This is a genomic window from Aeromicrobium sp. EU05-FHT14F07 (assembly GCF_058790455.1).
Map to the genome: position 1 here is coordinate 55,240 of NZ_JBYTCR010000005.1, position 56,662 is coordinate 111,901.

Genomic DNA, 56,662 nt, shown 5'->3' on the forward strand with positions numbered 1-56,662 from the left:
CCGGCCACGACGGACATGAGCACGGTCCAGCCGAGTGCGACCGGCCAGGACGGGCTCGTGGCCGCTGCAGCGCCGGCCAGCGCGGCGAGGCCCAGCAGGGGCAGGGTGATGGTGAGTCGACGGTGGGTGGTGAGCGCCGGTGAGACAGGTGTCCACGGTTCGTCGGCCGGCCGGAAGAGTGATGCGTCCACGCCGGTCACTGTAGGACGGGCTGCCGGTAACCTGTTTGACCGGCCGCGGTCGACGGTGGGACACTGTGAGACGCAGCCGCCCGCTGCACCACCCGTCCCGCCGCCCGGCACCTGCGCCGGAGCCGCGATCTCCTGCGGAGGAACATCCATGGCCAAGGCCCTCGTCGGATTCGTCGGTGGACCCACCGTCGACCAGCTGCACGAGACCGCCCGACTCCGACGTCGGGTCGCGGACCTCGAGGCCGAGGTGCTGCGCCTCAACGTCGAGAACGACGGCCTGCTGCGCACCCTCGCCGAGCGTGTCGACCAGGTCACCGCCGGCGACCTGCTCGAGCCGCTCTCGCACTGAGTCCCCGCGCGGGGACACCGCCGCGCGTCGGCGGGCCTGCCGCGCCGACGCACTAGGGTGAGCGCGTGTACCTGAAGAGCCTCACGCTGCGCGGCTTCAAGTCGTTCGCGTCCAGCACCACGCTCGAGCTGGAGCCCGGCATCACCTGCGTCGTGGGGCCGAACGGCTCCGGCAAGTCCAACGTCGTCGACGCCCTCGCCTGGGTCATGGGCGAGCAGGGCGCGAAGTCGCTGCGCGGCGGCAAGATGGAGGACGTCATCTTCGCGGGCACGTCGGGGCGCCCGCCGCTGGGTCGGGCCGAGGTGGTCCTCACCATCGACAACACCGACGGCGCCCTGCCCATCGAGTACAGCGAGGTCACGATCTCGCGCACGATGTTCCGCAACGGCGGCTCCGAGTACGCCATCAACGGCACCAGCTGCCGTCTGCTCGACGTGCAGGAGCTGCTGAGCGACTCGGGCATCGGTCGCGAGATGCACGTCATCGTCGGCCAGGGCCAGCTCGACTCCGTGCTGCGCGCGACGCCGGAGGACCGGCGCGGCTTCGTCGAGGAGGCGGCCGGGGTCCTCAAGCACCGCAAGCGCAAGGAGAAGGCGCTGCGCAAGCTCGACGCGACGCAGGGCAACCTCACGCGGCTGCAGGACGTGCTGACCGAGCTGCGCCGCCAGCTGAAGCCGCTCGGCCGCCAGGCCGAGGTGGCCCGCCGGGCGGTCACCATCCAGGCCGACGTCCGCGACGCCCGCGCCCGGCTGCTGGCCGACGACATCGTCACGGCCCGCACGACGATCGCGGAGGAGATGGCCGACGAGGCGGCGCTCAAGGAGCGTCGGGCCGCCGTCGAGCACGCCGTGGCCGCCGCACGCCAGCAGGAGACCGAGCTCGAGGACCGCCTGCGCGAGGACTCGCCCGCGCTGTCGGCCGCCCAGGAGACCTGGTACGCCCTGTCGGGCCTGCGGGAGCGGCTGCGCGGCACGTCCGGCCTCGCCACCGAGCGGGTGCGCCTGGCCGCGGTGGAGTCCGACGACCGGCCGACCGGCCGCGACCCGGAGGAGCTGGAGGCCGAGGCGCGTCGCGTCGAGGAGCAGCACCGTGCCATGACGACCTCGGTGGAGGAGGCGCGCGCCGCCCTGGAGGCCGTCGTGGCCGAGCGCACCGAGGCCGAGGCCACGTACGGCGAGGAGGAGCGGCGCGTCGCCGGTCTCCTGCGGGCGGCGGCCGACCGTCGCGAGGGCCTCGCCCGGCTGCGCGGCCAGGTCAACGCGCTCAAGAGCCGTGCTGAGGCCGCCGACGCCGAGGTCGAGCGGCTCGGTGCCGCCCGCGACGAGGCGCTGCGCCGCGCCGAGGAGGCGCAGAAGGCGTTCGCGGCCCGCGAGGGCGAGATCGCCGGCCTGAGCCAGGGCGAGTCGGGGCTCGACGAGGAGCTGGAGGCCGCCGAGGCGGTGCTGGCCGACGTCGAGGGCCGCGCCCGGGAGCTGCAGGTGGCGGAGCAGGACGCGTCACGCCGCCAGGCGGCGCTCGCCGCGCGCGTCGAGGCGCTCGAGACCGGCCTGGCCCGCAAGGACGGCGCCGGCGCACTGCTGGCCGCCTCGGACGAGATCAGCGGCCTGCTGGGGTCGGTGGCGGCGCTGCTCACCGTGCGGCCCGGGTTCGAGGCCGCCATCGCCTCGGCCCTCGGATCCGCCGCGGACGCGGTCGCGGTCGACCACGTCGACACCGCCGTCACCGCCATGGAGCTGCTCAAGTCCGAGGACCTCGGCCGCGCCGGTCTTCTGCTCGGTGGCGAGGCCGACGTCGACGACCGCGACTGGCCGGGTCTGCCCGAGGGCGCGACCTACGCGGTCGACGTCGTCGAGCCGCCTGCCACGCTCGTCGCCGCGCTGCGGCGGCTGCTCTTCAAGGTGGCCGTGGTCGACGACCTCGCAGCGGCACGTGCCCTGGTGGCCCAGGCCTCCGACGTGACCGCGGTGACCCGTGACGGCGACGTGCTGGGGGCGCACTTCGCCTCCGGCGGGTCGACGTCGCAGCAGAGCCTGCTCGAGGTGCAGGCGGCGATCGACCAGGCGCGTGAGGAGCTCGAGACGGCCGAGCGCACGCTGGAGACGCTGCGCTTCGACGGCCAGCGCGTGGCGCAGGAGCGGACCGCCGCCAAGGCGAGGGTCGACGCCGCGCTGGAACGCCTGCACGAGTCGGACGCGGAGATGTCGGCGGTCGCGGAGTCCCTCGGCCAGCTGGGGTCCACGGCGCGTGCCGCGAAGGGCGAGGCCGAGCGCCTGACGGCCGCGATCGCCGCGGCGCAGGAGGCCCACGAGCGCGACCTGGGCGGCCTGGCCGACCTGGAGGTGCGCCTGGCGCAGGCGGAGGAGGCTCCGGACGAGGAGCCCGACACGTCGGCGCTCGAGGAGCTGGCCGACCGTGCGTCCACGGCGCGTCGGGCCGAGACCGACGCCCGGCTCGTCCTGCGGACCAACGAGGAGCGTGCTCGTGCGCTCGAGGGCCAGGCGACGGCGCTGGTGGCGTCGGCCGCCGCGGAGCGCGAGGCCCGGATCCAGGCCCGGCTGCGGCGTGAGCAGCAGCTGCGCGAGGCCGAGACGGCGCGTGCGGTGCTCGCGGTCGGCGACGTCGCGCTCGCCCGCCTCGAGACGACGCTCGCCGAGGCGGCGGCGCTGCGCTCGAGCATCGAGCAGTCGCGCACCGGTCGCGAGAGCGAGCTGCGCGAGGTGCGGGCCCGGCTGCGCAGCCTGTCCGAGGAGCTGCAGGGACTCACCACGTCGGTGCACCGTGACGAGATGGCGCGGGCCGAGCAGCGGCTGCGGCTCGAGGCGCTCGAGGCGCGTGCGCTGGAGGAGCTCGGCATCGAGGTCGAGGCGCTGGTCGCGGAGTACGGTCCCGACCAGCTCGTGCCGCCGCCCGCCCCCGACGTGCAGCAGAGCGCCGAGGAGGGCAGCCCCGCCCACGAGAGCCCCGAGGAGGACGCCGAGGAGGAGTCCGCCGGTCGCCCCTTCGACCGGGCCGAGCAGACGAGACGACTGCGTGCGGCCGAGCGGGCCATGGCCATGCTCGGCAAGGTCAACCCGCTCGCGCTGGAGGAGTTCTCGGCGCTCGAGGAGCGCCACCAGTTCCTGTCCGAGCAGCTCGACGACCTCAAGCGCACCCGACAGGACCTGCTCGACATCGTCGCCGACGTCGACGAGCGGGTGCAGCAGGTGTTCAGCGAGGCGTGGGTCGACGTGTCCGCGGCGTTCGAGGACGTGTTCTCGCGCCTGTTCCCGGGCGGCGAGGGGCGTCTCCTGCTCACCGACCCCGACGACATGCTGACGACCGGCATCGACGTCGAGGCGCGTCCGCCGGGCAAGAAGGTGAAGCGGCTGTCGCTGCTGTCCGGTGGTGAGCGCTCGCTCGTCGCCGTCGCGTTCCTGGTGGCCCTGTTCAAGGCCCGGCCGAGCCCGTTCTACATCCTCGACGAGGTCGAGGCCGCGCTCGACGACACGAACCTGGGTCGCCTGCTGGAGATCTACGAGGAGCTGCGCGCGAACTCCCAGCTCATCGTCATCACCCACCAGAAGCGGACGATGGAGGTCGGCGACGCGCTCTACGGCGTCTCGATGCGCGGCGACGGCGTCACGACCGTCATCAGCCAGCGGCTGCGCGAGGACGAGACCGCGTGACCGTGCAGGAGCACGCCGAGCCCCGCCGCGGCGACTTCCCGGTGCTGCGCCGCATCACGACGCGGTGGGCGGACGAGGACGTGTACGGGCACGTCAACAACGTCGTGTACTACTCCTACTTCGACACCGCGGTGAACGGCTACCTCATCGAGCGGGCCCAGGAGCTGGGCGGCGCCGACCCGCGCACGCTCGACGCCTACGGCGTGGTGGCCGAGACGGGGTGCCGCTTCCTGCGCGAGCTGCGCTTCCCGGCCGACGTGGAGGCGGGGCTGCGGGTGACGCGGCTCGGCACGTCCAGCGTCGTCTACGAGATCGGCCTGTTCCAGGGCGAGTCCGACGCGCCGGCCGCGGTCGGGCGGTTCGTCCACGTGTACGTCGCGGGCGCCGACCGGACGGTCACCCCCGTGCCCGACCTCGTGCGGGCCGCCCTCGCCCCGCTCACCTGACCCTGGCGCGACGCCGGCTGCTCCTGGCAGGCTGGACGCCATGGACCTCCAGCACTTCCACGCCCTGCGCACCGGTGTCGTCGAGACCGACGAGGGCCCGCGGACCCTGGACGTGCAGCGACTCGGAGTGCTGCGGCTGCCGAGCGGGCGGCTCGAGGTGAGCGACTCCCTGGTGAACCTGGGGGAGGGCGTGCTGGTCGACGTGCCCGCGGGCGACCACCCGGTGGCGATGACCCTGGCCGACGTCTCCGACGCGCAGGACGGCTCGCACGTGCGTGTGGCCTACCTGTCGCTCGTGCTGGCGGAGGGCGAGCCCGCGGTCGTGGAGCGAGCGGCCGCGCGGGACGTCCCCGTCGACGCGGGCGTGGTCGGGTTTGCCGACGCCGCGAGCGTCGAGCGGGGCATGCCCGAGGACCGCTCGACCTGGTACGACGAGGTCTTCGAGGGCTGGATCGACCTGCTGCACTACCCGGACGACGGCGTCCACCGCCACGGCATCGACGTCGTGCTGCCCCGCGCGACCGCGGGCGAGAACGTCGTGCTGTCGAGCTCGGGGTGGGGCGACGGCGTCTACCGTGTCTGGCGGACGCTGGCCGCCGACGGCTCGCTGCTGGGTGTGCACGTCGACCTCGACGTGGTCGACGTGCAGGACGACGAGCCGGTGCCGGCGGCGACGCCCGAGGCGTCGGAGCGGCGCACGGGCGGCTTGTTGCGCCGGCTGTTCCGCCGCTGAGCGCACCTCAGCGGGTGAGCAGCACCTCGACGGCGTGGTAGAGCCACGGCACCGCCACGAAGACCGTCGGCACGACGAGGACGACGGCCGAGACGACGCCGGACGCGACGGCCGAGGCGCGACGCGCGCGAGGTGAGGCGGGGTCGCGCAGCCGTTCGAGGCGCACGAGCGCGTCGCTGCCGGCCCCCAGGGCACCGGCCGGCGTGGAGCCGCCCGCGAGCGCGACGATCGCGCGGGCGAGAGGACGGTCGCCCGTGATCCGACGGGCGGCGTCGTCGGCCATGAGCTCGACCATGACCTGGCTCTGACGCAGCGGCGCGTCGGTGCGCAGGACGCGGGGGAACGCCCGATGCAGGACGCCGAACGCCTCGAGCACGAGGTCGTGCCGCGTGCGCACGTGCGAGCGCTCGTGCTCGAGCACCGCCTGCAGCGCCTCGTCGTCGAGCGAGGCCACCGCACCGCTGGAGATGACGACGCGGGGGTCGCGCAGCCGGGGGATGCAGTAGGCCACCGGCGTCTGCTCGGCCAGCACGCGCACGGCGGGCAGGGCACCGTGCGGCTCGCCCAGCAGGTCGACGAGCTCGCGGTGCCGGGCGCGGCGCTGCGACGTCTCGCTCCACACGTGCCAGGCGGCCCACCAGAAGCGTGCCCAGACCAGGACGCCGATGCCCATGATCAGCACGTGCAGCACCACGCGCCACGGGGCGGGGTCCGGGTCGGTCACGAGCCAGAGCGCGGTGGAGAGCGCCGCCCCGGAGATGGCGAGGACCGCCGCGAGGGCGAGCGATTGCCACAGCACGATGCCGGCAGCGGGCGCGAGCCGGGGCCACGCCGCGTGCGAGAGCAGCGCGGGGACCGGAAGGGCCAGCGCGAGGCCGATCGCGCCGAGCAGCAGGGGCGTCATGGCGTGCCCGGCGCCTCGATCTCCTCCAGCGCCGCGCGCAGCGCCGCGGCCTCGGCCGGGTCGACCGTGCGCGCGAAGTGCACGAGGGCGGCGGTGCGGTCGCCCGAGCTGTCGAGCGTGGCGTTCAGGAGCTCGGCCGTGGCGGCCTCGCGCGAGAGCGCCGCCGTGTACCGGAACGCGCGACCGTCGCGCTCCCGGCTCACCATCTCCTTGGCGCCCAGCCGGTCGAGCACCGTCATGACGGTCGTGTAGGCGAGGTCGGCGGAACCGCCCGCCTCGAGCTGCTCCTGCACCTCGCGGACGGTCAGGGCGCTGGAGGCGCGCCAGAGGACGTCCATGACGGAGCGCTCGAGGGAGCCGAGGGAGCGGGAGGACGGGGCCATGTGACCTAATCTACTACGCCATGTAGGAGTTCGGCTTGCCGGGACGACACGACAAGTCCTACGCTCGGTAGTAGTTACTACGGCACGTAGTAGTTCACGCAGCGGAGGCGTCGCATGGAAGCGCTCGACATCGCCCGGTGGCAGTTCGGCATCACGACCGTCTACCACTTCTTCTTCGTCCCGGTCACGATCGGGCTGGTCTTCCTCGTCGCCATGCTGCAGACCGCGTGGCACCGCACGGGGAACGAGAAGTACCTCCGGCTCACGCGCTTCTACGGCAAGCTCTTCCTCATCAACTTCGCGCTCGGCATCGCGACGGGCATCGTCCAGGAGTTCCAGTTCGGCATGAACTGGAGCGACTACTCACGGTTCGTCGGCGACGTCTTCGGGGCGCCGCTGGCCATCGAGGGCCTTCTGGCGTTCTTCCTCGAGTCGACCTTCCTCGGCCTCTGGATCTTCGGCTGGGACCGGCTCAGGCCGGCGGTGCACCTGGCCTGCATCTGGCTCGCGGCGATCGGCACCGTGCTGTCGGCCTACTTCATCCTGGCCGCCAACTCGTTCATGCAGAACCCGGTCGGCTACCGCATGAACGAGGAGTCCGGCCGGGCCGAGCTCACGGACTTCTGGGCGGTGATGACCAACAAGGTCGTGCTCGTGACCTTCCCGCACACGATCTTCGCGTGCTTCATGGTCGGCGGTGCCGTGGTCGCCGGCGTCGGGCTCTGGCAGATGCTCCGGGGCGCGCGCCGCGACGACGAGGAGGAGCGCGAGGCGTTCCGCACCGCCGTGCGCCTGGGTGCCGTCGTGCTGCTCGTCGCCGGCGCCGGGACGATGGTCTCCGGCGACTTCCAGGGCAAGGTCATGACCGAGGTCCAGCCGATGAAGATGGCGGCCGCGGAGGGACTCTACGAGGACGAGGCGCCCGCGTCGTTCTCGCTGCTGACCGTCGGCACCCTGGACGGCAGCGAGCCGCTGTTCGAGGTCAAGATCCCGCGGCTGCTCTCGTTCCTGGGCACCGGCACCTGGGACGGCGAGGTCCGCGGGATCGACTCCCTCCAGGCGGAGTACGAGCAGCGGTTCGGACCCGGCGACTACGCCCCGAACATCCCGGTCACCTACTGGACGTTTCGCGCGATGATCACCGCGGGCGGGCTCGCGATGGTCGGTGGCGCCTGGATGCTCTGGGCCACCCGACGACGGCGCCTGCCGTCGCTCGCCACGTGGGAGGGTCGCTGGCTGCTCCGCACCGCCGTCGTCCTGCCGTTCCTGCCGCTCGCGGCGAGCTCGTTCGGGTGGATCTTCACCGAGATGGGTCGCCAGCCCTGGGTCGTGTTCGGGCTCATGGAGACGTCCGCCGGCGTGTCGCCGGGCGTCAGCGCGGGTGAGGCGCTCACGACGCTCGTGGGCTTCGCCGCGCTCTACGCGGCGCTCGCCGTCGTGGAGTTCCGCCTCCTGCTCACCTACATCCGCAAGGGTCTGCCGGACGCCGACCCGCCCGAGCTCGTCGACGACCCGGACGCCCCGCTCGCGTTCGCCTACTGACCCGCCCCACCACCTGCACCAGGAGACCGTCATGGAGCTCACCACCGTCTGGTTCGTGCTCATCGCCGTGCTGTGGATCGGCTACCTCGTGCTCGAGGGCTTCGACTTCGGCGTCGGCATGCTCACCGCTGTGCTGGCGCGCGACGAGAAGGAGCGGCGCGTGCTGCTCAACACCATCGGCCCGGTGTGGGACGGCAACGAGGTGTGGCTCATCGTCGCCGGCGGCGCCACGTTCGCGGCGTTCCCGGAGTGGTACGCCACGCTGTTCAGCGGCTTCTACCTGCCCCTCTTCGTCATCCTCGTCGCGCTCATCCTGCGCATCGTCGCGCTGGAGTACCGGAGCAAGCGCCCCGCGATGGTCTGGAAGCGTCGCTGCGACGTCGGCATCCTCATCGGATCGGTGGTGCCCGCGGTGCTGTGGGGCGTCGCGCTGGCCAACCTGGTCCGCGGCGTGCCGATCGACGCCGACAAGGAGTTCGTCGGCTCTGTCGTGGACCTGCTGAATCCCTACGCGCTGCTCGGTGGCCTCGTCACGCTCAGCGTGTTCCTCGTGCACGGTGCCGTCTTCGTCGGGCTGAAGACGGTCGGCGACATCCGGGAGCGGGCGCGCGTCCTGGCCCTGCGGGTCGGGGTCGTCGCGGCGGTGCTGGCCACGGTGTTCGTCGTCTGGACGGCAGGTCGTGACGGGGACGCCGTCGTCTGGGCGGCCGGCGCCGTGGCCGTCGCGTGCTTCGCCGTCGGTCTCGCGGCCGCCTCGGCCCGCCGCGAGGGCTGGGCCTTCGTCGGCACCGCCCTGTCCATCGCCGCCGTGGTCGTCATGCTCTTCACGGCACTGTTCCCCGACGTCATGGTCTCCTCGCTCGACCCGGCCTGGAGCCTGACGACGACGAACGCGGCGTCGACGCCGTACACGCTGACCATCATGACGTGGGTCGCGGCGGCCTTCACGCCCCTGGTCGTCGGCTACCAGGCGTGGTCCTACTGGGTGTTCCGGCGGCGGATCGGGACGCACCACATCCCCGACGACGTCCTCGCCCCCACCTCCTGAGCGCGCTCGAGAACGGGACGCTGCGGACATGAGACCCCTGGACCCCCGGCTGCTGCGCCGGTCCCGACCCGTGCGGCGCTTCCTCGTCGCCACCGTGCTGCTCGGTCTGGCGGCCGCGGTCGCCGTCGTCGGGCAGGCCTGGCTCCTCTCGGCCACGGTCGTCGCCCTCGTCGACGGCGTCACGCCGACCTCCCTCGCCGCGACCGCCGTGGCGCTCGCGGGGGTCGTGGCCGCGCGCGGCGTGCTCGCGTGGGCCCAGGCGACCACGGGCACCCGCGCCGCGGCGGCGGTCAAGGCCGGGCTGCGCCACGACCTCGTCGACGCGGTGCTCGACCAGCGGCGCACCGGCCCCGCGCCGTCGAGCGCACGCGTCGCCACGCTGCTCGACACCGGCCTGGACGCCCTCGACGGCTACGTGGCCCGGTTCCTGCCGCAGGTGGTGCTCACCGCGCTCGTCCCCGGGGCCGTGGTGCTCACGCTGCTGGCCGTCGACCCGCTCTCGGCTCTCATCGTGGTGCTGACGCTGCCGCTCGTCGTGACCTTCCTGGTGCTCGTCGGCATGGTCACGCGAGACCGGCTCGACGGTCGCTGGGCCGAGCTGCAGCGGCTCGGTCGACACTTCTCGGACGTGCTCGCCGGTCTGACCGTGCTGACCGGCTTCGGCCGCGACTCGGGGCGCGGGCTCCGTGAGGTGGGGGAGCGGCACCGTCGCGCGACCATGACCTCGCTGCGCACCGCGTTCCTGTCGTCGTTCGTGCTCGAGCTCTTCTCGACGCTGTCCGTCGCGCTCGTGGCGGTCGCCGCCGGGCTGCGGCTCGTGACCGGCGACCTCGACCTCGCGACCGGGCTGCTCGTCATCGTGCTCGCCCCGGAGGCGTACCTGCCGCTGCGTCGGCTCGGCACGCTCTTCCACGACAGCACCCAGGGCCTGGCGGCGGCCGACGAGGCGCTCACGCTCCTCGACGGAGAGCGACGGACGGGCCACCTGCTGGTGCACGGTCCGGCGCCGGTCGAGGTGCGCGACCTGGTCGTCGTCCACCCCGGGCGTGAGCAGCCCGCCCTGACGCTGCCCGGACTCACGCTGGAGCCCGGCGAGTTCCTCGCCGTGACGGGGCCGTCCGGTGCCGGCAAGTCGACGCTGCTCGCCGTGCTGCTCGGCTTCGCGCTGCCGACGAGCGGCTCGGTCCGCGTCGGCGGCATGCCCGTCGCCGAGCTCGACCCGGATGAGTGGCGGCGGCAGGTGGCCTGGGTCCCGCAGGACCCCCACCTGCTCGCCGGGACCGTCGCGGACAACGTCCGGCTCGGCCACCCGGCCGCCTCGGACGAGGCGGTGCGCTCGGCGCTCGTCGACGCCGGCGCGGCCGACCTCGCGCCCGGGCGCGAGGTCGGTGAGCAGGGGCAGGCGCTGTCGGCGGGGGAGCGGCGCCGCGTCGCGGTCGCGCGGGCCCTGCTGAGGGTGCGCGACGGCGGAGCGTGGCTCGTGCTGATGGACGAGCCGACCGCCGGTCTCGACGCGGAGCGCGAGAGCACGGTGCTGGGCACGCTCTGCCGCCTGCAGGAGTCGGGCGACGTGACGGTGCTCGTCGTGGCCCACCGTGCGGAGACGGTGGCGGCCGCGTCGCGGGAGCTCCGCGTCGCCCGTCCGGTCGGCGCCACGGTGGGCGAGGTGGCACCGTGAGCCGCCGGTCGCGGGTGCTGGCGTCGTCGCGCACGCGGCTGGCCGCCGGCGGCGCGCTCGGCGTGCTCGCGCAGCTGAGCTCGCTCGGCCTGCTGCTCACGTCGGGGTGGCTCGTCGTCCGAGCGGCGGAGCAGCCGCCGGTGCTCTACCTCATCGTCGCCGTCACGTCGGTGCGGATGTTCGGGGTCGCCCGCGCCGCGCTGCGCTACGCCGAGCGGCTGCTGACCCACGACGCCGCCCTCGCCCGGGGCATCGACCACCGGGTGCGGTCCTACGAGGGGCTCGCCCGGGTGATGCCGACGGCCGGTGCCACGCGTCGCGGCGAGGTCGTCCGCACGGTCGTCGCCGACGTGGAGGCGCTGCAGGACGGTCTGCTCCGCCTGCGGCTGCCGTGGGTGTCGGCGCTCGTCACGTGCGCGGTCACGGTCGCCGTCGTCGCGCTGGTGCTGCCCGCGGCGGGCGTGGCGCTCGCCGGGTACGCCGCGGTCGCGCTGCTGGCGGCACGTCTCCTCGTCCCGCGCCTGGCCGGCGCCGAGGACCGCGCACCGACGGAGCTCTCGCCCGACGTGACCGAGCTCGTGCTGGCCGCGCCCGACCTGGTCGCGTACGGGTCGGCCCGCGGCCGTGACGTCCGCGCGCACGCTGCCGTCGACGCGCTCGCCCGCCAGGACCGGCGACGCGCCTGGGCAGGGGGTCTCGGGTCGCTCGTGGTGCTCGTCTCCTGCGCCGGCTGCGTCCTCGCGACCGCCCTGCTCACGGCCGACGCGGGCCTCACCGGTCCGCTCGTCGGCGTGCTGCTCCTCGCGCCGGTGGGGCTGGTCGACGTGCTCGACGCCGTGGCGGAGGCCGAGCGGCTGCGACCACGGGTGCGGGCCGCGCGCGACCGGCTCGCCGCGCTGGAGGACGGTGCCGACCCGATGCCGGCACCGGTCGACGGTGCCTCCCTGCCCGACGGCTTCGCCCTGGAGCTCGACGACGTCGCGCTGGGCTGGGACACCGACCTCGTGGAGCACCTCACCGTGCACGTGCCCGAGGGGGCCCGGGTGGTCGTCACCGGTCCCAGCGGGTCGGGCAAGAGCACGCTCGCGGCCACGCTGTCACGGCTCGTCGCCGCCAGGAGCGGCACGGTGCGCCTGGGCGGCGTCGACCTGCTCGACCTCGACCGCGAGCGGGTGCGCGCCGTGGTCGGCTGGATGCAGCAGGACACCGTGCTGTTCGACACCACGGTGCGCGAGAACCTGCGCGTCGCCGATCCCCGCGCCGACGACGCCACGCTCTGGCGTGCGCTCGGCCGCGTGCGGCTCGCCGACACGGTCGCCTCGTGGTCCGATGGCCTCGACACCGTGCTCGGCGAGGGAGGCTCGCGCGTCTCCGGCGGGGAGCGGCAGCGGCTCGGCCTCGCCCGCATGCTCCTCGCGGGGCACCGCGTCCTCGTGCTGGACGAGCCGACCGAGCACCTCGACGCCGAGACGGCCCGGGCCCTGCTCGACGACGTCGACGCCCTGGCTCCCGAGCACACGGTCGTCGTCGTGTCGCACGCCCCCGAGGTCGTCGCCCGGTACCCGCAGCGGGTCGACCTGCAGCCCTCCCTGCACCGACGTCCTAGGGTGGTCCGGTGACCAACACCGAGCTGCTCGTCGCCCTCATCGCCGTCGCCGTCGTCGTCCTCGGTGGCGGGGCCGCCCTCCTCGTGCGCCGTGGTCGGGGCGAGCTCCCGCCCCCGCGCGACCTCGACGCGATCACCGAGGAGTACATCGAGCACCCCGAGCACCCGGAGCCCCACCTCCCGTCGGAGGACGAGGAGCCGCCGTTCGAGGAGGTGCCGGCCGACGAGAAGGACCGGTCGCCCGCGCCCACCCCCGCGGCACCGACGACCACCGTCGAGCGCCCCGAGCCGGCGCAGGGTCGCCTGGTGCGCCTGCGCGCGAGACTGGCCCGCTCCAACTCCTCGCTCGGCCGCGGGCTCCTGGCGGTGCTCGGTCGGGCCGACCTCGACGACGCCGCCTGGGAGGAGCTCGAGGACACGCTCCTCGCCGCCGACGTCGGTGTCGGGCCGACGACCGAGCTCGTCGACCGGCTCCGCACACGCGTCCGCGTCGAGGGCATCACCGACCCCGACGCCGCGCGCCAGGCGCTGCGCGAGGAGCTCGTCGCCCTCGTCGACCCCACGCTCGACCGCTCGCTCGCGCTGCGCGGACCGGAGGGCACGCCCGGCGTCGTGCTCGTCGTCGGCGTCAACGGCACCGGCAAGACCACGACGGTCGGCCGTCTCGCCCGCGTGCTCGTCGCCGAGGACCGCACCGTCGTGCTCGGCGCCGCCGACACCTTCCGCGCCGCCGCGGCCGACCAGCTCAGCACCTGGGGCCAGCGCGTCGGCGTCGACGTCGTGCGCGGCCCCGAGGGCGGCGACCCCGCCAGCGTCGGCTTCGACACCGTCAAGCAGGGCCTCGAGACCGGTGCCGACGTCGTCGTCATCGACACGGCCGGCCGCCTGCACACGAAGTCGGGCCTGATGGACGAGCTCGGCAAGGTCAAGCGCGTGGCCGAGAAGCAGGCACCCGTCACCGAGGTGCTGCTCGTCATCGACGCGACCACCGGCCAGAACGGGCTGCGCCAGGCGCAGGTCTTCGGCGAGGTCGTGGAGGTCACCGGCGTGGTGCTCACCAAGCTCGACGGCACGGCCAAGGGCGGCATCGTCGTGGCCGTCCAGCGCGAGCTCGGCGTCCCGGTCAAGTACGTCGGTCTCGGCGAGGGCGCCGACGACCTCGCGCCCTTCGACGCCGAGGAGTTCGTCGACGCGCTGCTGGCGTGAGCACGTAACACGTCCGTAACAGGGCGGACGAACTCGTGACCTGAGCGAAACGTGACGCTGCCGCGGAGGTAATCCCGCACGTCCATCGTGTGACCTGGCGCTGCCGGGAGGCGCGCCGTCCCATCACGTCTCACGGAGGTTCCATGGATACCGGCGACACCGCCTGGGTCTTGGCCAGCGCAGCCCTGGTGCTGCTCATGACGCCCGGGCTCGCGTTCTTCTACGGGGGCATGACGCGCGCGAAGAGCGTGCTCAACATGATGATGATGAGCTTCGCCGCGCTGGCCATCGTGCCGGTGCTGTGGGTGCTCTACGGCTACTCGTTCGCGTTCAGCCCCGGCGGCAACAGCCTCATCGGCGGCACCGAGCGGCTCGGGTTCCTCAACATCGGCGTGGACACCGCCTACGGCACGATCCCCGAGTTCGTGTTCGCCGGGTTCCAGCTGATGTTCGCCATCATCACCGTCGCCCTCATCAGCGGCGCGATCGCCGACCGTGCGAAGTTCGCCGGCTGGCTCGTCTTCGTGGTCGTGTGGGTCACCGTGGTCTACTTCCCCGTCGCGCACTGGGTCTTCGACTTCGGCGGCAGTGACGGCGAAGGGGGCGGCTGGATCGCCACCAAGCTCGAGGCCGTCGACTTCGCCGGTGGCACCGCGGTGCACATCAACGCCGGTGCGGCCGGTCTCGCGCTCGCCCTCGTGCTCGGCAAGCGCACCGGCTGGAAGCGTGACCCGATGCGTCCGCACAACCTGCCGTTCGTCCTGCTGGGCGCCGGCCTCCTCTGGTTCGGCTGGTTCGGCTTCAACGCCGGCTCCGCGCTCGGCGCGAACGGCCTCGCCGGTCTCGCCTTCGTCAACACCGCCGTCGCCACGGCCGGTGCGATCGTCGGCTGGCTCGCCTACGAGTTCGTCAAGGAGAAGAAGGGCACCAGCCTCGGTGCCGCGTCGGGTGCCGTCGCCGGCCTCGTCGCCATCACCCCCGCCGCCGGCGCGCTGTCGCCGTTCGGGTCGGTCATCCTCGGTCTCATCGCCGGCGTCGTCTGTGCGGCAGCGGTCGGCCTCAAGTGGAAGCTCGGCTTCGACGACTCGCTCGACGTGGTCGGCGTGCACCTCGTGGGCGGTCTGATCGGCACGATCCTCATCGGCTTCCTCGCCACGACGGCGCCCGGTGGCGGTGCGCCGGTGGACGGCCTCTTCTACGGTGGCAACGCCGACCTGCTCGGCAAGCAGGTGCTCGCCGCCGTCGTCGTCATGGTCTTCTCGTTCGTGCTCACGTACATCATCGGTAAGTTGATCGACATGACGATCGGCTTCCGGATCGACCCGGAGGACGAGGTCTCCGGCATCGACCAGGTCGAGCACCTCGAGTCCGCGTACGACTACACCGGTGGTTCCGGTGGTTCGCCCTTCAAGACGGGAGTCTGATGATGAAGCTCGTGACCGCGGTCATCAAGCCGCACAAGTGGGAAGAGGTCCGCGAGGCGCTCGCCTCCGCCGGCGTCGCCGGCATGACCGTCACCGAGGCCAGCGGCTACGGCCAGCAGAAGGGCCACACGGAGGTCTACCGCGGGGCGGAGTACGACGTGACCCTGGTGCCGAAGATCCGCCTGGAGGTCGTCGTCGACGCCGCCGACGTCGAGACGGTCGTCAGCACGATCACGGCAGCGGCCCAGACCGGCAAGATCGGCGACGGCAAGGTGTGGGTCGTCCCCGTGGACTCGGTGGTGCGGGTGCGCACCGGCGAGACCGACGAGGCCGCCCTCTGACGTCCCGCACGACCCCTCCGCAGCCCACGACCACGTCGGTCGTGGGCTGCGGTGCGTCCGGGGTGGTCCGGTGCGGCAGTCTGGTGCCGTGAACCACCCGCCCAGCACCGCTGCCGACCGGCGCCGCCGGGCCGACGACGCCGACCGCCTGGTCGCCGACGCGTTCGCCGCCGCGGTCGGCCCCGACCCGACGGGTCTGGTCGCCGTCGCGGTCGGGGGCTACGGGCGACGTGAGCTGTCGCCGTCGAGCGACCTCGACGTCGTGCTGCTCCACGACCCGGCCGTGCCCGAGGGCCGGGTGCGCGAGGTCGCCGAGGCGCTCTGGTACCCGCTGTGGGACGCGCGGATCCCGCTCGACCACTCCGTCCGCGACGCCATGCAGATGCGCGCCACCGCCGCGGAGGACCACCGTGCCGCCATGGGCATGCTCGACGCCCGCGCGGTGGCGGGCGACGCCGGCCTCGTCCTGGCGCTGCGGTCCCACGTGCTGGCCGACTGGCGTCGCGAGGCGCGGACCCGCGTGGAGGACCTGCGGGCCGGCCGTCACCAGCGGCTCGAGCGCTCGGGCTGGCTGGCCTACGCCGCGGTCCCCGACCTCAAGGAGTCCGGGGGAGGGCTACGTGACGGCGTCGACCTGCGCGCCCTCGTCGCCACCTGGCTCGTCGACGTGCCCCACGCGGAGGTGGAGGAGCTGCGCTCGGCCCTGCTCGACGTGCGCGACGCCCTGCACTCCACCACCGGACGCCGCACCGACCGGCTCCTGATGGAGGACGTGCCCGCGGTCGCCGAGGCCGTCGGCATGGAGCCCCAGGCCCTCGACCTGCACGTGCGTCACCTCGGGCGACGGATCGCGCACGTCGCCGACGTGACCTGGCGGCGGCTCGACGCGGTCCTCGCGCCCCGGGTCAGCCCGCGACCGCGCCCCGGCCTGCGACGCAGCGGTCCCGCGGTCGTGCAGGTCGACGCCGGCGTCGGGTGGCTCGGCGACGAGGTCGCGCTCACCGCCGACGCCGACCCCGGCCGCGACCCGGCCGTCGCGCTGCGAGCCGCGGCCGTCGCGGCCAGGGCCGGCCTGCCGTTCGCGGCCGGGACCGCCCAGCGCCTGGCCCGCGACCTGGGGTCCCTGGAGGAGCCGTGGCCGGCCGCCGCCCGCCGGCCCCTCGTCGACCTGCTCACCGCGGGGCACGGCCTCGTCGAGGTGTGGGACGAGCTCGACATCGCCGGCGTCGTCGACCACTGGCTGCCGGAGTGGGCCGACGTGCGGCTGCGCGGGTCGAGCTCGCCGGTGCACCGGTTCACGGTGGACCGGCACAGCATCGAGACGTGCGTGGTCGCCTCGACGTTGCGGCGCGACGTCGCGCGTCCCGACCTGCTCGCCGTCGCCGCGCTGCTGCACGACATCGGCAAGGGCAGGCCCGGCGACCACAGCGAGGTCGGCGCCCCGATGGCGGAGGCGGTCGCGCTGCGCTGGGGCTTCCCGCCCGCCGACGCCGCCGTGGTGGGCAGGCTCGTGCGCTGGCACCTCCTGCTCGGCACGGTCGCGACCCGCCGCGACATCGAGGACCCGGCGACGGCGGCGAACGTGGCCGAGATCGTCGGCGACACCGCGTTCCTCGACCTCCTGTCCAGCCTCACCCAGGCCGACGCGCGCTCGACCGGGCCCACGGCCTGGACCTCCTGGCGACGCGGTCTGATCGAGGGGCTCGTGGCCAAGACCCACCAGCACCTCGCGGGCCCGGCGCCCGCCACCACGTCGGAGGCGTACGAGGGCTGGCCGGCCGACCTCCCGTTCCCCTCCGTCGACGTCCTCGCGCGGGCGCGGGCCGGCGAGGTCGGGCTCGACGTCGTCGACCACCACGGCGGGTCGCTCGTCACGGTCGTCACCGCCGACCGCCCCGGGGTGATGGCCCTCATCGCGGGCGGGCTGGCGCTGCAGGGACTCGCCGTGCGCTCGGTGCGCGTGGTGACGCAGGACGACGCGGCCGTCTCGTTGTGGGAGGTGGCCCGGCCCGACCTCCTCGCCGGCGCGGTGCGCGAGCGCCTGCTGCCCGTCCTCTCCGGCGACGTCCCGCTCGAGCGGCGCATGACGCTGACGCCGGTCGAGGGGCTGCCCGCCCGCGTGCAGGTGCTGCCGGGCCTGTCGGAGTCGGCGACCCTCCTGGAGGTGCGCGCCGCGGACCGGCGCGGACTGGTGTGGACGGTCTGCGACGCGATCGCCGCGGTCGACTGCTCGATCCGGTCGGCCCACCTGTCGACCTACGGCGACGAGGCACGCGACGTCTTCTACGTCGTCGACGCCGACGGCGAGCCGCTCGACGAGGCCGCCACCCGTCGGCTGCACGAGGCGGTCGACGCGGCACTGGTCTGAGCGGCCTGGCCCGAGGAGGTTGGACTGGGGGCCGGTCGACCGGGGTCGTCGGCGTCGCCGGGCCCGCTCGGTAGGCTGGAGCCCATGTTCGACTCCCTGCAAGACCGCCTCCAGTCCGCGTTCAAGAACCTGCGCGGCAAGGGACGGCTCAGCGAGGCCGACATCGACGCGACCGCGCGCGAGATCCGTCTCGCCCTGCTCGATGCCGACGTCGCCGTCCCGGTGGTCCGCGCGTTCACGGCGCGGGTCAAGGAGCGCGCGCTGGGCGTCGAGGTCTCCAAGGCGCTCAACCCGGCGCAGCAGGTCGTCAAGATCGTCAACGAGGAGCTCGTCACGATCCTGGGCGGCGAGACGCGCCGCATCCGGTTCGCGAAGAACCCCCCGACCGTCATCATGCTCGCCGGCCTCCAGGGCGCCGGCAAGACCACGCTCGCGGGCAAGCTCGGCCGTTGGCTCAAGGAGCAGGGCAACAGCCCGATGCTCGTGGCCTGCGACCTGCAGCGCCCCAACGCCGTCACCCAGCTGCAGGTCGTCGGTCAGCAGGCCGGTGTCACCGTGTTCGCGCCCGAGGCCGGCAACACCGGCGGCGGCGACGGCGGGGCCGCGGGCACGCTCTCGGTGGGCGACCCGGTCCAGGTGGCCCGCGACGCGATCGCCGAGGCCCGCCGCACCCTGCACGACGTCGTCGTGGTCGACACCGCCGGTCGCCTCGGCATCGACGCGGAGCTGATGCAGCAGGCGCGTGACATCCGCGACGCGGTGGACCCCGACGAGGTCCTGTTCGTCATCGACGCGATGATCGGCCAGGACGCCGTGCAGACGGCCGAGGCGTTCGCCGAGGGCGTCGACTTCACCGGCGTGGTGCTCACCAAGCTCGACGGCGACGCCCGGGGCGGTGCCGCCCTGTCGGTCCGCGAGGTGACCGGCCGGCCCATCATGTTCGCCTCGACGGGCGAGAAGCTCACCGACTTCGACGTCTTCCACCCCGACCGCATGGCGGGCCGGATCCTCGACATGGGCGACATGCTGTCGCTGATCGAGCAGGCCGAGAAGGTCTACGACGCCGAGCAGGCGGAGAAGGACGCCGAGCGCATGCTCGGCGGGACGTTCACGCTGCAGGACTTCCTGAAGCAGATGGAGACCCTGTCGAAGATGGGGTCGATGAGCAAGCTCATGGGCCTGCTGCCCGGCATGGGGCAGTTCAAGGACCAGATCGCGAACTTCGACGACCGCGAGCTCGACAAGGTCAAGGCGATCATCCTGTCGATGACGCCGAAGGAGCGTGACGACCCCAAGATCATCGACGGCTCCCGTCGTGCCCGGATCTCGAAGGGCTCCGGCACCTCGGTGCAGGACGTCAACCAGCTCGTCACCCGCTTCTTCGAGGCGCGCAAGATGATGCAGCAGATGGCCAAGGGCGGGGGCGTGCCCGGCATGGGTGGCGTGCCCGGGATGCCGGGCGTCGGCAAGCGCGCCGGTGCCCGCCAGAAGCCGCAGAACCAGAAGAAGAAGGGCAAGCGCGTGTCGGGCAACCCGGCCAAGCGGGCCCAGGCGACCCAGCAGAAGCCCGCCGCGAAGGACGGAGCCGAGGCGTTCGGCTTCGGCGGCCAGCAGGGCGCGCAGGACTTCGAGCTGCCGAAGGAGCTCAGGGACCTGCTCTGAGGCCCTCGTCCGGGGGACGGTTGCTCGGGGCAACGTAGTCTGGCGTCGTGCTGATCCCGCTGCTGCGCCGCCACCTGCGGCCCTACCGCGGACCGATCGCCGTGGTCGTGCTGTTCCAGCTGGCGCAGACGATCGCCAACCTCTACCTGCCGGGACTCAACGCCGAGATCATCGACGAGGGCGTCGTCGAGGGCGACGTCGGACGCATCTGGAGCACGGGCGCCGTGATGCTGCTCGTCACCGTCCTGCAGGTGGCGTGCACGGTCGTCGCCGTCTACGTGGGCGCGCGCGTGGCGATGGCGCTGGGCCGTGACCTGCGCGCGGGGGTGTTCGACGCCGTCGAGGGGTTCGCCGCCCGCGAGCTCGCCGAGTTCGGCGCGCCGACGCTGGTCACCCGTGCCACGAACGACGTGCAGCAGGTCCAGCTGCTCGTGTTCATGGCGCTGACGCTGCTCGTGTCCGCGCCGATCATGGCCATCGGGGGCGTGGCGATGGCGCTGCGCCAGGACGTCGAGCTGTCGGGACTGCTCGTCGTGGTGATCCCCGTCCTGGTGGTGGCGGTCGGCCTGATCATCCGCACCATGCGTCCGCTGTTCCGCCGGATGCAGGAGCGGATCGACGGCCTCAACGACGTCATGCGCGAGCAGATCCAGGGCATCCGGGTCGTGCGCGCGTTCGCGACCGAGGAGCGCGAGGCCGAGCGCTTCGGCCAGGCCAACCAGGCGTACGTCGACGTCGCGGTCGCGGCCGGGCGCGTGATGGCGCTGATGTTCCCGACGGTCATGCTCGTCATGAACGTGTCGGTCGTGGCCGCCACGTGGTTCGGCGGCTACCGCATCGCCTCGGGCGACCTGCAGGTCGGCACGTTGACTGCGTTCCAGAACTACCTCGTGCAGATCCTCATGGCCGTCATGATGGCGACCTTCATGCTCATGCTCTGGCCGCGTGCCGAGGTCTCCGCGGAGCGGATCACCGAGGTGCTCGAGACCGAGCCCAGCATCGTCGCCGCGCCCGACGCCGACGACACGCCCGTGGCCCGCGGCGAGCTGGAGGTGCGCGACGCCGCGTTCGCCTACCCGGGCGCCGAGCAGGACGTGCTGCACGGTGTCTCGCTGATCGCCCGCCCGGGGGAGACCACGGCCGTCGTCGGCTCGACCGGCAGCGGCAAGTCGACGCTGGTCAACCTCGTCCCGCGGCTCTTCGACGTCACCGCCGGGCAGGTGCTGCTCGACGGGCGGGACGTGCGCAGCATGACTCCCGAGACCGTCTGGGCGGCGATCGGGCTCGTGCCCCAGCGGGCCTTCCTCTTCTCCGGCACGGTCGCGTCCAACCTGCGCTACGGCCGGCCCGACGCGACCGACGCCGAGCTGTGGGCGGCGCTCGACGTGGCCCAGGCGCGCGACGTCGTCGAGGCGCTGCCCGAGGGGCTCCAGGCGCCCGTCTCGCAGGGCGGCACCAACTTCTCGGGCGGCCAGCGCCAGCGGCTCGCGATCGCGCGCGCCCTGGTGAAGCGTCCGCTGGTCTACCTCTTCGACGACTCCTTCTCCGCCCTCGACTACGCCACCGACGCGGCGTTGCGCGCGGCGCTGCGGCCCCTGACGCGCGACGCCGCCGTCGTGACCGTCGCGCAGCGGGTCTCGACCATCCGCGACGCCGACCGGATCGTCGTCCTCGACGCGGGTACGGTCGTCGGCACGGGCACGCACGGCGAGCTCATGGACACCTGCGCGGTCTACCGCGAGATCGTCCTGTCCCAGCTCAGCGAGGCGGAGGCACGATGAGCGGCGGACCCCGGGGGCCGATGGCGGCCGGTGCGATGGCGCCGCAGCGGGCCGCCGACTTCCGTGGCACCGCACGACGCATCCTGCGACGTCTGCTGCAGGACCGTGCGACCGTCACGGCGATCGCCGCGCTGGGCGTCATCGGCACGACCCTGTCGGTGCTGGGCCCGCGCATCCTCGGGCACGCGACCGACCTCGTCTTCAGCGGCTACCTGTCCACGCAGCTGCCGGCAGGCGCGAGCCAGGCCGAGGTCGTGGAGCGGCTGCGTGCCGACGGGCAGGACCGGCTCGCGGACGTGCTGCTGGGCGCCGACGTGCGCCCCGGGCAGGGCATCGACTTCACGCAGCTCGGCTGGGTCCTGGCGGGCGCGATCGTGCTCTACGTCCTCGCGTCGGGCTTCATGTGGTGGCAGGGCCGGCTCACGACGGCGGTCGTGCAGCGGATGGTCGGAGGTCTGCGCGACGACGTGGAGGCCACGCTGCACCGGCTGCCGCTCTCCTTCGTCGACGGCACGGAGCGCGGGGAGCTGATGTCGCGCACCACCAACGACATCGACAACATCGGCCAGTCGCTCCAGCAGACCATCAGCCAGCTGCTGACCTCGCTGCTCACGGTCGTCGGCACGCTCGTCATGATGTTCTGGATCTCGCCGCTGCTGGCCCTCGTGGCCCTGGGCACCATCCCGCTCGCGGTCTGGCTGACCCAGGCGGTCATGCGGCGCTCGCAGCCGCAGTTCGTCGCCCAGTGGGCCGCGACCGGGCGGGTCAACGGCCACGTGGAGGAGGTGTTCACGGGCCACGAGGTGGTCAAGGTCTTCGGGCGTCAGCGCGACGTCCGGAAGGAGTTCGAGCGCCGCAACGACGCGCTGTTCACGTCGGCCTTCCGCGCCCAGTTCATCTCGGGCGTCATCCAGCCGCTCATGATGTTCGTCTCCAACCTCAACTACGTGCTGGTCGCCGTGATCGGCGCGGTCCGCGTCTCGACCGGCAGCCTGACCATCGGCGACGTCCAGGCGTTCATCCAGTACTCGCGCCAGTTCACGCAGCCGCTCACGCAGATCGCGTCGATGGTCAACCTGCTGCAGTCCGGCATGGCGTCGGCCGAGCGGGTGCTCGCCCTGCTCGACACCGAGCCGGAGCGTCCCGACGTGGGGCCCGACGGTGCGGCGCCGCTCGTGCCGGCGCAGCCCGTGCAGGGCCGCGTGGTCCTGGAGGACGTGGCGTTCTCCTACACCGACGCGCCGCTCATCGAGGGACTCGACCTCGTCGCCGAGCCGGGCGCGACCGTGGCGATCGTCGGACCCACGGGCGCGGGCAAGACGACGCTCGTCAACCTGCTGCTGCGCTTCTACGAGCTCGACGCCGGACGCATCACGCTCGACGGCGTCGACGTCGCCACGATGGACCGCCGGGCGCTGCGACGGTGCTTCGGCGTGGTGCTGCAGGACGCCTGGCTGTTCAAGGGCACGATCCGCGAGAACATCGCCTACGGCCGGGTGGGCGAGGTCGACGACGCCGCCGTGGTGCGGGCCGCGGAGGCCGCGTCGGTCGACCACCTCGTCCGCACGCTGCCCGAGGGCTACGACACCGTCGTCGAGGAGGGCGGGGGGAGCCTCAGCGCCGGCCAGCGCCAGCTGCTCACGATCGCCCGCGCCTTCCACGCCGACCCGCCCGTCCTCGTGCTCGACGAGGCGACGAGCTCGGTGGACACCCGCACCGAGGCGCTCGTGCAGGAGGCCATGGGCCGGCTGCGTCGCGACCGGACGTCGTTCGTGGTCGCCCACCGGCTGTCGACGATCCGCGAGGCCGACACCATCGTGGTGATGGAGTCCGGCCGCATCGTCGAGCAGGGCGACCACGAGGCGCTCCTGGCGGCGGGCGGTGCCTATGCGCGGCTCTACGCGGCGCAGTTCGCCGGCACCGCCACCTGAGCTGCAAGCGGGGGAGCGGGTCAGCCCTCGCGCAGGAAGGCGTCGGCGCGGTCCTTCGGGCGGCCGATGATCGCCCGTCCAGATCCGTCCAGCCCGCCGCGCACCAGCACGGGACGCTGGAGCAGGCGCGGGTGCTCGACGAGGAGGTCGGCGACCTGCTCGGGCGTCGTGTAGTCGGCGGCGTCGAGGCCCTGCTCGCGGAAGAACGCGTCCTTGCGCACGAGGTCGGTTGGGTCGTCCTCGAGCCTCTCCAGGAGCGCGAGCAGCGCAGCACGGTCGAGCGGCTGCTTCAGGTAGCGCACCTCCTCGACCTCGACGCCTGCCCGCGCGGCGGAGTCGAGGGCGTGGCGCGAGGTGGAGCAGCCGGGGTGGTGCAGGACGGTGACGTCGGCCATGAGGTCAGGGTAGCCACGCCGGCGGACGGCTAGCGTGGGCCCGTGAGCGATCCCGTCCGCTACGACGTCGACGACGCCGTCTGCACCATCACCCTGGACCGACCCGACGTCCGCAACGCCGTGGACGGTCCCACCGCCGCCGCGCTCCTGGCCGCCTTCGAGCGCTTCGAGGCCGACGACGACGTCGCCGTCGCCGTGCTGCACGGCGAGGGAGGGACCTTCTGCGCGGGCGCCGACCTGTCGGCCGTGGGCGACTCCGAGCGCGGCCACGTCCTCGAGCCCGACGGCCACGGTCCGATGGGCCCGACCCGCATGGCGCTGAGCAAGCCCGTCGTCGCGGCCATCGAGGGCCACGCCGTCGCCGGGGGCCTGGAGCTCGCGCTGCTCGCCGACCTGCGCGTCGCGGCCGAGGACGCCGTGCTCGGGGTGTTCTGCCGCCGGTGGGGCGTGCCGCTCATCGACGGCGGCACGGTGCGGCTCCCGCGCGTCGTCGGGCACGGCCGGGCGATGGACCTCGTCCTCACCGGCCGTGCCGTCGCAGCCGACGAGGCGCTGCAGATGGGCCTCGTGAACCGGGTGGTCGCGCCCGGCCGCGCGCTCGCCGTGGCGCACGAGCTGGCCGAGCAGCTCGCCGCGTTCCCGCAGGCATGCCTCCGGGCCGACCGTGCGTCGGTGCTGGGCCAGTGGGACCTGCCGCTCGCGGACGCGCTGCGCGCCGAGGGCGCCGGCGGCCTGCCCGTCGTCGCCGCGGAGGCCGTGGCGGGTGCTGCGCGGTTCGTGGCGGGCGCGGGGCGGCACGGCCGCTTCGACGACGGCGGCCCGGACCGGTGAGCAGGACACGTGAGGCGATGTGGTCCTGACGGACGTCGTCTGGCAGAATGTCGCCTTGTGTCCGCCGCGGACGGGACCCTCTCACCCCGACCGCTGGGCCCACCAGCTTCGTGACCGAGTCGTGACCCCACCCGGCTCGCCACGTCACCACACCACAGAGACCTGAGGAGACACCACACCCGTGGCCGTCAAGATTCGCCTGAAGCGGATGGGCAAGATCCGCACCCCGTTCTACCGCATCGTCGTCGCCGACTCGCGCACCAAGCGCGACGGTCGTGTGATCGAGGAGATCGGCACGTACAACCCGAAGACCGAGCCGTCGACGATCCACGTCGTCTCCGAGCGCGCCCAGTACTGGCTCGGCGTCGGCGCCCAGCCCACCGAGGCCGTGGCCGCGCTCCTGAAGATCACCGGCGACATCGGTGGCACCAGCACCCTCAAGCAGCCCGAGCCGAAGGCCGACAAGGCCGCGCTGTTCGACGCCGCGCTGAAGGATCTGCACTCCGAGCCCAAGACCGACGCGACCACCAAGAAGAAGGCCGCGAAGAAGGCCGACGAGGCGCCCGCCGAGGAGCCGAAGGTCGAGGAGACCGCTGCCGAGGCGCCCGCCGAGGCCGAGAGCACCGAGTCCTGATCGTGGCCGGTCGCACGCAGGAGGTCATCGAGCACCTCGTGTCGGCCATCGTCGACCACCCCGACGAGGTCGACGTGCGCGCCGCGTCGACCCGTCGGGGCGACCTCTTCGAGGTGCGGGTCAACCCCGCCGACCTCGGCAAGGTGATCGGTCGCTCCGGTCGTACCGCGTCGGCGATCCGCACCGTCACCGGAGCGATCGCCGGCACCAAGGGTGCCCGCATCGACTTCGTGGACGTCGACCGCCAGCGCTGAGGACCTGACGTGCGCGTCGTCGTCGGCCGCATCGGCCGGGCCCACGGCATCAAGGGCGAGCTCGCCGTCCAGGTCCGCACCGACGAGCCCGAGCGTCGCTTCGCCCCTGGCACGACCCTCGTCGCCGGCGACCGCACCGTCGTCGTGGCAGCCGCCCGGAACCACTCCGGGCGGCTGCTGCTGCGTCTGGAGGGCGTCGACGACCGCACCGCGGCCGAGGCCCTCCACGGGCGCGTCCTGGAGGTCGACGTCGACCCCGACGACGTGCCCGACGAGGACGACGCGTACTACGACCACCAGCTCGTCGGCCTGCGCGTGCACGACCACGCGGGCACCGACGTCGGGGTGGTCGCCGACGTGCTGCACCTGCCCGAGCAGGACCTCCTGTCCCTCGACCTCGACGCCGGCCCGCGGGGCGTGCTCGTGCCGTTCGTGGTCGCGCTCGTCCCCGACGTCGACCTGGGTGCGGGCCACGTGACCCTCGCCGACGTGCCCGGTCTGCTCGACCCCGACGCCCAGGCCGTCGCCGAGCCCGACCGGGCCCCCGGCGGTGCCGACTCATGAGCGAGCCCGACGCCCCGACCCTGCGCATCGACGTCGTCTCCATCTTCCCGGCGTACCTCGACGCGCTCGACCTGTCCCTCGCCGGCCGGGCCCGCGAGAGGGGTCTGCTGCAGATCGCGACGCACGACCTGCGCGACTTCACCCACGACCGGCACCGCACCGTCGACGACACGCCCTACGGCGGCGGCGCCGGCATGGTCATGAAGCCCGAGCCGTGGGGCGAGGCCCTCGACGCGGTCGCCACCGACGACTGCGTGGTGGTCGTGCCCACGCCGTCCGGGACCCCGTTCCGGCAGTCCCTCGCGCACGACCTCAGCCGCGAGCGGCACCTGGTCTTCGCCTGCGGACGCTACGAGGGCATCGACCAGCGCGTGATCGACCACGCCCGCGAGCGCTGGCGCGTCGAGGAGGTCTCCCTCGGGGACTTCGTCCTCAACGGGGGAGAGGTCGCGGCGCTCGCCGTGATCGAGGCGGTCGTGCGCCTCGTCCCCGGCTTCATGGGCAACCCCGCGTCGCTCGCCGAGGAGTCGCACGGCGAGGACGGGCTCCTCGAGTACCCCGTGTACACCAAGCCGGCCACCTGGCGCGGCCACGCCGTGCCCGACGTCCTGCTGTCCGGCCACCACGGCGCCATCGCCGCCTGGCGGCACGAGCAGGCGCTCCAGCGCACCCGCGAGCGGCGTCCCGACCTGCTCGGTGATGCGTCCGAAACATCGAGTTAACAGTGGCCCTCCGGCCGTAACCCTCCTGTGATTCTCAGGCAAGCCTGAGAAAACCTCAGGTCGTGACACTGGCGGCGGATACACGCAGCAACGGAGCTGTGTGCCGCCCCTGCGGGACCTGCGCGGTCCTGTTCACTCCCAGGAGAGAGAAACTCGATGGATTTTCCCACGTACTGGCTGCTGATCGCGGCCGCTCTGGTGCTCTTCATGACGCCAGGCGTCGCCTTCTTCTACGGCGGACTCGTCAAGGCCAAGAGCGTCGTCTCGATGATGATGCTCAGCTTCGGCACGATCGGACTCGTCGGCGTCCTCTGGATGCTGTTCGGCTTCAACATGGCCTTCGTCGACGGCTCCAGCGCTGACTGGATCCCGCGTGTGCTCGGCAACCCGTTCTCGGACTTCGCCCTGAACGACGCCGCCAACGCCGCGTTCGGGGGTGACGGCGCAGCGAGCTTCGTGCTCGCCAACGCGGCCTTCGGGTCGACGTTCGCGATCATCACGGTCGCGCTGATCTCGGGCGCCATCGCCGACCGCGCCCGCTTCTTCCCGTGGCTGCTCTTCGCCGGCCTGTTCGCCGTCCTGGCCTACTTCCCGGTCGCCTCCTGGGTCTTCTCCTTCACCACCGACGACCAGGGCGTCCCGACCTTCACGGGCTGGATCGGCAACCTGGGCTCCGCGCTCGGCTTCGACACCGGCACGATCGACTACGCCGGTGGCACCGCGGTGCACATCAACGCCGGTGCGGCCGCCCTGGCCCTCGCGCTCGTCCTCGGCAAGCGCAAGGTCTTCAGCAAGGAGACGGCCGTCCCGCACAACGTGCCGCTCGTCCTCATCGGTGCCGCGGTCCTGTGGTTCGGCTGGTTCGGCTTCAACGCCGGCGCCACCCTCGCCACCGGCACCGCCGGCACCAACGGCTCCGCCGCGCTGATCATCGTCAACACGATCGTCTGCCCGGCCGCGGCTGCGCTCGGCTTCATCGTCATCGAGCACTTCCGCAACGGCAAGGCCACGGCCGTCGGCGCCGCCTCCGGTGTCGTCGCCGGTCTGGTCGCGATCACGCCGTCCTGCGCCAACCTGACGCCGTTCTGGTCCATCGTGCTCGGCCTCGTCGCCGGTGCCGTCTGTGCGGTCGCCATCGACCTCAAGTACAAGCTCGGCTTCGACGACTCGCTCGACGTGGTCGGCCTGCACCTGGTCGCCGGTGTGCTCGGCACGCTGTACCTGGGCTTCTTCGCCATCGACACGGGCCTGTTCACCGGCGGTGGCAACCTGGAGCAGTTCATCGTCCAGCTCATCCCCGCCGTCGCCGTGGCGCTCTACAGCTTCGTCGTCGCGTTCGTGATCGCCAAGATCATCGACGCCACGATCGGCTTCCGCGTCACCGAGGAGGAGGAGGTCGCCGGCATCGACAGCGTCCTCCACGGCAGCGAGGGCTACGCGCTCGACTGAGCCGTCGCCCACCCCAAGACCCCACGAGGGCACCTGCTCGGGCACGTGCCCTCGTGGCGTTCTGTGTTCTTTGCCGCCCACGGCCCGGCACCCCCGCCGGGCTCGTCGCCGCCCACGGCCCGGCACCCCCGCCGGGCTCGTCGCCGCCCACGGCCCGGCACCCCCGCCGGGGCGCCGATGCCGGTTTCGGGAACCCTCGACCCGTGTGGAATACTTGGCTGCTGGCGCATCGCGGGTCTGCCACAGGGGAGCCGCTGACCGACGCCGCACGACCCTTTCTCTTTCACCATCGTTTTCCGTGGGTGACCTGTGGCACCGGCGAGGAGTAGATCATGACCAACCTGGTCGACCAGGTCGCAGCCGAGTCCCGTCGCGACGACATCCCGGAGTTCCGCGCCGGTGACACCCTGAAGGTCCACGTCAAGGTCGTCGAGGGCAACCGCTCCCGCGTCCAGGTCTTCCAGGGCGTCTGCATCAAGCTGCAGGGATCGGGCATCGGCCGCACCTTCACGGTGCGCAAGGTCAGCTTCGGCGTCGGCGTCGAGCGCACCTTCCCGCTGCACACGCCCGTCATCGAGAAGATCGAGGTCGCGACCCGCGGCGACGTGCGTCGCGCGAAGCTCTACTACCTCCGCTCGCTGCGCGGCAAGGCCGCGAAGATCAAGGAGAAGCGCGAGGACTGAGGTCTCCCGCGTGCCCACCTGCCCGGCGTGGATCGTCCGTCTAGGCTCACGTCGTGAGTGAGACCACGAAGAAGCGCCAGCTCCCCGTCTGGCAGGAGTCGATCCTCCTCGTCGCCATCGCCATGGTGATGGCCGTGGTGGTCAAGGCCTTCTTCCTGCAGGCGTTCTACATCCCGTCGGAGTCGATGGAACCGACGATGCTCGTCAACGACAAGATCCTCGTCCAGAAGGTCTCCTACTGGACCGGCGATCCGCAGCGTGGCGACATCGTCGTGTTCGACGACCCTGGAGGATGGCTCGACGCCAGCGAGGACGCCAAGGCCAGCAACCCGATCCAGAAGGCGCTGGAGGTCGTCGGTCTCTTCCCGACCGGCGGCCACCTCATCAAGCGCGTCGTGGGCGTCGGCGGCGACCGCGTCGCCTGCTGCGACGAGCAGGGTCGGCTCACGGTCAACGGCAAGGGGATCGACGAGCCGTACCTGCGCGACCCGGCCGCCAACAGCGAGACCCGCTTCGACGTGATCGTCCCGAAGAACCACCTGTGGGTCGAGGGCGACAACCGCGGCAACTCCGCCGACTCGCGCGTCCACCAGGGCGACCCGGGCGGCGGCTTCATCCCGGTCGACGCCGTGGTCGGCAAGGCATGGGTGCGGGTCTGGCCGTGGAAGCGCATGGGCTTCATCCGCGGCACCGACGCGTTCGCCGAGGTGCCGGCCGACCCGCCCGCGAAGCGCGAGTGACCCAGCAGCAGTGACAGGACGTCCGACCCTCCGGTTCGAGCGCAGCCTCCTGCGCGAGCGCTGCACGGTGCTCGCCTGCGCCGACGAGGTCGGCCGCGGCGCGCTGAGCGGTCCGGTCAGCGTCGGCGTCGTCGCCGTCACCGAGCAGACCCGCACGGCTCCGCAGGGCGTGCGCGACAGCAAGCTGCTCTCGCCCGACGCCCGGGCGCGGCTCGCGCCACGCATCCGCCGCTGGGCCACCACCCACGGAGCGGGCTACGGCGTCGGTCACGCGTCGCCCGCGGAGATCGACGCGGTCGGCATCATGGCCGCCCTGCGGCTCGCCGCGCACCGCGCGCTCCTCGACCTCGACTCCACGCCCGACCTCGTCCTCCTCGACGGCAACCACGACTACCTGAGCGCGCCCGTGCAGCCGTCCCTCCTCGACGCGCCGGAGCTGGGCTTCCCGCCGGTCGTCACCGCGGTGAAGGCCGACCTGCGCTGCGCCGCGGTCGCGGCGGCGAGCATCCTGGCGAAGACGTCGCGCGACGCGCTCATGGTCGAGCTCGCGCAGGACCACCCGCAGTACGGCTGGCACGAGAACAAGGGCTACGCGTCGCCCGCGCACGTGGAGGCGCTGCGCCTGCACGGCCCCAGCGAGCACCACCGCCGCTCGTGGAGCCTGCCCGGCTGCGCGGTCCCGGCCGGTAGTGTTCCCGAGAGCGACGTGACGAGCACGATCGAGCAGGCCGTGGAGGGCAGATGAGCGCAGAGGACCTCGAGAAGTACGAGACCGAGGCCGAGCTCGCGCTCTACCGCGAGTACCGCGACGTCGTGAAGATCTTCAAGTACGTCGTGGAGACCGACCGCCGCTTCTACCTCTGCAACGCGGTCGACGTGAAGGTCCGTTCCGAGACCGGCGACGCCTACTTCGAGGTGTCCATGAACGACGCCTGGGTGTGGGACATCTACCGCCCCGCCCGCTTCGCGAAGAACGTCAAGGTGCTCACGTTCAAGGACGTCAACGTCGAGGAGCTCGCCGACTCCGACGTGAAGATCCCGCCGGCCTGAGCGTCCTCCTGGACGAGAGGCCCTCGAACGTCATCGGGCCGACGGCTCACGACGGACCGGTGCGGTGGGTGTCGTCGCGGATGTGGGTCCACCTGGCGTCAGGGGTGGGCTGGAGCACCGGCGCCTCGTCCTCGTCGAGGAGCTGCCCGGCACCGCGGAGGAAGGCTCGCAGGGTCCAGTCGACGACCTCCGCGTAGGGGCCGGGTGGTGGGGTGGTGCCCGCGGGATAGCGGTCCAGCGACGTGGCGTACAGGGTGGCGCTCAGCGTGAGGGTCCGGGAGCCGAGCAGGTACGCGACGTGTCGGGGCATGTCCGGGTCGCGTCGGGCGAGCTCGTCCAGGATGTGCTCGAACTGGTCGAGGGTGGTGCGCTCGTACGGTCCGCGGAGGACGTAGTCGTCGACGCCCGGGTGGGTGGTGACGAGTGCTGCGAAGCGACGACCGAGGGTCAGCAGGTAGTGCTGCCAGGTCGCCGCCTCCTCGGCCTCGAGGTCGAGTCGGGCGAAGATGCGCGCGGCGGTCAGCGAGTAGAGGCGGTGGGTGGACTCGACGTGGTGGCGGATCGTGCCGGCCGAGACCCCGAGCCGCTCGGCGACGGCAGCCCGGGTGAGGTTCGTCAGCCCCACGTCCTCGGCGGTGTCGAGGATCTTCTGCGTGGAGATGGTGGCGGGGCGTCCCGGTCCGCGTCGGGTCGGCATGCCCCGTACGGTACGGCGCCTGCCCCTGGACCGTGGTGGGGGTGACCCCTCCCACTCATTATTGCTTGCGTGGCAATAAAGGAGTTAGGGTCACCTTGTCTGCACAACGACCAGGGACGAGGGGAGCGCGGATGAGCTCAGAGGGTGCGGGACGGTCGGCGTCGCGGAGCGTGCTGCCGCCGGGGATGGCGATGGCTCTGGCCACGGTGACCAGGCTGGAGCGGCAGGGCCGGTACGCGTGGCTCGCGGTCGAGGCGCCCGAGCTCGCGGCGCTGCGGCCACGAGGCGCTGCGCCGGTGCTCAAGGTGTTCATCGCCCCACGTCCGGGCGACGTGCCTGCCCTCCCGACGTTCAGCCCGACGTACCTGCCGTCCTGGCCGTCGGAGTCGGAGCGGCCCACGGTGCGCTCGTACACCGCGGTGGACTACCGGGCGGCCGACGCGCGGATCGAGTTCCTCGCCTTCGACCCCGGCGCCGGCTCGTGGTGGGTCGACCACCTCAGCCTGGGTGACCCCCTGGGAGTGATCGGGTTCAAGCACGAGCTGGTGCTCGACGACGAGCCTCGGGTCGTGGTCGCCGTCGGCGACCGCTCGGGGGCCGGGGGCATCGCGGCCCTGTCCCGTCAGCTGCCCCCGGACGTGGCGCTGCACGTCGTGGTCCCCGAGACGGGCTGGCCCCTGGAGGTCCTCGCTGCGCGTGACGGTCTCACCGTCCAGCGGGCACGGACGGACCACCTCGGCTTTCCGGTCGTCGACTGGTCCGACGTGGCTGCGACCAGTGAGGCGCCCGCTTCGGCGACGTCCGTGTGGCTGGCCGGTGAGGTGACCCCGGTCGCGGCCCTGCGTGGTGAGGCGATCGCCGCCGGTGTTCTACCCACGAGGATCGTGGCGCAGCCGTACTGGCGCGCCGGCCAGACCCGGGACGAGTTCGACGCGGCGCTCTCCGTCCGCTACCGCGATGCGGCCGCGCGCGGCGTCGACATCCAGGACCCCGTCGTCGCTGCCGACCTCGAGCTGCGGTGGCCCGCGCCGGACCGGGTCCAGCCCCAGGCCCTCGACACACCCCGAGAGGACGGCGCTGATGCCTGACCACCCCACCCGGCCCTCCCGCCGACGTCTCGCCGTCGCGCTGACCGCCCTGGCGGCGCTGGCCCTGACCGCCTGCGCCTCGACCCCGGCCCGCGACACCGACGGCGCTGCCGCGGGCGAGGGATTCCCCGTGACGGTCGAGCACGGGCAGGGCACCGCGGAGATCCCTCACCGGCCGCAGCGGGTGGTCGCGTTGAGCTGGACCGACGTCCAGATCGCCGATGCGCTCGACGTGCCGCTCGTGGCCGCGGTCGCCAACCCGGACTCCGAGGACGGCAACTGGCCGGGTGTCTCGCTGGAGCCCGACCTCCTGAGCCTGGACTCGGTCACCCCGGACCTCGAGGAGATCGCCTCCCACCAGCCTGACCTGATCCTCATGACCGCCGCGCAGCCCACGTACTCCGAGGAGTACGAAAGGATCTCGAAGATCGCGCCCACCGTCTCGTTCCACACCGCGCTCCTGCAGGACGACGGCGACGAGCTCACCCGGATGATCGGCACGGCCACCGGCAAGGCACGGGAGGCCGACGCATTGATCGAGGCGTCGGCCGAGGAGATCGAGGCGTTCCGCAGGAAGCTGCCCGGTCTGGCCGGTGCCAAGGTCGTGTTCGCCCAGTACTACCGGGGCTCGACCGGGGCGGTCGTCACCGAGGACGCGCCGGTGGTGCAGTTCTTCGGCCGACTCGGCCTCGTCGTGCCCGACGAGCTGTCGAGGCTGGCCGGCGACGCGGCGGCCTACGGCACCGTGACGCTCTCGGACGAGAAGCTCGATCTGCTCGACAGCGCCGATGCGGCCCTCGTCAACGCCCCCGAGGGGGAGGAGACGTTCTCCGCGCTGCCGCTCGTGCGGAACCTGCGGCTGAGCGGTGACGGGACCCTGTTCTTCACCGGCAATGAGCTGGCCAGCCTGTTGCTGACCCCGAACCCCGCCACCACCGGCCTGCTGCTCGACCAGCTCCGCGAACCCCTCGGCCGGCTCGCCGAGCTGCGCGCCAGATCCTGAGCCCGACCACCCCTCCCACCCGGCGGTGTCGCGCCGCCGGACCGAGCGTCCACAGGACCCTCGCCGGGCTGGTCCCGGCCGTCCACACGCCGCGTGACGGGTCTGTCGGTGGCGTCGTCGGGTGGCGAGGCTGGGGGCATGAGTCAGGCACGCAACGACGCGCTGGGGCGGTACGGGGAGCAGGTGGCGGCGCGGCACCTGGAGTCGCTCGGCATGACGATCCTGGAGCGGCGGTGGACGTGCCGGTGGGGTGAGCTCGACCTGGTGGCGCGCGACGGCGGCACGATCGTGTTCTGCGAGGTCAAGACGCGGACGAGCTCGCGCCACGGGACGGGCTTCGAGTCGGTCTCGGCGCGCAAGGCGGCTCGGCTGCGGCGGGCGGCGTCGGCGTGGTTGCAGGCGCAGGAGGAGCAGCCCGAGGCGGTGCGGATCGACGTGGTGTCGGTGCGGATCCCGCGGCGTGGTGGTCCGGTCGTCGAGCGGATGGGTGGGGTGGCCTGATGGCCGCGACGCACTCGGTGACCCTGGACGGACTCACCGGTCGGGCGATCGAGGTGGAGGTCGACATCGCCTCGGGGCTGCCCACGACGATCGTGGTGGGCCTGGCCGACACGATCGTCAACGAGGCGCGCGACCGGGTGCGCGCCGCGGTCGTCAACTCCGGCACGACGTGGCCCGACCAGCGGGTGACGATCAACCTCGCCCCGTCGACGCTCCCGAAGACCGGGTCGCACTACGACCTCGCGATCGGGGTGGCGATGTTCGTGGAGAAGTCGCTCGTCCCGGTGGCGGCCACGACGGGCACGGTCTTCATCGGTGAGCTCGCCCTCGACGGTCGGCTGCGTGCCGTCCGGGGCGTGCTGCCGGCGACGGTGGCGGCCGTGGAGGCCGGCTTCGAGCGGGTGTTCGTGCCGGAGTCGAACGTGGGGGAGGCCGAGCTCGTGAGCGGGGTGCAGGTCGTGGGCGTGCGGTCGCTGCGCCAGGTGGTCGCGCTGCTCACCGGGCAGGACGAGCCGGACGACCCGCCGGTGCCGCCGCTCGACGAGGGTGTCGGGCTGGGGCACGCCTACGTCGACCGGGTGGCGGGGCTCGACCTCGCCGACGTGGCCGGGCAGGAGGACCCCCGCACCGCCGTGGTGGTGGCGGCTGCCGGGGGCCACCACGTGCTGATGACCGGCCCGCCCGGCATCGGCAAGACGATGCTGGCCCAGCGGCTCCCGGGCCTGCTGCCCGACCTGACCCGCGAGCAGGCCCTGGAAGTCAGTGCGGTGCACTCCCTGGCGGGCGTGCTGCCCGCGGACGTGCCGCTCGTCGAACGTCCGCCGTTCGTCGACCCTCACCACACGGCCAGCGCCGTGGCGATCGTCGGGGGAGGTCAGCGCGGCATCCGTCCGGGCGCGCTGAGCCTCGCCCACCGCGGCGTCCTCTTCCTCGACGAGGCGCCGGAGTTCGCGTCGAACGTGCTCGACGCGCTGCGCCAGCCGTTGGAGTCGGGTCACGTGGTCGTCTCCCGCGCGGCGCAGACCGCCACGTTCCCCGCGCGGTTCCAGCTGGTGCTCGCGGCGAACCCGTGTCCGTGTGGGCAGGGCGGGTCGGTGAGCGACCCGTGCGAGTGCACGCCGCTCATGCAGCGCCGCTACCGCGATCGGATCTCCGGTCCGGTGCGCGACCGCATCGACATCCACCGCACGCTGGTCCCGCCGAGCCGGCCCGAGCTGGTCCACGACGCGACGGGCGCCCGCTCGACCGCGCAGCTCGCGCCGTTCGTGCGTCGCGCCCGGGAACGTCAGGCGGTCCGGCTCGACGGCACGCCGTGGCAGGCCAACGCCGACGTGCCGGGCGTCGACCTGCGCAAGCACTGGCCGGCCACCGACGCGGCTCGGCGTCTCGTCGACTCCCACCTGCGCGGCCAGCGGCTCTCGGCCCGCTCGGCCGACCGCGTCCTCCGGGTGGCGTGGACCGTCTGCGACCTCCGGGAGGGTGAGCGACCCGACGTGGACGACGTCGAGCTGGCGCTCGCGCTGCGTCGCGGCACGCCGCTCGGGCCGCTGCTGCGCGACCTGGTGGTGGCGCCGTGACCGACCGGACCGACCAGTTCCGACGGGGCGACGCGCGGCGCGACGCCGACGCGCGGCTCGCGCTGAGCCTCGTCGTCGAGCCCGGCGACCCGCGACTCGTCGGAGTGCTGGCTGAGCACCCGGCGGGTGCCGTGGTGTCGGCGATCCGCCAGGGCAACGGATCCCTCGCGGCGCGGCTCCCCGACGCGTGGCGCGACGGTGCGGCCCGCCTCGAGCGCGACGTCGCCGCGGCGCGCGCCCGCGCCGATGAGCAGGGTCTGCGCTGGGTGGTGCCCGGCGACCGGGAGTGGCCGTCCGGGCTCGACGACCTCGACCACGTGGAGCCGCACGGCGGCACGACCGGCGCACCGCTGGGGTTGTGGGTCCGCGGTCCGGCCGACCTCGCCGCGCTCGCGGAGCAGGCGGTGGCCGTCGTCGGCGCCCGCTCCTGCACCGCCTACGGCAGCGACTGCGCGGCGGAGATCGCGGCCGACGTGGCCGACCAGGGCGGCACCGTCGTCAGCGGCGCGGCGTTCGGCATCGACGCCGCCGCCCACCGCGGTGCGCTCGTGCAGGACCGGCCGACGGTGGCGGTGCTCGCCTGCGGGGCCGACGTCGACTACCCACGGACGCACGCGTCCCTCCTGCGGCGGATCGCGCAGGACGGTCTCGTCGTCTCGGAGCAGGCCCCCGGCCAGGTGCCGATGCGCTCACGCTTCCTGTCGCGCAACCGGATCATCGCCGCCCTCGCCATCGGGACGGTCGTGGTCGAGGCGGCACGGCGCAGCGGGTCGCTCAACACCCTCTCCTGGGCCGACGCCCTGGGTCGCGTGACGATGGGCGTCCCCGGTCCGGTCACCTCCCAGCAGTCCGCCGGCGTGCACCAGGCGGTCCGCGACGGTCGCGCCGTGCTGGTCACGACCGGCAGGGAGGTGCTTGACGCGGTCGCCGGGGTCACCGCCGACGTCGCCGAGCCCGCACGGGTCGACGAGACCGAGCACGACCGGCTGGGCCAGCTGGCGCGGCGTGTGCTGGACGCACTGTCGTTCGAGCAGGCTAGGACGGATGCCGACGTCGCCGCCTCGGCGCGGGGGAGTCGTGCCGAGGTGAGCCGGCTGCTGACGGCCCTCGAGCGCCAAGGACTGTGCGTCCACGTGGGCGACCGCTGGCTCGTGCTCCCGCGTGGTGCCTCGACGGCCCGGCGCTGAGCCGTCACCCTGGGGGCATGGGGTCAGCCTGGGACGACGCGGTCGAGGCGTTCGCGGAGCACCTGCGTCACGAGCGGAACCTGTCGGAGCACTCGGTCCGCGGCTACCGGACCGACCTCGCCCTGCTCGCGGAGCACGCACGGGCGCTGGGCCTCGAGGGGCCTGCCGACCTCACCACCCGCGCGCTGCGCAGCTGGCTCGCCCACCAGCAGACGCTCGGCCGCGCCCGGGCTACCATCGCCCGGCGCGCCACGTCGGCGCGGACCTTCACCGCGTGGTGCGTCCGCACGGGACGCGCGTCGTCGGACCCGGGGGCCCTGCTCGCGAGCCCCAAGGCGCGGCGCGAGCTGCCCGCCGTCCTCAGCGAGAGCGAGGTGCGGGCCCTGCTCGACACGACCGCCGAGTCTGTGGCCGACGACGGACCCGTGGGTCTGCGCGACCTCCTCGTCCTGGAGCTGCTGTACGCCACCGGGGTGCGGGTGGGTGAGCTGTGCGGCCTCGACGTGGACGACGTCGACCGGGGCCGGCGGCTCGTGCGGGTGCTCGGCAAGGGGCGCAAGGAACGGTCCGTCCCGTACGGCGTGCCTGCCGCGCGAGCGCTCGACGCCTGGCTCACGACGGGCCGGCCCGCGCTGGCGACGTCGGGCAGCGGGCCCGCCCTGCTGCTGGGGCTGCGCGGCGGCCGTCTCGACCCGCGCACGGCGCGCAAGGTGGTGCACGACCGGCTCGCCGCCGTCGACGGCGCGCCCGACCTCGGCCCGCACGGGCTGCGCCACACGGCCGCGACGCACCTGCTGGAGGGGGGCGCCGACCTGCGCAGCGTGCAGGAGGTGCTGGGACACGCCTCGCTCGGCACGACGCAGATCTACACGCACGTCAGCACCGAGCGGCTGCGCGCCGCCTACCGCCTCGCCCACCCACGGGCCTGACGGCGCCGACCCACGCCGGGGTCTCACCAGGGGGTGCCGCCTACGCCCCAGCGCGAGGTCGTGTCGACGACGAGGCGGGTGAGCTCGTCGCGGTCGCCCAGGTGGTCGGGGTCCACGCCCAGCACGGCCAGGGTCGCGGTGCCGCCGTGCCGCGCCCACCAGACCGTGAGCCCGCCCCGCGTGCGCCGCAGCATCGCCGGGGTGACGCCCTGTGTCACCGAACGCATCAGCACCGACGTCGCGGGTCGACCCAGCGGTGCGGCGAACGTGGCGGGCAGCTGGCCCAGGTTCGAGCACAGGCAGAGGGGCGCCGAGACGCCGCGTGCGAGGACCGCGACGGCCGGGTCCGGCAGCAGCTGCGTCAGCGGGCCGAGCGGGTCGCGCGGGCCGCTCGCCAGGGACGCGTAGGCGCTGCGGGCCTGCGCCCGGACCGCCCCCAGGTCGACGACCCGGCCGACACCGTCCTCGACCCCGGTCTCGACGTCGATCGAGACACCTGACGTCGCGTTCGAGCGCAGGTCGTCGGTGCCGCGCAGGCTGACGGGCAGCGACACCCGCACGGGGCGTCCGGCCTCGACCCGACCCGAGGCCAGCAGCACCTCCACGGCCACGGCGACCAGCAGGCTGTTCGACGTCCCACCGTGCCGCGCGGCCGCCTCGTCCCAGGCCCGGGCGTCCAGGTCGACGACAACCGTGGCCGGCACGCGCGGCGCGTCGTCGCCCGGGCGGTCGGGGCCGAGGAGCCCGTCGCGCGACGTCTGCACGTCGCTGCGCGGCGGTCGCGACGACGTGAGCGCGGCGCGGACGGCCGTGGCTCCGCCGCGCAGCGCGAGCCCGACCTGCCGCGCCGCGTCGCGCACGTCGTCGCGGACCGTGGGCACGGGCGCCTCCGCCGGCAGTCGACCCAGGCCGCCCCCGTCGACCGCCGCGACGAGGGCCGCGACGTGGGCGCCGCCGTCGCAGACGACGTGCGGCGTCAGGTACGACAGGACGGAGCCGCCGTCGGTCGTGCGGGCGGTGGCGAGGCTCCACGTGGGGCCCGACCAGGGGTCCAGGTTGACGGCCGCGCGCTCCTCCGCCCACCCGAGCACCTCGCCGGGGTGCAGGGGCGCGGTCTCGACGTGGACCGGGCCGGCCGCCGACGAGGGCACCCACGTGTCGCGTGCGCCGGGGACCCGCGACGTCCTGATCGCCCGGGCGAGCGGACCCTCGCGGAGCCCGCGGTCGAGCCGCTCGACCCCGGCCGGGTCGAGGGGGCGGTCGAAGCGCCACACCGTCTGGTTGACCACCGGGATGCCGAGCACACGGTGCGCCCGGACGAAGAGGTCGTCGTCCAGGGTCAGCCGGTTGCGGTCGGTGGCGGCCGCCGGCACGGTGTGTGCGGTCTGCAGGCTCATCGCTCCCCCTCGTCCCTCGGGTCCTGGGTCTCAGTCGCGACGGACGTAGGCGCGCACCGTGAGCGGTGCGAAGATCGCGAGCACGGCGAACGAGCCGACGAGGGCCGTCAGCACCGACCCGGCGGCGGGGTCGCCCCCGGCGAGGTCGCGCACCGCCGAGACCAGGTGGGTGACCGGGTTGACCTCCGCGATCGCGCGCATCCACGACGGCATCGTCTCGGTGGGCACCAGCGCGTTCGACATGAACGACAGCGGCGTCAGGACGAGCATCGACACGCCCTGGACCGCGGCGGCGCTGCGCATCATCACGCCCATCAGGGCGAACACCCAGCTCATCGTGAAGCCGCTCAGCACGACCAGGGCGCAGCCCGCGGCGAGCCCCGTCCACGACTCCGGCCGGTAGCCCATCGTCAGACCGACGGCCACGGTCATCGTCACGGCGACCACGTAGCGGACGACGTCGGCGAGCAGTGCACCGGCGAGCGGCGCCGTGCGTGCGACGGGCAACGACCGGAACCGGTCGAACACGCCGCGGTCGATGTCGTCGCGCAGCTGCACCCCCGTGACGACCGAGGCCGTGACGGCGATCTGCACGAGGACGCCGGGCACGAGCTGCGGCAGGTAGGCGTCGACCCCGCCGGCGACGGCGCCGCCGAACACGTTGGCGAACAGGATGGTGCCGACGACGGGCAGCACGATGACGTCGAAGAGCCGCTGCGGGTCGTGGCGCACCCGCAGGAGTCCCCGGTGGCCGAACGTGAGGACCTGGGTCAGGGCGGACAGCGGACCCACGCCGCCGCGCGAGGCCCGGCGGGGCGGGACCCCGATGGCGGCGCTCATGCCGCGTCCTGCCGCTGGGGGCCGGGTGCGTCGAGCGCACCGGTCAGCGCGAAGAACACCTCGTCCAGGCTCGGACGTGCCGCGCTGAGCTCGCCGATCTCGATACCGCGCGCGGCGAGCGCCAGCACGACGTCGGACGTCACCGCACCCGACCGGATCGGCGCTGCCAGCAGGACACCGTCGTCCTGGGGCACCTGCCCGGTCACCTCGTGCAGGACCCGGGCGGCCTCGACGCGTCGGCCGGGGTCGGCCACGACCAGGTGGAGGGTCAGGCCGCCGACGGACTCCTTGAGCTCCGCGGGAGTGCCGTCCGCGACGACCCGGCCCCGGTCGATGACCGCGATCCGGTCGGCGAGCTGGTCCGCCTCCTCCAGGTACTGCGTCGTGAGCAGCACCGTGGTGCCCTGCGCGACCAGCTCGCGCACCGTCGCCCACATGTCGGCCCTGGTGCGCGGGTCCAGACCCGTCGTGGGCTCGTCGAGGAACAGCAGGGGCGGGTCGCCGAGGAGGCTGGCCGCGATGTCGAGACGACGCCGCATGCCACCCGAGAACGTCGACACGGCGCGGTGCGCGACGTGCGTCAGGCTGAAGCGCTCGAGCAGCTCGGCCGCGCGGGCGCGGGCCGCCGGGCGTCGCCAGCCGACCAGCCGGGCGAAGAGGTACAGGTTCTCCTGCGCCGTCAGCAGCTCGTCGAGCGCGGCGTACTGGCCCGTGAGGCCGACGAGGGAGCGCACCTGGGTGGGGGAGCGCATCACGTCCTGCCCGAAGACCTCCGCCCGGCCGTCGTCGAGGCGGACGAGGGTCGCGAGAGCGCGCACGGCGGTCGTCTTCCCGGCGCCGTTCGGGCCCAGCACGGCGTGCACCGTGCCCGCCTGCACGGACAGGTCGAGCCCGTCGAGCGCCCGTTGCGCCCCGTACGTCTTGACCAGTCCTTCGGCCCGGATGGCCCACTCGGTCATCGTCGTCCCCCTCCGTCGCGTCGCGGCGCACAGCGCCCGGTGCTCACCACAGCCGTGCCTCGACGTGCCAGGCGGCCAGCCCCGAGCGCACGAGCTCGCGCAAGGTGGCGTCGTCGGGCACCCGGGCCGGGTCGAGGGCGGCGACCGTCACGGTGGTGCGGTCCCCGCAGGTGCAGGCCCATGCGGTCATCCCGCCGCCGAGCGCGCGGATCTCGGCGTCGTCGACCACGCGGTGCCCGGCCAGGGCGGCGATGCTGCGGGCGGGCGTCCCGGTCGGTGCGCTGAACGCGGGCGACATCGTCCCGAGGTTGGAGGCCAGCACGCGGGGGCCGGTCGGCACCGGGAGCCGACGCACGACCGCGTCCGGCAGCATCTGCACGAGCGTGAGGAGGGACCCGGTGTCGGCGTCGGCGTCGTCCTTCGTGTCGCGCCCGCCGAGCTTGGCGTAGGCCTCCCGGCACCCCGCGCGGAGCGGGGCGAGGTCGTGGCGACGCAGGTCGCCCGGGTCGACGGCGACGCGGGCGATGCGGGTGGCGTTGGCGCGAGGGTCGTCGTCGCCTCGCGCGGTGACGGGCAGGGCCACCAGCACCGGCTCGTCCTCGTCCGTGATCCCGGCCGACACGACCAGGGACGCGCTCAGCGCCACGAACCACGTGTTGAGGGTGCCGCCGTGTCGTGCCGCCGCAGCCTCCACGTCAGCCGTGCGGCACTCCGCCACCACGGTGGGCACCACCCAGCCCTCGGGAGCGGACGGGCCGACCGGGGTCGGCGCCGGCGACGACCCCTCGGAGGACGTCGTGTCGCCACGCCGTCGCAGCGCGCTCGCGGCGCCCCACCGCACGACGGCCCGGACCTGGCGCGTCGCGTCCTCCAGGTCGGCCCGCAACGTCCCCCAGGTGCCGTCGCGGTCGGGCAGCGTCAGCGGTGCACGCCCGGACGCCGCCCGCTCGACGGCGTCGACCATCGCACCACCGTCGGCGACGGCGTGGTCGACGATCAGCGACAGCAGCGAGCCACCGTCGGCGAGCCGTGCGCTCGCCAGTCGCCAGGAGTCGCCCCGGCCCGGGTGCAGCGGAGCGGTGTGGTTGGCGCGGAGCCAGTCGACGACGTCGCACTCCTGGAGCACGGTCGGCTCGACGTCGATCGGCGGGGCGTGAGGCGCCCGCGACCAGCGACCTCGTGCACCGGGCACGCGCGGACGATCCGCGCGACGCGAGAGCGCTCCGCGGGCCAGCTCGTCGCGCAGCCGGACCAGCGCCGTGGTCGGCACGACGTCGTCGAGACGCCAGACGAACTGGTTGACGATCGGCGTCCCCACGCCGCGGTGCCGTCGCAGGAACAGGTCGTCCCCGAACGTCAGACGAACCGTCGCGTGGTCGATCGTCATCATGAACACCCCCCCAGGTTCTGCCGAGTCAAGCGGCCCGCCGCCGACCGTGTCCAGGGGGGAGGGCGCGTGAGCATCATCACGTCGCGCACACTCTCCGACGGCGCGCAGACTGGCGGACACGACCGTGTGGGGAGTGCGCGGCCGTGGCGGATGGATCGCGTCGCCGAAGAGACCGGCGGCGCACCGGACGGGGGGAGCACGCCATGGAGTACACCGAGCTGGACGACTACCCGATCCCTGCGGGGATCGTGACGACCTGGACGCCGACGACGTCGTCCGAGGCGTGGGAGGACGATCCGCGTGGACTGTCCTACGACCATGCCGCCCACCTGGCACGAGATCCCGACGGCTCGTGGATCGGCTCTGCCATGCGGGTGCCGCTGCCGTTCGACGCCGACGCGCTGCGCCGTGCACTGTGGGCCTGGATCGCCCGCCACGAGGTGCTGCGCACGACCGTCCGCCGGGACGCCGACTCCGCGTCGTCGTGCGCGTGGCAGCGGCAGACGGTCCACCACTCGCGGGTCGACGTGCGACCGGAGGTGCTCGGGTACCGCTCCAGCGACGCCGCGCGCGTCGAGGTGGCGCAGTTCCTGGCCCGGCTGTCGCCCGTCACCTGGCCGCACTGCGTCTTCGCCACCGTCCGCGGCACGCACGCCGACGGCTTCGTGCTCGTCTTCGCCGCCGACCACAGCGTCATGGACGCGTACTCGCAGGTGCTCTGGTTCGCCGAGATGGAGGACCTGTACCGCCAGGCCCTCGCAGGGGTCGGCGACGACGCGCTCGCCGTGCTCGACGTGGGCAGCCACGTCGACTTCTCGGCCGTCGACCGCCGCGCGGGCGAGGAGCTGTCGGTGGACCATCCGGCCGTGCGGCGCTGGCGCGCGTTCACGTCGCTCGACGAGAACGGGGCGCCGCGCGAGGTGCCGGCGTTCCCGCACCATCCCGACGTGGCCGCGGCCGGCGTCGACGACCGGCCGCGACGCCAGCGCAGCCTCTCGACGTGGGTGCTGGGAGGGCCCGAGACCGACGAGCTCGGGCGACGGCTGCGCGAGCAGGGTGTCGGGCTGCAGGCGGCCGGCCTCGCGGCGCTGGGGATCGCGTCCCGTCGGCGCTCGGGCGTCGAGCGGCTGCGGTTCGTGATGCCGATGCACACCCGGCACGACCCGCGTCACCGCGAGTCCGTGGGCTGGTACGTCGGCCTGTGCCCGGTCGACCTGGACCTGACGGGGACGCACTCCTTCGGCGAGGCGGTCGCCCGGGCCGATGCGGCGACGCGGGAGGTCAAGGACCTCGCGCGGCACCCCTTCCCGCGGGTCGCCGAGCTCCTGGGCGTCGGCGACACCCCGCACTTCGTGGTGTCCTACGTCGACGTCCGGCACGTGCCGGGGGCCGAGCGGTGGCCGGCCCAGCAGGCCCGAGCGCTGAGGTCACCGGTGTTCGCCCCGGACGAGCTCTACCTGTGGCTGATCCGCCACCAGGGCGGCCTGAACCTCTCCGTCCGCTACCCGGGCGCCTGGGCCGTCGACGCGGCCGTCCGAGGTCTCGCGGCCCACCTGCGCGCGGTCTTCGCCGACATGGTGGAGCACGAGCGGGCGAACCGCCTCGCGACGACGGCGGCGGACCGATGATCCTCGCGGAGATGGCGCGCTGGCGCACGGCGCCCGGGACCGTGCTGACCCTCGGGCCGACACCGGAGAGCCTCGCGGCCGCGGCCGACGCGCCGGTCGACCCTGCGCCGCCCTCGTTCCTCCAGGCCGACCACCTGCGGGCCTACGCCGCCCGCCGGCGCTCGGGCGGCGTGCACCGCGCCTGGACCGGCGTGGCGACCGAGGTCGACGGCCCGCTCGACCGCGACGCCCTGGCGCGTGCACTCACGCGGCTCGTGACGACGCACGAGGGACTGCGGTCGTGGTTCGACCTGACCGGCGAGGTCCCCCTCCGCCACGTGGTCCCGGTCGCCGACGTCGAGCACGCGGTCGTCGACGTGCGCGAGCTCGACGTCGACGGCCGCTCGTGGGACGACGCGCTGCAGGCGCACCTGGTCCAGACCTTCGACGCCGCGTGCCGGCCCGACGCCTGGCCCGGGTTCGTGCTCGGGGCGGTCGAGCACGCCGACGGGTTCGGCCTCTTCTGGGGGTGCGACCACGCCTTCACCGACGGCGCGTCGCAGCTCATGGTCGCCTCGGAGCTGGCCGACCTGTACGCGGCGGAGGTCGCCGAGCCCGGCGGTCCTGCGCTGGTCGAGGGGGCGCTGCCGACACCGGAGGAGTCGGGGCCGTTCGGTGCCTTCGCCGCCGAGGAGCACGCCCGCGCCGCGACCTACGACGCGTCGTCCCCCGAGGTCCGTGCGTGGACGGCGCTCGTGGAGTCCCAGGGCGGTCGTCTGCCCTCCTTCCCGCTCGACCTCGGTCTCGAGCCCGGGACGACGGCGCCGGTGCGCATCGTCTCCCACGACCTGCTCGACGCCGAGGCGGCGTCCCGTCTGGACGCCCGGTGCCGCGCTCTCGGCGTGCGGACCGTCTCCGCGGTCTTCGCGGCGCTCGCGGCGACCGACCACCTGCTGGCGGGCCGACGGACCTACGCGGGCGTGACGGTCCTGGGTGCCCGCGACACCGGGCCGTACCTGCGGTCGCACGGCTGGTTCTGCACCTTCGCGCCCGTGCTGTTCGACGTCGCACCGCACGTCGACGACCTCGACGCGCTCCTGCGCGCGGCCCACGCCGGCTACGAGACCGGCCGGAGCGCCTCCCGCATGCCGGCGCACGTGGCCCTGGCCGAGATGCTGCGGACGGGTGTCCTCGGACCCGAGGGCGTCGGGTCTCCGCAGCTCGTCTCCTACCTCGACGTCCGGCGGTTCCCCGGGGCGGGGCGGCCGGCCCACGAGCGCGGCGTGCACTTCACGGGCGAGGGCCGCACGGCCAACGCGTCGATGTGGGTCAACCGCGACGCCGAGCGTCTCTACATCGGGCTGCAGCACCCCGACACGCCCGAGGCGCATGCCGCGGTGACGCGGTACTGCTCCGTGCTGGAACGGGTCGCCGGAGCGCTGGCCGACGGGTCGACGTCCCTGCCCGACGTGGAACCCAGCCGTGCTGGTCACGTCGGCTGACCTCTGGACGCCCGCGCCGGGCACGGTCGTCTCGTGGGACGTCCAGCCCGGTGCGAGCCCACCGCGTCGCGTCGACCTCTCGCTCAACCAGCACAACCACCTGGCCGCGGCGGTCGCGGGGGAGCCCTCGGTGTGGATGGCAGCGGGCTTCGACGTCGACGGTCCGGTCGACGTGGTGGCCCTCGAGCGGTCCTACCGCGAGGTCGTCGCCCGGCACAGCGCGCTGCAGGTGGGTGCTGAGGTCGTGGACGGCGCCGTGCGCGGAACCCACCACGAGGCCTCGGAGCTGCGCTGGACCCGACGCGCCGACGTGCCGATGTCGACCGTGGCCGAGACCCGCGACCACGTGCGTCGCGAGCTCGACGCGGCCTGCTGGCCGCTGTCGTACCCGGCGTTCTGGCCCGCCGCGATCTCGCGCCCCGACCGCTCGACGGTCGTGCTCGGGCTCGACCACCTGCACGTCGACGCGTACTCCCTCGCCGTGCTGGTCGACGACCTCCACGCCGTCTACGCCGGCCTGGTCCACCAGGGTCGCGTGCCCGACCTGCCGGAGACGTCGTGCTTCGTGGCGGGACTCGCGGACCCGCCGCGTCGCGTGCCCGCCGCCGACGTCCGCCTCGGGGCGTGGCACGACTTCCTCGCCCGCCAGGACCACCGGCTCCCGACCTTCCCCCTGCCCCTGGGCGTCGGTCCCGGGGAGCGGGCGGCCCAGCGCACCGAGGTGTCGGTGCTGGGCGACGCCTCCGTCGCCGACGGGCTGGGCGTCCACGCGCATCGGCACGGCGGGTCCACGGCCACGGCCGCCCTCGCCGCCCTCGCGGTGGCGGTGGCCGACCTCGGCGGGCCGGACACCCTGCCGGTGCTCATGCCCGTCCACCTCCGGTCGACGCCGGCCGAGCGGCGGACGGTCGGCTGGCTCACGACGACAGTCCCGGTCGAGCTGGCGACGCACCGCGACGCGTGCGCGACGCTCGCCCACGCGGCGGGAGCCGTCGACGCCGCACGGGCGATGGCGGCCGTGCCCCTGGAGCAGGTGCTCGACTCGGCCACGAAGCCGCTGGTGCGCGAGCGGACCGACGTCTTCATGGCCTCCTACCTCGATTACCGACGCCTGCCCGGGCACGAGGAGCTCCTGCGACGCCGAGCGCACCACGTGTCCGCGCCGACCCTCGCCGACGACCTGCAGGTGTGGGTCTCGCGCACGCACGAAGGGCTCGGCGTCAGGGTGCGCACGCCCGCCACCCTGACGGCGGCGCAGGTCGTGGCGAGGCTGCTCGAGCGCTGGAGGACGACGATCGAGGCGATGGCGTCGGGGCGGTGCGCGGACCCGCTCGCCCTCACCGGAGCGGGTCGACCGGTCCACCCCGTCGGGTCACCATGAAGTGCAGGTGGCAGCCGGTGGAGAGGCCGGTCGAGCCGACGGCGCCGAGCACGGTGCTCGGCGTGACCCGTGCTCCGGGCGCGACCGACGTCGCGGAGAGGTGCGCGTAGCCGGTCTCGACGCCGCGGCCGTGCTCGACCACCACCCGCAGGCCGTACGGACCGTCGTCGCCGACGCTGCGCACGGTGCCGGCCCGTGCCGCACGCACGGGCGTGCCGCAGGCCGCACCGAGGTCGACTCCGTCGTGCAGCTTCCGCACGCCGGTCACCGGGTGCACCCGCATGCCGAACGCCGACGTGACCGGACCGCCCACCGGTCGCGCCCACCCGCCCGTCCCTCCTGCCCCGCCGAACGTGCCCGCGGGCGGCCGGGGGAGCGGACCGTCCGGGTCGACGAGCACGAACCGCGACCCGCCGGCCAGCCGGCCCCGCGGGTCGAGGTAGCGCTCGCCCACGAGCCGGCCGAGGTGCAGGCACGCTCCCGCGCAGTGCGAGCCCGCGACGTCGAGCCGGCCGAGCACCTCGCCCGCGTCCACCGCGTCCCCGGCACGGACGACGCGTCGGACCACCGGCTGGTAGGTGGAGCGTTCGGCTCCGTGCTCGACCGTGACCACGCCCACGCCCGCGACGGTGCCCGAGAACAGCACGCGCCCGACCGCCACGGAACGGACCGCCTCGCCGGCCCGACCGGGCAGGTCGACGCCGCGGTGACCCGCCCGGTACGGCCCGTCGGGCAGGTCGAAGTCGGCGGACACCTGGCGCGAGCCCAGGGGCCAGCGCCACGGCGGGCCCTCGTCTGCTGCCTCGTCGGCGACGGTCGGAGCGGGCGCGAGAAGCGTCAGCAGCGCGAGGAGGGGGACCAGCAGGAGCAGTGCACTCGAGGACGGGCGACGCATGACCCGAGCCAACCGTCGACGCCGCCCGCGCTCCAGGGGCGGACGGGACGGTGTGGACAACGGCCGCACACGAGCGCCGCGGACCTGTGGATTTCTCGATCGCCGTCCCCGTGTCCTAGACTGGCCCCATCACGTCCCCGGACGTGAAATTCGCACGCCCGCCTCCGTCGTGACACCGCCAGCCGGTCGAACCTCGGGCGCGACCCTGGTCCTGCTCGCAGGTCGGCTCGCGCGGCGCGGGAGTCAGGGCGCCGCCGACCGGTGGCGCGTCAACCAGGAACCGGACCACCCGCCCTCGGGCCGGTGCGTCCACAGGAAGGATCGACCATGGCGGTCGTCACCATGCGAGAGCTGCTCGAGAGCGGCGTCCACTTCGGGCACCAGACCCGTCGCTGGAACCCGAAGATGAAGCGCTTCATCTTCACCGAGCGCAACGGCATCTACATCATCGACCTGCAGCAGTCGCTGGCCTACATCGACGCCGGCTACGAGTTCGTCAAGAACACCGTCGCCCGCGGCGGCACCATCCTGTTCGTCGGCACCAAGCGCCAGGCACAGGAGCCGATCGAGGAGCAGGCCAAGCGCGTCGGCATGCCCTACGTCAACCAGCGCTGGCTGGGCGGCATGCTCACCAACTTCCAGACGATGCACCAGCGGCTCCAGCGCATGAAGGAGCTCGAGGAGATCGACTTCGACGACGTGGCCGGCTCCGGCCGCACGAAGAAGGAGCTCCTCCAGATGCGTCGCGAGTACGACAAGCTCAACCGCACCCTCGGCGGTGTGCGCGACATGGGCCGCACGCCGTCCGCGGTGTGGATCGTCGACACCAAGAAGGAGCACCTCGCCGTCGACGAGGCCAAGAAGCTGAACATCCCGATCGTCGCCATCCTCGACACGAACTGCGACCCGGACGACGTCACCTACCCGATCCCGGGCAACGACGACGCCATCCGCTCGGTCAGCGTGCTGACGCGCGTCGTCGCCGACGCCGTCGCCGAGGGCCTGCTCCAGCGTGGCGGTGCCAAGACCGGCGCCGAGGAGGCCGGCTCCGAGCTCGGTGGCGGCGAGCCGCTCGCCGAGTGGGAGCGCGAGCTGCTGGAGAAGAAGGACGACGCCCCCGCCGAGGCCCCCGCGGCCGAGGCGACCCCCGCCCCCGAGGCTGCCGAGGCGACCCCCGCGCCCGAGGCCGCCGAGGCGACCGAGCCGGCCGCCGCCGAGAAGTGACGTCGACCCCGTGACACCCGGTCGGGTGCCGGACGACCTCCGGCACCCGACCACCCCCCTTCCACCACCACGACCCAGGGAAGAGACCCTCACATGGCCATTGCTGCCGCAGACGTGAAGAAGCTCCGCGACGCCACCGGCGCGGGCATGATGGACGCCAAGAAGGCCCTCACCGAGGCCGACGGCGACTTCGACAAGGCCGTCGAGATCCTGCGCATCTCCGGTGCCGCCAAGGCCGCCAAGCGCGGCGCCGAGCGCGAGGCCTCCGCCGGTCTCGTCGCCAGCTCCGGCAACGCGATCGTCGAGCTGAACTCCGAGACCGACTTCGTTGCGAAGAACGAGCAGTTCATCGCCCTCGCCGAGCGCCTCGCCGCCGCCGCGGACGCCAGCAAGCCCGCCGACGCCGACGCGTTCGCGAAGACCACGCTCGACGACGGCAAGACCGTCGAGGAGACCATCAGCGCCCTCGCCGCCGTCATCGGCGAGAAGATCGAGCTCGGCCGCGTGGCCGCGTTCGACGGCCAGGTCGCCGTCTACCTGCACCGTCGCGCCAGCGACCTGCCGCCCGCCGTCGGCGTGCTCGTCGAGTACACCGGTGACGACCTCGACGCCGCCCGCGGCGCCGCCATGCAGATCGCCGCGATGCGCCCGCGCTACCTCACCCGCGAGGACGTCCCCGCCGACATCGTCGCGAAGGAGCGCGAGATCGCCGAGGCGACCGCGCGCGAGGAGGGCAAGCCCGAGCAGGCGATCGCGAAGATCACCGAGGGTCGCGTCAACGGCTTCTTCAAGGACGTCGTCCTGCTCGACCAGCCGTCGGTCACCGACAACAAGAAGACGGTCAAGTCCGTCCTCGACGACGCCGGCGTGACCGTCACGCGCTTCGCGCACATCGAGATCGGCGCCTGATCCCAGGAGCCGACCCCAGCACGACGACAGGAAGGACCGGAGCATCGTGACCCACCACCCGACGCACGGTGACCCGGCCGACCTCAGCACCGCGGACGCCGGGGCCCCAGGCCCCGGCGTCCGCCGTGTGCTGCTCAAGCTGTCCGGCGAGGTGTTCGGCGGCGGCAAGATCGGCATCGACCCCGACGTCGTCAACGGCATCGCCCGCCAGGTCGCCGAGGCCGTCCGCGAGGGCGCGCAGGTGGCGATCGTCGTCGGCGGCGGCAACTTCTTCCGCGGCGCCGAGCTCAGCCAGCGCGGCATGGAGCGTTCACGGGCCGACTACATCGGCATGCTCGGCACCGTCATGAACAGCCTCGCCCTGCAGGACTTCATCGAGAAGCAGGGCATCGACACCCGCGTGCAGTCGGCCATCACCATGGGCCAGGTCGCGGAGCCCTACATCCCGCGCCGCGCCATGCGCCATCTCGAGAAGGGGCGCGTCGTCATCTTCGGCGCCGGCGCGGGCATGCCGTACTTCAGCACCGACACCGTCGCGGCCCAGCGCGCGCTCGAGATCAAGGCCGACGCGGTGCTCATGAGCAAGAGCGGCGTCGACGGCGTCTACTCCGCCGACCCGCGCACCGACGCCACCGCGCGCCGCTTCGACGACCTCACCTTCGCGGAGGCGCTGCGCCTCGGCCTGAAGGTCGTCGACGCCGCCGCGTTCGCGCTCTGCATGGAGAACAACCTGCCGATGATCGTGTTCGGCATGGAGGGTGAGGGGAACATCGCCCGCGTGCTGCAGGGTGAGAGGATCGGGACGCTGGTCCACGGCGGAGCAGGACCACTCAACGGGACGACAACAGGAGACGCATCGTGATCGACCAGACCCTGCGCGAGGCCGGCACCAAGATGGACAAGGCCGTGGAGCACACCCAGGAGGAGTTCGCGGCCATCCGGACCGGTCGTGCCCACCCGGCGATGTTCTCGCAGATCACGGCCGACTACTACGGCACGCCCACGCCCCTGCAGCAGCTGGCCGGCTTCCAGGTCCCCGAGCCGCGCACCGTCATCATCAGCCCGTACGACCAGGGCGCGAAGAGCGCGATCGAGCGGGCCATCCGCGACTCCGACCTCGGCGTCAACCCCTCCGACGACGGCAAGGTGCTGCGCGTGACGCTGCCCGAGCTCACCGAGGAGCGCCGCCGCGAGTACATCAAGCTCGCCCGCTCCAAGGCCGAGGAGGGACGCGTCGCCGTCCGCGGCGTGCGACGCAACGCGAAGCAGACCCTCGACAAGGCCGAGAAGGACTCCGAGATCAGCCAGGACGACAACGTGGGCGCCGAGAAGCGCCTCGACGCCCTGACGAAGCAGCACGTCGACCAGATCGACGAGCTGCTGAAGAACAAGGAAGCGGAGCTCCTTGAGGTCTGAGGAGGCCGCGCCCACCGACGGACCCCTGGGAGAGACCGACCCGGCCGTCGCCCAGCGCAAGAGTCGCGCGGGCCGCAACCTGCCCGCCGCGATCGGCGTCGGCGCCGGTCTCGGTGCGATGGTGGTCGTCTCGCTGTTCCTGTTCAAGGACGTGTTCGTGGCGGTCGTCGTGGTCGCGCTCGGCGTCGGCCTGTGGGAGCTGGCCCGGGCCCTCGGGACGGCCGGCATCAAGGTGCCGTTCCTGCCGGTGCTCACGGGCGGCACGCTCATGCTCGTCGGCGCGTACTACGGCGGCATGGAGACGGCCGCGGTCGCGATGGCGCTCACCGTCATCGGCACGCTCGTGTGGCGGCTCTCCGACGGCGCCGACGGCTTCGTGCGCGACGCGAGCGCCGGGGTGTTCTGCCTGTCCTACCTGCACCTCATGGGCGTCTTCGTCATGCTCATGCTCGTCGAGACCGACGGCCCCTGGCGCATCGTCGCGTTCATCGTGGCCACCGTCGCGTCCGACATCGGCGGCTACACCGCGGGCGTGTTCCTCGGCAAGCACCCGATGGCCCCCACCATCAGCCCCAAGAAGTCCTGGGAGGGCTTCAGCGGCTCGCTCGTCTTCGGCATCGCCGCGGGCATCGCCACCGTGACCCTCGCCCTCGACGGCGACTGGTGGGTCGGCGTCCTGCTCGGCGTCGCCGGTGTCGTCATGGCGACCCTGGGCGACCTCTCGGAGTCGCTCATCAAGCGCGACCTCGGCATCAAGGACATGGGCGACCTCCTGCCCGGGCACGGCGGCGTCATGGACCGCCTCGACTCGCTCATCGCCGTCGCCCCCGTCGCCTGGCTGATCCTGCACTACCTCGTCACCCCGGCCTGAGCGCGGAGGGCGTCGGACGACGCGGACATCGAGCCGAAACAGGGATGCGGCAGGCTGGGCCCATGTCGATCAAGGTCTCGCTCCGCCACCGCACGACCTACCGGTTCGACCGTCCCGTCGCCCTCGGCCCGCACGTCGTGCGGCTGCGGCCCGCGCCGCACAGCCGGACGCCGATCGACGCCTACGCGCTGCGCGTCTCGCCCGCCGAGCACTTCGTGAACTGGCAGCAGGACCCGTTCGGCAACTGGCAGGCACGCCTCGTGTTCCCCGAGAAGGTGAGCGAGCTCGACGTCGACGTCACGCTGGTGGCCGACCTCATGGTCGTCAACCCCTTCGACTTCTTCGTCGAGGAGTACGCCGAGACCTACCCGTTCAGCTACGAGCCGCAGCTGGCCGCCGACCTCGCCCCCTACCTGCGGCCGGTCGACGAGGGAGACGGCGAGGGTCCGGGGCCGGTCGTCCGGGCCTGGCGCGACGCGCTGCCCGAGCCGGCTGACGACGGCGTGCCGCTCGTGCAGTTCCTCGCCGACCTGAACGCCGCCGTCCACCGCGACGTCGCGTACACGGTGCGCATGGAGCCGGGCGTCCAGACCCCCGACGAGACGCTCACCCGCGCCATCGGGTCCTGCCGCGACAGCGCGTGGCTCCTCGTCTCGCTGCTGCGTCAGCACGGACTCGCCGCACGGTTCGTGTCGGGCTACCTGGTGCAGCTCGCCCCCGACCCGCTCGTGGCCGCGCAGGCGCTCGACGGGCCCGCCGGTGCGACCGAGGACTTCACCGACCTGCACGCGTGGGCCGAGGTCTACGTGCCGGGTGCCGGCTGGGTGGGCCTGGACCCCACGTCGTCGCTGTTCGCGGGGGAGGGGCACATCCCGCTCTCCGCGACGCCGCACCCGTCGTCGGCCGCGCCGATCACCGGCGCGCTGGAGCCGGCCGAGGTCGAGTTCTCCTTCCTCAACGAGGTGACCCGCGTCCACGAGGACCCCCGCGTCACGCTGCCGTACACCGAGGAGCAGTGGGGTCGGGTCGACGCCCTCGGGCACGCGGTCGACGCACGGCTCGACGCGGGCGAGGTCGGTCTCACCATGGGCGGGGAGCCGACGTTCGTCAGCGTCGACGACACCACGTCGGAGCAGTGGAGCACCGCGGCCGACGGACCTGAGAAGCGGCTGCTGGCCACCGAGCTCGCGGAGCGGCTGCGCGAGGTGTACGCCGAGGGTGGCGTGGTGCACCGCGGCCAGGGCAAGTGGTACCCGGGCGAGCCGCTCCCGCGCTGGCAGGTCTCGCTGCAGTGGCGCACCGACGGCGAGCCGCTGTGGCACGATCCGTCGCTGCTCTGCGACCCGTGGTCCGACCCGACCCCGGTGGAGCACGGCACCGCCGAGCGGCTCGCGCACGAGGCGGCCCGCGTGCTGGGCCTGCCGGAGGAGCTCGTGCTGCCCGCGTGGGAGGACCCGTTCGCCGCGGTGGCGCGGGAGGTCGCGCGCCCGGAGGGGGAGCGACTGCCGGAGGGGAAGCCCGACGTCGAGCAGGTCGCCGAGCTCGACCGGGCCGAGGAGCGGCCCACCGGCTGGGTGCTGCCGCTCGCGACGGGTGAGCAGTGGCGCAGCCCTGCGTGGCGGTTCCGGCGAGGTCGACTCGTGCTCGCGCCCGGCGACTCCGCCGTTGGGCTGCGGCTCCCGCTCGACGCGATCGCCTGGTCAGACCCCGAGGCGTCCGGCGACCCGTCCTACCTCGAGTCCGGCCCGACCCTGGTCCCGGGCGTCCCCGACGTGGAGGTCTGCGACCCGGAGGGCACGCCGACCACCGCCCTGGCCTTCGAGGTGCGTCCCGGCGGTCCCGACGCACCGGCGGTGCTGCACGTGTTCCTCCCGCCGACCGAGCGCCTGGAGGACTACGCCGACCTGCTCCACGTCGTGGAGCGGGCCGTGGCCGCCGTCGGGACGCCCGTGGTCGTCGAGGGCTACGGACCGCCGCCGGACCCGCGCCTGACCCAGCTGAGCGTCACGCCCGACCCGGGCGTGATCGAGGTGAACGTGCAGCCGACGTCGTCGTGGCCGGAGCTGGTGTCGCTCACCGAGACCCTGTACGACGCGGCGCGCCGCACCCGCCTGGGCACCGAGAAGTTCGACCTCGACGGACTGCACACCGGCACCGGGGGCGGCAACCACCTGACGCTCGGTGGCCGGACGCCGGCCGCGTCGCCGCTCCTGCGCCGGCCGGACCTGCTGGTGAGCCTGCTGTCCCACTGGCAGCGCCACCCGTCGCTGTCGTACCTGTTCTCCGGACGGTTCATCGGCCCGACGAGCCAGGCGCCGCGCTTCGACGAGGGACGCCCCGAGGCCGTCTACGAGATGGAGATCGCGATCGCGGAGGTCCACCGCCTCGTGGCGGAGGCCGAGGAGCAGGGCGAGACGTTCCGACCCTGGCTCGTCGACCGCGCCCTGCGGCACCTGCTCACCGACCTGACGGGCAACACGCACCGTGCCGAGTTCTGCATCGACAAGCTCTACAGCCCCGACTCCTCGCGCGGACGGCTCGGGCTGCTCGAGCTGCGCGGCTTCGAGATGCCCCCGCACCCGCAGATGGCGCTCGTGCAGGCGCTGCTCGTGCGCGCCCTCGTCGCCCGGTTCTGGGAGGATCCCGCCACGGGACCGCTCGAGCGGTGGGGTGCTGCGCTGCACGAGGACTTCCTTCTCCCGCAGGGCGCGGTCCGCGACGTCGACGCCGTGGTCGCCGACCTGCAGGACCACGGGATCGCGTTCGAGCGCTCCTGGCTCGACCCGTTCGTGGAGTTCCGCTTCCCGCGCATCGGTGTCACCCAGGTCAGCACCCCGTCGGGTGCCGTCGAGGTCGAGCTGCGCAGCGCGATCGAGCCCTGGCACGTCCTCGGCGAGGAGGCGACGGGGTCGGGGACGTCACGCTACGTGGACTCCTCGATCGAGCGTCTCCAGGTGACGGTCCGCGGCATCTCGCCCTCGCGGCACCTGGTGACGTGCCAGGGTGTTCCCGTGCCCCTGACCCCGACCGGCGTGCCTGGTGAGTTCTACGCCGGCGTGCGCTACCGCGCCTGGCAGCCGTGGTCGGCGCTGCACCCCTCCATCCCGGTGCACTCGCCGCTGCACGTCGAGGTCGTCGACACCGTGGCGGCCCAGTCGCTCGGCGGCTGCACCTACCACGTCGTGCACCCCGGCGGTCGGGCCTACGACCATCCGCCGGTGAACGCGCAGGAGGCGGAGGCGCGGCGCTCGAGCCGCTTCGTGCCGCACCCGGCGGCGACCGGACCGGTCGACGTCGGCGCGCTGGTCGAGGCCGGCCGACGCGCGCACAGCACGGACTATCCCCACACGCTCGACCTGCGGCGGGTACCTCCGACCGGGCGGCCCGCCACGCCATGACCGTCCTGCGCGACTACGCGTCGGAGGTCGGCCAGCCGACCCTTGACGCGGCTCCGGCCCGCTACGACGAGGTCGTCGACGTCGACGGCTCGCTGCGTCCCGCCTGGCGGACGCTCGCCGCGAGCGCGCTGGAGATCACCGACGTGCAGCTGCGTCGGGTGCAGCGCGACATCGGTCGCTTCCTCGGCGACGACGGCGTCACCTATCGACGTCCCGGCGAGCCCGGGTCGCGCTGGCGGCTCGACCCCCTGCCGCTCGTGCTCAGCGCCCGGGACTGGGCGCCCCTGGAGGTCGGGCTCGCCCAGCGTGCCGAGCTGCTCAACGCGCTGCTCGCCGACCTGCACGGGCCCCGGAGCGTCCTCGCCCTGGGCATCGTGCCGCCGGCCGTGGTCTACGCGCACCAGGGCTTCCTGCGCGTGGCGGCGCGCCCCGGCGCCGTGGACGACCGTCCGCTCCTGCTGACCGCGACCGACGTGGCACGGACGCCCAGCGGTGACTGGGTCGTCGTCGCCGACCGGACGCAGGCGCCGTCCGGCCTGGGGTACGCCATGGAGAACCGGCACGTCATCTCGCGCGTGCTGCCCCAGATGTACCGCGACGCGGGCCTGCACCAGGTCGGCCCCTTCCTGCAGGCCGTGCGGTCGAGCCTGATGCAGGCCGCGCCCGAGCACGTCGACGACCCGCGTGTCGTCGTCCTCACGCCGGGATCGGCGTCGGAGACCGCGTTCGACCAGGCGCACCTCGCGTCGAGCCTCGGCTTCCCGCTCGTGCAGGGCAACGACCTCGTGGTGCGCTCGGGCGCCGTGTGGATGCGCGTCTTCGGACGTCTCGAGCGCGTCGACGTGATCCTGCGGCGCGTGGACGCGCCGTGGTGCGACCCGCTCGAGCTGCGCGGCGACTCCCAGCTGGGCGTCCCGGGCCTGCTCGAGGCGGTGCGCCGCGGGAGCGTGCGGATCGTGAACGGCCTGGGCTCCGGCGTGCTGGAGAACCCCGGGCTGCTGCCGTACATGGCCCGCCTGTGCGAGCACCTCCTCGACGAGCCGCTGCGGCTCCCGTCGGTCCCGACGTCCTGGCTCGGCGACCCGGCCGCCCTCGCGCTCGCCCGCGAGCGGTGGGACGACCTCGCCGTCCGGTCCATCGACCGGTCCGTCGACGTCGACCGCCTCGGTCCGGCGGAGCTGCTGGCCCGCGTCGAGGCCGAGCCGCACCGCTTCGCCGCCCAGGAGCTGCCGGCGTGGTCGCAGGCGCCGCGACTCGCCGGCGGTGCCGTGCGTCCCCAGTCGGTCGCGCTGCGGACCTTCACGCTGCGCT

Annotated in this window: 51 protein-coding genes (2 of these 51 running past the window's edge); 41 read left to right on the top strand and 10 right to left on the bottom strand. The window is 73.5% G+C overall.

All coding sequences use genetic code 11. The features are described from left to right. Positions 1 to 191 carry the 5' portion of a PH domain-containing protein gene (locus tag AC3WRM_RS06590; protein ID WP_492247719.1) on the bottom strand. Its footprint begins 322 nt before the window's first position, so only the first 191 of its 513 coding nucleotides appear in the window; its start codon is at positions 189 to 191; the stop codon falls past the left edge of the window. 148 nt (positions 192 to 339) lie between these two features. Here AC3WRM_RS06590 and AC3WRM_RS06595 point away from each other — a divergent pair, with 148 nt between their 5' ends. The 4 genes from AC3WRM_RS06595 to AC3WRM_RS06610 all read left to right on the top strand — a co-directional run bounded on the left by AC3WRM_RS06595 (position 340) and on the right by AC3WRM_RS06610 (position 5,384). Further along, positions 340 to 540: a hypothetical protein gene (locus AC3WRM_RS06595; protein ID WP_492247720.1), complete on the top strand. Its 201-nt coding sequence runs from the start codon at positions 340 to 342 to the stop codon at positions 538 to 540. Positions 541 to 605: 65 nt separating this feature from the next. Continuing rightward, positions 606 to 4,205: a chromosome segregation protein SMC gene (gene smc / locus AC3WRM_RS06600; RefSeq protein WP_492247721.1), complete on the top strand. Its 3,600-nt coding sequence runs from the start codon at positions 606 to 608 to the stop codon at positions 4,203 to 4,205. Further along, positions 4,202 to 4,651 carry an acyl-CoA thioesterase gene (locus AC3WRM_RS06605; protein WP_492247722.1) on the top strand — a complete coding sequence of 150 codons (450 nt, stop codon included), beginning with the start codon at positions 4,202 to 4,204 and terminating at the stop codon, positions 4,649 to 4,651. The genes smc and AC3WRM_RS06605 overlap by 4 nt, the downstream gene beginning before the upstream one ends. A 40-nt stretch (positions 4,652 to 4,691) precedes the next feature. Then, positions 4,692 to 5,384, top strand: a complete 693-nt coding sequence (locus AC3WRM_RS06610) for a DUF4241 domain-containing protein (protein ID WP_492247723.1) — start codon at positions 4,692 to 4,694, stop codon at positions 5,382 to 5,384. A gap of 7 nt (positions 5,385 to 5,391) precedes the next feature. Here the strand turns inward: AC3WRM_RS06610 and AC3WRM_RS06615 are convergent, their stop codons facing one another. Beyond that, on the bottom strand, positions 5,392 to 6,288 hold the full coding sequence (locus tag AC3WRM_RS06615; protein ID WP_492247724.1) for a M56 family metallopeptidase: 897 nt from the start codon (positions 6,286 to 6,288) through the stop codon (positions 5,392 to 5,394). Beyond that, complete coding sequence (locus AC3WRM_RS06620; protein WP_492247725.1) at positions 6,285 to 6,671, bottom strand: BlaI/MecI/CopY family transcriptional regulator; 387 nt, start codon at positions 6,669 to 6,671, stop codon at positions 6,285 to 6,287. The genes AC3WRM_RS06615 and AC3WRM_RS06620 overlap by 4 nt, the downstream gene beginning before the upstream one ends. Positions 6,672 to 6,785: 114 nt before the next feature. Between AC3WRM_RS06620 and AC3WRM_RS06625 the strand changes: the two genes are divergently transcribed. The 11 genes from AC3WRM_RS06625 to AC3WRM_RS06675 all read left to right on the top strand — a co-directional run bounded on the left by AC3WRM_RS06625 (position 6,786) and on the right by AC3WRM_RS06675 (position 23,258). Then, on the top strand, positions 6,786 to 8,213 hold the full coding sequence (locus AC3WRM_RS06625) for a cytochrome ubiquinol oxidase subunit I (RefSeq protein WP_492247726.1): 1,428 nt from the start codon (positions 6,786 to 6,788) through the stop codon (positions 8,211 to 8,213). A gap of 31 nt (positions 8,214 to 8,244) precedes the next feature. Further along, positions 8,245 to 9,261, top strand: coding sequence for a cytochrome d ubiquinol oxidase subunit II (gene cydB / locus AC3WRM_RS06630; RefSeq protein WP_492247727.1), 1,017 nt, complete (start codon positions 8,245 to 8,247; stop codon positions 9,259 to 9,261). A 28-nt stretch (positions 9,262 to 9,289) separates the two neighbouring features. Continuing rightward, the gene (gene cydD, locus AC3WRM_RS06635) at positions 9,290 to 10,939 is read left to right on the top strand and encodes a thiol reductant ABC exporter subunit CydD (protein ID WP_492247728.1); all 1,650 of its coding nucleotides are present in this window, start codon (positions 9,290 to 9,292) and stop codon (positions 10,937 to 10,939) included. Beyond that, positions 10,936 to 12,558, top strand: coding sequence for a thiol reductant ABC exporter subunit CydC (cydC, locus tag AC3WRM_RS06640; RefSeq protein WP_492247729.1), 1,623 nt, complete (start codon positions 10,936 to 10,938; stop codon positions 12,556 to 12,558). The genes cydD and cydC overlap by 4 nt, the downstream gene beginning before the upstream one ends. After that, entirely contained in the window at positions 12,555 to 13,751 is a 1,197-nt protein-coding gene (gene ftsY / locus AC3WRM_RS06645) for a signal recognition particle-docking protein FtsY (RefSeq protein ID WP_492247730.1), read from the top strand. Before cydC ends, ftsY begins: the two co-directional genes overlap by 4 nt. 143 nt (positions 13,752 to 13,894) lie before the next feature. Next, positions 13,895 to 15,175, top strand: a complete 1,281-nt coding sequence (locus tag AC3WRM_RS06650) for an ammonium transporter (protein ID WP_492247731.1) — start codon at positions 13,895 to 13,897, stop codon at positions 15,173 to 15,175. A 2-nt stretch (positions 15,176 to 15,177) separates the two neighbouring features. Then, positions 15,178 to 15,516: a P-II family nitrogen regulator gene (locus tag AC3WRM_RS06655; protein ID WP_067856575.1), complete on the top strand. Its 339-nt coding sequence runs from the start codon at positions 15,178 to 15,180 to the stop codon at positions 15,514 to 15,516. A gap of 88 nt (positions 15,517 to 15,604) precedes the next feature. After that, entirely contained in the window at positions 15,605 to 17,884 is a 2,280-nt protein-coding gene (locus AC3WRM_RS06660) for a [protein-PII] uridylyltransferase (protein ID WP_492247732.1), read from the top strand. Between the two features lie 84 nt (positions 17,885 to 17,968). Further along, a complete protein-coding gene (gene ffh, locus AC3WRM_RS06665; protein ID WP_492247733.1) occupies positions 17,969 to 19,546 on the top strand; it encodes a signal recognition particle protein in 1,578 nt (525 codons plus the stop codon). A 47-nt stretch (positions 19,547 to 19,593) separates the two neighbouring features. Beyond that, positions 19,594 to 21,327, top strand: a complete 1,734-nt coding sequence (locus AC3WRM_RS06670) for an ABC transporter ATP-binding protein (protein WP_492247734.1) — start codon at positions 19,594 to 19,596, stop codon at positions 21,325 to 21,327. Then, on the top strand, positions 21,324 to 23,258 hold the full coding sequence (locus tag AC3WRM_RS06675; RefSeq protein WP_492247735.1) for an ABC transporter ATP-binding protein: 1,935 nt from the start codon (positions 21,324 to 21,326) through the stop codon (positions 23,256 to 23,258). The genes AC3WRM_RS06670 and AC3WRM_RS06675 overlap by 4 nt, the downstream gene beginning before the upstream one ends. 20 nt (positions 23,259 to 23,278) lie before the next feature. On the opposite strand, the gene AC3WRM_RS06680 is transcribed toward AC3WRM_RS06675, so the two are convergent. After that, positions 23,279 to 23,653, bottom strand: a complete 375-nt coding sequence (locus AC3WRM_RS06680) for an arsenate reductase family protein (protein ID WP_492247736.1) — start codon at positions 23,651 to 23,653, stop codon at positions 23,279 to 23,281. 42 nt (positions 23,654 to 23,695) lie between these two features. On the opposite strand from AC3WRM_RS06680, the gene AC3WRM_RS06685 reads away from it, so the two are divergent. The 10 genes from AC3WRM_RS06685 to AC3WRM_RS06730 all read left to right on the top strand — a co-directional run bounded on the left by AC3WRM_RS06685 (position 23,696) and on the right by AC3WRM_RS06730 (position 30,580). After that, positions 23,696 to 24,484, top strand: a complete 789-nt coding sequence (locus AC3WRM_RS06685; RefSeq protein ID WP_492247737.1) for a crotonase/enoyl-CoA hydratase family protein — start codon at positions 23,696 to 23,698, stop codon at positions 24,482 to 24,484. A gap of 181 nt (positions 24,485 to 24,665) precedes the next feature. Next, positions 24,666 to 25,118, top strand: a complete 453-nt coding sequence (rpsP, locus tag AC3WRM_RS06690; RefSeq protein WP_492247738.1) for a 30S ribosomal protein S16 — start codon at positions 24,666 to 24,668, stop codon at positions 25,116 to 25,118. Positions 25,119 to 25,120: 2 nt separating this feature from the next. Further along, on the top strand, positions 25,121 to 25,372 hold the full coding sequence (locus AC3WRM_RS06695; protein WP_067856593.1) for an RNA-binding protein: 252 nt from the start codon (positions 25,121 to 25,123) through the stop codon (positions 25,370 to 25,372). A gap of 9 nt (positions 25,373 to 25,381) precedes the next feature. After that, a complete protein-coding gene (gene rimM / locus AC3WRM_RS06700) occupies positions 25,382 to 25,936 on the top strand; it encodes a ribosome maturation factor RimM (RefSeq protein ID WP_492247739.1) in 555 nt (184 codons plus the stop codon). Positions 25,937 to 25,956: 20 nt separating this feature from the next. After that, entirely contained in the window at positions 25,957 to 26,658 is a 702-nt protein-coding gene (trmD, locus tag AC3WRM_RS06705) for a tRNA (guanosine(37)-N1)-methyltransferase TrmD (protein ID WP_492247828.1), read from the top strand. A 156-nt stretch (positions 26,659 to 26,814) separates the two neighbouring features. Continuing rightward, positions 26,815 to 28,107, top strand: a complete 1,293-nt coding sequence (locus AC3WRM_RS06710; protein ID WP_253026973.1) for an ammonium transporter — start codon at positions 26,815 to 26,817, stop codon at positions 28,105 to 28,107. Positions 28,108 to 28,439: 332 nt separating this feature from the next. Further along, positions 28,440 to 28,790, top strand: coding sequence for a 50S ribosomal protein L19 (gene rplS, locus AC3WRM_RS06715; RefSeq protein WP_492247740.1), 351 nt, complete (start codon positions 28,440 to 28,442; stop codon positions 28,788 to 28,790). Between the two features lie 53 nt (positions 28,791 to 28,843). After that, entirely contained in the window at positions 28,844 to 29,530 is a 687-nt protein-coding gene (gene lepB, locus AC3WRM_RS06720; protein WP_492247741.1) for a signal peptidase I, read from the top strand. Between the two features lie 10 nt (positions 29,531 to 29,540). Beyond that, positions 29,541 to 30,275, top strand: coding sequence for a ribonuclease HII (gene rnhB / locus AC3WRM_RS06725; RefSeq protein WP_492247742.1), 735 nt, complete (start codon positions 29,541 to 29,543; stop codon positions 30,273 to 30,275). After that, a complete protein-coding gene (locus AC3WRM_RS06730; RefSeq protein ID WP_492247743.1) occupies positions 30,272 to 30,580 on the top strand; it encodes a DUF2469 domain-containing protein in 309 nt (102 codons plus the stop codon). The genes rnhB and AC3WRM_RS06730 overlap by 4 nt, the downstream gene beginning before the upstream one ends. Positions 30,581 to 30,626: 46 nt before the next feature. Here AC3WRM_RS06730 and AC3WRM_RS06735 read toward each other — a convergent pair whose 3' ends face one another. Further along, entirely contained in the window at positions 30,627 to 31,277 is a 651-nt protein-coding gene (locus AC3WRM_RS06735) for a TetR/AcrR family transcriptional regulator (protein ID WP_492247744.1), read from the bottom strand. A 131-nt stretch (positions 31,278 to 31,408) separates the two neighbouring features. On the opposite strand from AC3WRM_RS06735, the gene AC3WRM_RS06740 reads away from it, so the two are divergent. The 6 genes from AC3WRM_RS06740 (at position 31,409) to AC3WRM_RS06765 (ending at position 37,562) form a co-directional block, all read left to right on the top strand. Then, complete coding sequence (locus AC3WRM_RS06740; RefSeq protein WP_492247745.1) at positions 31,409 to 32,365, top strand: siderophore-interacting protein; 957 nt, start codon at positions 31,409 to 31,411, stop codon at positions 32,363 to 32,365. Then, positions 32,358 to 33,368: an ABC transporter substrate-binding protein gene (locus AC3WRM_RS06745; protein ID WP_492247746.1), complete on the top strand. Its 1,011-nt coding sequence runs from the start codon at positions 32,358 to 32,360 to the stop codon at positions 33,366 to 33,368. The genes AC3WRM_RS06740 and AC3WRM_RS06745 overlap by 8 nt, the downstream gene beginning before the upstream one ends. Positions 33,369 to 33,506: 138 nt before the next feature. Further along, entirely contained in the window at positions 33,507 to 33,869 is a 363-nt protein-coding gene (locus AC3WRM_RS06750; RefSeq protein ID WP_492247747.1) for a YraN family protein, read from the top strand. Continuing rightward, the gene (locus tag AC3WRM_RS06755) at positions 33,869 to 35,446 is read left to right on the top strand and encodes a YifB family Mg chelatase-like AAA ATPase (RefSeq protein ID WP_492247748.1); all 1,578 of its coding nucleotides are present in this window, start codon (positions 33,869 to 33,871) and stop codon (positions 35,444 to 35,446) included. Before AC3WRM_RS06750 ends, AC3WRM_RS06755 begins: the two co-directional genes overlap by 1 nt. Then, complete coding sequence (locus AC3WRM_RS06760; RefSeq protein ID WP_492247749.1) at positions 35,443 to 36,633, top strand: DNA-processing protein DprA; 1,191 nt, start codon at positions 35,443 to 35,445, stop codon at positions 36,631 to 36,633. The genes AC3WRM_RS06755 and AC3WRM_RS06760 overlap by 4 nt, the downstream gene beginning before the upstream one ends. 17 nt (positions 36,634 to 36,650) lie before the next feature. Continuing rightward, positions 36,651 to 37,562, top strand: coding sequence for a tyrosine-type recombinase/integrase (locus AC3WRM_RS06765; protein WP_492247750.1), 912 nt, complete (start codon positions 36,651 to 36,653; stop codon positions 37,560 to 37,562). Positions 37,563 to 37,585: 23 nt separating this feature from the next. Here the strand turns inward: AC3WRM_RS06765 and AC3WRM_RS06770 are convergent, their stop codons facing one another. From AC3WRM_RS06770 to AC3WRM_RS06785, 4 genes are read right to left on the bottom strand one after another with little or no spacing between them, the layout of a single operon-like run. Further along, complete coding sequence (locus tag AC3WRM_RS06770; RefSeq protein ID WP_492247751.1) at positions 37,586 to 38,959, bottom strand: hypothetical protein; 1,374 nt, start codon at positions 38,957 to 38,959, stop codon at positions 37,586 to 37,588. 30 nt (positions 38,960 to 38,989) lie between these two features. Then, positions 38,990 to 39,799, bottom strand: a complete 810-nt coding sequence (locus AC3WRM_RS06775) for an ABC transporter permease (RefSeq protein WP_492247752.1) — start codon at positions 39,797 to 39,799, stop codon at positions 38,990 to 38,992. Next, positions 39,796 to 40,758 carry an ATP-binding cassette domain-containing protein gene (locus tag AC3WRM_RS06780; RefSeq protein WP_492247753.1) on the bottom strand — a complete coding sequence of 321 codons (963 nt, stop codon included), beginning with the start codon at positions 40,756 to 40,758 and terminating at the stop codon, positions 39,796 to 39,798. The genes AC3WRM_RS06775 and AC3WRM_RS06780 overlap by 4 nt, the downstream gene beginning before the upstream one ends. A 43-nt stretch (positions 40,759 to 40,801) precedes the next feature. Further along, on the bottom strand, positions 40,802 to 42,148 hold the full coding sequence (locus AC3WRM_RS06785; protein WP_492247754.1) for a hypothetical protein: 1,347 nt from the start codon (positions 42,146 to 42,148) through the stop codon (positions 40,802 to 40,804). Between the two features lie 203 nt (positions 42,149 to 42,351). On the opposite strand from AC3WRM_RS06785, the gene AC3WRM_RS06790 reads away from it, so the two are divergent. Genes AC3WRM_RS06790 through AC3WRM_RS06800 form a run of 3 tightly spaced genes read left to right on the top strand, consistent with a single transcriptional unit; the run spans position 42,352 to position 46,638 of the window. Continuing rightward, positions 42,352 to 43,776: a hypothetical protein gene (locus tag AC3WRM_RS06790; RefSeq protein WP_492247755.1), complete on the top strand. Its 1,425-nt coding sequence runs from the start codon at positions 42,352 to 42,354 to the stop codon at positions 43,774 to 43,776. Then, positions 43,773 to 45,257, top strand: a complete 1,485-nt coding sequence (locus tag AC3WRM_RS06795) for a condensation domain-containing protein (protein WP_492247756.1) — start codon at positions 43,773 to 43,775, stop codon at positions 45,255 to 45,257. Before AC3WRM_RS06790 ends, AC3WRM_RS06795 begins: the two co-directional genes overlap by 4 nt. Beyond that, positions 45,238 to 46,638 (top strand): condensation domain-containing protein, encoded by a 1,401-nt coding sequence (locus AC3WRM_RS06800; RefSeq protein WP_492247757.1) that lies wholly within the window; start codon positions 45,238 to 45,240, stop codon positions 46,636 to 46,638. Before AC3WRM_RS06795 ends, AC3WRM_RS06800 begins: the two co-directional genes overlap by 20 nt. On the opposite strand, the gene AC3WRM_RS06805 is transcribed toward AC3WRM_RS06800, so the two are convergent. Further along, on the bottom strand, positions 46,595 to 47,533 hold the full coding sequence (locus tag AC3WRM_RS06805; RefSeq protein ID WP_492247758.1) for a M23 family metallopeptidase: 939 nt from the start codon (positions 47,531 to 47,533) through the stop codon (positions 46,595 to 46,597). The two genes, AC3WRM_RS06800 and AC3WRM_RS06805, sit on opposite strands and share 44 nt — an antisense overlap. A gap of 327 nt (positions 47,534 to 47,860) precedes the next feature. Between AC3WRM_RS06805 and rpsB the strand changes: the two genes are divergently transcribed. The 7 genes from rpsB to AC3WRM_RS06840 all read left to right on the top strand — a co-directional run. Continuing rightward, a complete protein-coding gene (gene rpsB / locus AC3WRM_RS06810; RefSeq protein ID WP_492247759.1) occupies positions 47,861 to 48,757 on the top strand; it encodes a 30S ribosomal protein S2 in 897 nt (298 codons plus the stop codon). 93 nt (positions 48,758 to 48,850) lie between these two features. After that, entirely contained in the window at positions 48,851 to 49,666 is an 816-nt protein-coding gene (tsf, locus tag AC3WRM_RS06815) for a translation elongation factor Ts (RefSeq protein WP_492247760.1), read from the top strand. A gap of 127 nt (positions 49,667 to 49,793) precedes the next feature. Then, on the top strand, positions 49,794 to 50,528 hold the full coding sequence (pyrH, locus tag AC3WRM_RS06820) for a UMP kinase (protein ID WP_492247829.1): 735 nt from the start codon (positions 49,794 to 49,796) through the stop codon (positions 50,526 to 50,528). Then, positions 50,528 to 51,082, top strand: a complete 555-nt coding sequence (gene frr, locus AC3WRM_RS06825; RefSeq protein WP_492247830.1) for a ribosome recycling factor — start codon at positions 50,528 to 50,530, stop codon at positions 51,080 to 51,082. Before pyrH ends, frr begins: the two co-directional genes overlap by 1 nt. Then, positions 51,072 to 51,953: a phosphatidate cytidylyltransferase gene (locus tag AC3WRM_RS06830; protein ID WP_492247761.1), complete on the top strand. Its 882-nt coding sequence runs from the start codon at positions 51,072 to 51,074 to the stop codon at positions 51,951 to 51,953. Before frr ends, AC3WRM_RS06830 begins: the two co-directional genes overlap by 11 nt. A gap of 62 nt (positions 51,954 to 52,015) precedes the next feature. Then, a complete protein-coding gene (locus AC3WRM_RS06835) occupies positions 52,016 to 55,351 on the top strand; it encodes a transglutaminase family protein (protein WP_492247762.1) in 3,336 nt (1,111 codons plus the stop codon). Next, positions 55,348 to 56,662, top strand: the 5' portion of a protein-coding gene (locus AC3WRM_RS06840; RefSeq protein WP_492247763.1) for a circularly permuted type 2 ATP-grasp protein. The gene runs 1,154 nt beyond the window's last position; 1,315 of the gene's 2,469 nt are visible here — the first part of the coding sequence; the start codon lies at positions 55,348 to 55,350; its stop codon lies off the right edge, out of view. The genes AC3WRM_RS06835 and AC3WRM_RS06840 overlap by 4 nt, the downstream gene beginning before the upstream one ends.

What these genes read in the sequence shown, in the direction of transcription:
- ffh (WP_492247733.1), top strand. Translation starts at nt 17,969, where the DNA reads ATGTTCGACTCCCTGCAAGACCGCCTCCAGTCCGCGTTCAAGAACCTG.
- AC3WRM_RS06755 (WP_492247748.1), top strand. Translation starts at nt 33,869, where the DNA reads ATGGCCGCGACGCACTCGGTGACCCTGGACGGACTCACCGGTCGGGCG.
- AC3WRM_RS06615 (WP_492247724.1), bottom strand. Translation starts at nt 6,288, where the DNA reads ATGACGCCCCTGCTGCTCGGCGCGATCGGCCTCGCGCTGGCCCTTCCG.
- AC3WRM_RS06650 (WP_492247731.1), top strand. Translation starts at nt 13,895, where the DNA reads ATGGATACCGGCGACACCGCCTGGGTCTTGGCCAGCGCAGCCCTGGTG.
- AC3WRM_RS06750 (WP_492247747.1), top strand. Translation starts at nt 33,507, where the DNA reads ATGAGTCAGGCACGCAACGACGCGCTGGGGCGGTACGGGGAGCAGGTG.
- AC3WRM_RS06805 (WP_492247758.1), bottom strand. Translation starts at nt 47,533, where the DNA reads ATGCGTCGCCCGTCCTCGAGTGCACTGCTCCTGCTGGTCCCCCTCCTC.
- AC3WRM_RS06730 (WP_492247743.1), top strand. Translation starts at nt 30,272, where the DNA reads ATGAGCGCAGAGGACCTCGAGAAGTACGAGACCGAGGCCGAGCTCGCG.
- AC3WRM_RS06765 (WP_492247750.1), top strand. Translation starts at nt 36,651, where the DNA reads ATGGGGTCAGCCTGGGACGACGCGGTCGAGGCGTTCGCGGAGCACCTG.
- AC3WRM_RS06655 (WP_067856575.1), top strand. Translation starts at nt 15,178, where the DNA reads ATGAAGCTCGTGACCGCGGTCATCAAGCCGCACAAGTGGGAAGAGGTC.
- AC3WRM_RS06770 (WP_492247751.1), bottom strand. Translation starts at nt 38,959, where the DNA reads ATGAGCCTGCAGACCGCACACACCGTGCCGGCGGCCGCCACCGACCGC.
- AC3WRM_RS06595 (WP_492247720.1), top strand. Translation starts at nt 340, where the DNA reads ATGGCCAAGGCCCTCGTCGGATTCGTCGGTGGACCCACCGTCGACCAG.
- AC3WRM_RS06680 (WP_492247736.1), bottom strand. Translation starts at nt 23,653, where the DNA reads ATGGCCGACGTCACCGTCCTGCACCACCCCGGCTGCTCCACCTCGCGC.
- AC3WRM_RS06835 (WP_492247762.1), top strand. Translation starts at nt 52,016, where the DNA reads ATGTCGATCAAGGTCTCGCTCCGCCACCGCACGACCTACCGGTTCGAC.
- AC3WRM_RS06710 (WP_253026973.1), top strand. Translation starts at nt 26,815, where the DNA reads ATGGATTTTCCCACGTACTGGCTGCTGATCGCGGCCGCTCTGGTGCTC.
- AC3WRM_RS06790 (WP_492247755.1), top strand. Translation starts at nt 42,352, where the DNA reads ATGGAGTACACCGAGCTGGACGACTACCCGATCCCTGCGGGGATCGTG.
- AC3WRM_RS06675 (WP_492247735.1), top strand. Translation starts at nt 21,324, where the DNA reads ATGAGCGGCGGACCCCGGGGGCCGATGGCGGCCGGTGCGATGGCGCCG.
- AC3WRM_RS06780 (WP_492247753.1), bottom strand. Translation starts at nt 40,758, where the DNA reads ATGACCGAGTGGGCCATCCGGGCCGAAGGACTGGTCAAGACGTACGGG.
- cydD (WP_492247728.1), top strand. Translation starts at nt 9,290, where the DNA reads ATGAGACCCCTGGACCCCCGGCTGCTGCGCCGGTCCCGACCCGTGCGG.
- rplS (WP_492247740.1), top strand. Translation starts at nt 28,440, where the DNA reads ATGACCAACCTGGTCGACCAGGTCGCAGCCGAGTCCCGTCGCGACGAC.
- AC3WRM_RS06775 (WP_492247752.1), bottom strand. Translation starts at nt 39,799, where the DNA reads ATGAGCGCCGCCATCGGGGTCCCGCCCCGCCGGGCCTCGCGCGGCGGC.
- AC3WRM_RS06620 (WP_492247725.1), bottom strand. Translation starts at nt 6,671, where the DNA reads ATGGCCCCGTCCTCCCGCTCCCTCGGCTCCCTCGAGCGCTCCGTCATG.
- cydB (WP_492247727.1), top strand. Translation starts at nt 8,245, where the DNA reads ATGGAGCTCACCACCGTCTGGTTCGTGCTCATCGCCGTGCTGTGGATC.
- AC3WRM_RS06795 (WP_492247756.1), top strand. Translation starts at nt 43,773, where the DNA reads ATGATCCTCGCGGAGATGGCGCGCTGGCGCACGGCGCCCGGGACCGTG.
- AC3WRM_RS06745 (WP_492247746.1), top strand. Translation starts at nt 32,358, where the DNA reads ATGCCTGACCACCCCACCCGGCCCTCCCGCCGACGTCTCGCCGTCGCG.
- AC3WRM_RS06735 (WP_492247744.1), bottom strand. Translation starts at nt 31,277, where the DNA reads ATGCCGACCCGACGCGGACCGGGACGCCCCGCCACCATCTCCACGCAG.
- AC3WRM_RS06610 (WP_492247723.1), top strand. Translation starts at nt 4,692, where the DNA reads ATGGACCTCCAGCACTTCCACGCCCTGCGCACCGGTGTCGTCGAGACC.
- rpsB (WP_492247759.1), top strand. Translation starts at nt 47,861, where the DNA reads ATGGCGGTCGTCACCATGCGAGAGCTGCTCGAGAGCGGCGTCCACTTC.
- AC3WRM_RS06785 (WP_492247754.1), bottom strand. Translation starts at nt 42,148, where the DNA reads ATGATGACGATCGACCACGCGACGGTTCGTCTGACGTTCGGGGACGAC.
- AC3WRM_RS06740 (WP_492247745.1), top strand. Translation starts at nt 31,409, where the DNA reads ATGAGCTCAGAGGGTGCGGGACGGTCGGCGTCGCGGAGCGTGCTGCCG.
- AC3WRM_RS06625 (WP_492247726.1), top strand. Translation starts at nt 6,786, where the DNA reads ATGGAAGCGCTCGACATCGCCCGGTGGCAGTTCGGCATCACGACCGTC.
- tsf (WP_492247760.1), top strand. Translation starts at nt 48,851, where the DNA reads ATGGCCATTGCTGCCGCAGACGTGAAGAAGCTCCGCGACGCCACCGGC.